Source organism: Microbacterium sp. DWRC1-3 (assembly GCF_049896645.1).
In the GTDB taxonomy this organism is placed as follows: Bacteria; Actinomycetota; Actinomycetes; order Actinomycetales; family Microbacteriaceae; genus Microbacterium; species Microbacterium maritypicum.
The window spans coordinates 56637-113151 of sequence record NZ_JAFCUS010000002.1 but is presented as its reverse complement, the minus strand read 5'-3'; the positions used below and the strand labels follow the sequence as shown (position 1 = coordinate 113151).

The window sequence follows — 56515 nt, the reverse complement described above, 5'->3', positions numbered from 1 at the left end:
CTGCTCGTCGTGGTCGTGGCCCTGATCGGCGGCATCCGCCCCGCGGTGTTCGCGGCGGTGCTCTCGGGCGTCACGCTCGACTTCCTCTTCGTCGCTCCGCTCTTCACGATCACGATCGCCCATCCGCTGCACGCGCTCGCCCTCTCGCTCTACGTCGTCATCGCGATCCTGGTCAGCATCATCGTCGACCAGGCCGCGCGTCGCGCCCGCACCGCCCAGCGCGCCGCGGCCGAAGCCGAGCTGCTCGCCGCGGTCGCCGGCAACGTGCTCCGCGGTGACAACGCCGTGCTGGCGCTGGTCAGCCGCACCAGGGAGGCGTTCGGCCTCAGCGGCGTGCGCCTGCTCGCACCCGACGGCGAGGTGCTCGCCAGCGACGGCGAACCCCTGGCCGACGGGCGTGCCACGACCATCCCTGTCGGTGTCGTCCCCGGCGGCGGACCCCGCGCGGTGCTGGAGCTGAACGGTGAGCCTCTCGCCGGACCCGAGCGTCGTCTGCTGGACGCGATCGTCGCCCAGTTGTCGGCCGCGATCGAGCACACCGACCTTCGTGCGACCGCGAGCGAGGCCGAGGCGCTGGCCGAGACCGATCAGGTGCGCAGCGCCCTGCTGTCGGCCGTCAGCCACGACCTCCGGCGCCCGCTCGCCTCGGCGGTCGCGGCCATCGGCGGCCTTCGCGGCTCCCACGGCCTGTCGGCATCCGATCGCGAGGAGCTGCTCGCCACCGCCGACGAGAGTCTGGCGACGCTGTCGACGCTGGTGACCGATCTGCTCGACGTGAGCCGCGTTCAGGCGGGCGTGCTCGCCGTCTCCTCGTCTCGGATGGATGCCGCCGGCTGCGTGCTCGCGGCCGTGGACGAACTGGGCCTCGGTCCGTCGGACGTCGAACTGGCCCTCGACCCCGACCTGCCCCCGCTGCACGCCGACCCGGTGCTGCTCCTGCGCGTGCTGGTCAACGTGATCGCCAATGCGCACCGGCACTCCCCGGATGACACCCGGGTCATCGTGTCCACGAGCGCCCTCGGTGATCGGGCCGAGATCCGCATCATCGACCGCGGAGAAGGCGTCTCGCCTGAGCGGCGCGACCGCATCTTCCAGCCGTTCCAGCGATTCGGCGACACCGACAACACGACAGGACTCGGGCTCGGACTCGCCCTGTCGCGCGGGTTCACCGAGGGGATGGGCGGTACCCTGACACCCGAGGACACTCCTGGTGGAGGCCTCACCATGGTCATTTCCCTGCCGCTGGCTGCAGGACCCCGCGACACGGAGGGCACGGAGTGAAGCTCCTCATCGCCGACGACGACCCGCAGATGGTTCGAGCCCTGAGGATCACCCTGGCCGCGCACGGATACGAGGTGGTGGTGGCCCCCGACGGCGCCGCCGCGATCGCCGCCGCCGCGCAGACCCACCCCGACCTCATCATGCTCGACCTGGGCATGCCCCGGCTCGACGGCATCGAGGTGATCCAGGCGCTGCGCGGGTGGACCAACGTGCCGATCATCGTGGTGTCCGGCCGCACGGGCTCGGCCGACAAGGTGGAGGCGCTCGACGCCGGAGCCGACGACTTCGTGACCAAGCCGTTCCAGGTCGACGAGCTGCTCGCACGTCTGCGCGCGCTCTCCCGTCGCTCGATCCCGGCCAGTGGCGAATCGACCGTGGCATTCGGCGACGTGGTGGTCGACCTCGCGACCAAGACCGTGACCCGCGGCGGCGCGCGCGTGCACCTGACCCCGACCGAGTGGCGGATGCTCGAGCACCTGTCCCGGCATCCGGGGGCTCTGGTCACCCGCCAGGATCTGTTGAAGGAGATCTGGGGCAGCGAGCAGGTCTCCGACTCGGGCTACCTGCGCCTGTACATGTCGCAGCTGCGCAAGAAGCTCGAACAGGCGCCCGGTGCTCCCGTGCACCTGCTCACCGAAGCCGGGATGGGCTACCGACTGGTGCTCTGAGCCGCGGAACTCCTCCGACGGATCGCGGCGACGACGGCGACGAGCACCAGCACGACGGCCACGACGATCGCAGCGACGGCGGTCGGGGTGCTCGCAGGCTCCCCCGTGAGCCTGCCCACGGCGAGCCAGGACAGACCCCAGGCCGTCGCGAGGGCCGGAGCGATGCGTCCGGTGACCCATGCCGCGGCTGCGCCGATCACCAGGACAACGGCCAGCACGGCGATCGCCCAGGCATCCGCCGCCTGCGCCCAGCTCTCGGGAGCGATCTGCGTGAGCCAGGCAGCCGTGTTCGCGACGGTCGCGATCGTGACCCAGCCGAAGTGCAGACCGTTCGCGCCGTCGGTGAGGATGCGATCGGCGAGGTTGCGTGCCGGGAAGCGTCCGAGCACCACGATCACCCGGGCGAGCACGGCCAGCAGCAGCGCGATCACGATGACCGTGAGCCACAGCGTGAGGTACTGCGCCGTCACCAGCCACAAGCCGTTCAGCACCATCGATGCGGCGACCCATCCGCCCACGGCCTGCTGGCGAGGATCCTGCCGCTGCGCCGGGAACGCCTGCCACACCGTGTAGGCGATCAAGCCGAGGTAGATGAGCGACCAGATCGAGAAGGCCGGTCCCGCCGGGGCGAGATACGACCCCTGCGCCGAGAGCGCGCCGTCCTGCAGGTCGTCGACGGATGTTCCACCGAAAGCTCCCGCCCCGATGGTGGCCGCGATCAGCATGAACGTCGCCGCGGAGATGATCAGCGTCTGGCGACCGATGCCCTTCGTGCGTGATTCCATGCGTCGAACGATACGGGGGCCGCGAGCGGAGCGCATCGGGGTTGACACCCGATCTCCGTTTCGCTAACCAGGTGAGGCAAATGCGCCTGTCGGATCAGGAGCGGGCGAACGCCGCGTCGATCAGGACTTCGGCGGCACCCCGAGCCTGCATGGCGACAGCCGGATCGGCGGAGATCGCGGCCGTGCTCTGCGCACCCTCGGCGAGGATCGACAGCTGTGGGGCGAGCGCCGCGGGAGCACCCGTCTCGGCGACCAGGTCTGCCATGTACTGCTGGAACGACGCCTTGTGTGCGCGCACGATCTCGGCGACCTCGGGATTCGTGCCGCCGAGCTCGCCGAACGCGTTGATGAAGGCGCAGCCGCGGAAGTCGTCGGCGCAGAACCAGTTCTCGAGGTATCCGTAGACGGCGAGCAGCCGCGCACGAGGATCGTCACCGGCCCCCGCCACCGCCTCCGACAGCCCCGACTCCCACTGGGCGTGCTTGCGCTCGAGGACCGCCGCGACGATGTCGGTCTTCGCGGGGAAGAGCGAGTAGAGGCGACGCAACGAGACCCCGGCGAACTGACGCAGCTCGTCCATGCCCACGGCCGCGTACCCCTTGCGGTAGTAAAGCTCTTCGGCGGCGGTCAGGATGCGCTCGCGGGCCTCGTCTTCGGTCATGACCAGAAGTCTACTTGACACGAGAACGAACGTTCTCTACATTGGAGACATCGAGCGAGAACGATCGTTCTCACCGGGATCGAAAGGATCAGGATCATGGGTTACATCACCGTCGGCAACGAGAACAGCACCCCGATCGAGCTCTACTACGAAGACCAGGGATCGGGCCAGCCCGTCGTCCTGATCCACGGCTATCCGCTCGACGGCCACAGCTGGGAGCGCCAGACCCGCGAGCTGCTCGCACAGGGCTATCGCGTCATCACCTACGACCGCCGTGGGTTCGGCGGATCGTCGAAGGTCAACACCGGCTACGACTACGACACCTTCGCCGCCGACCTCCACACGGTGCTGGAGACACTCGACCTGCGCGACGTCGTTCTCGTCGGCTTCTCGATGGGAACGGGAGAGCTCGCCCGCTACGTCGCCCGCTACGGCCACGAGCGCGTGGCGAAGCTCGCCTTCCTCGCCTCGCTCGAACCGTTCCTCGTGCAGCGCGACGACAACCCCGAGGGTGTTCCGCAGGAGGTCTTCGACGGCATCGAGGCTGCCGCCAAGGGCGACCGCTTCGCGTGGTTCACCGACTTCTACAAGAACTTCTACAACCTCGACGAGAACCTCGGCTCGCGCATCAGCGAGCAGGCCGTCACCGGCAGCTGGAACGTCGCCGTCGGCAGCGCGCCCGTCGCGGCCTACGCGGTCGTCTCGTCCTGGATCGAGGACTTCCGCGGCGACGTGGAAGCCGTCCGCGCAGCCGGCAAGCCCACGCTGATCCTGCACGGCACGAAGGACAACATCCTCCCGATCGACGCGACCGCCCGCCGCTTCCACCAGGCGGTGCCGGAGGCCGACTACGTCGAGGTCGAGGGCGCTCCGCACGGTCTGCTGTGGACCCACGCCGACGAGGTCAACTCCGCACTGAAGACCTTCCTCGCGAAGTAGGTCCTCCGCGCCGCATCCGCCCCCGTCGCCCTTCCGGTCGCTCGAGATCCTCGACAGCGACGGAGAGTGCGACGGGGGCGATGTGCGATCAGGCCGACGCCGGCAGCGCCTCAGCCGCGCATGGCGACACCGCGACGCCAGTAGCCCATGAAGGCCACCTGACCACGATCGATGCCCAGGTCCTTGACCAGGTGGCGACGGAGCGTGGTGACCACGCCGCTCTCCCCCGCGATCCAGAAGTAGCGCTCGGCCGGGGCGTCGGCCGCGGCGATCTCCTCGCCGAGCCCGGAGTACTCCGGCGTCTCCCACAGCAGATCCTCGCCGTCGATGTCCTTCACCCGGATCTCGTCCGTGGCGTCGGCGTCACCCAGGTAGCCGAGCACGGCGGGGATCAGGCGCAGACCGTGCGGCTCACCGGCATCGCGCGGCAGCCAGTGCACCTCGACGCCGGTCGGCACGTCGATGCGCAGGATGTCGGCAGGCGACGGCACCTCGATGAAGGCGACGCCGCGCAGGCCACGAGGTGCGTCCTCCAGAATGCGGGCGATCGCCGGAGCGGCCGTCTCGTCCCCCGCGAGCACGACCGATGCGGCGGTGCCGGGGGCGAACTCGGCGCCACCGTGCGCGCCGACATCGACGCCGCGACGCGGTCCGACCAGGTACAGCTCCTGCCCGACCGCGGCCTGGCTCGCCCACAGCGACGCGGGTCCGGTCAGGCCCGGCTCGAGGTGCAGCACGAAATCGACGTCGACCTCGGTCCCGGTCTCGTCGTCGACGCGCAGCTCGCGCACGGAGTAGGTGCGCATCGATCCGCGCTCCTCCTCCGGCACCGCGAGGAAGGCCTGCCACCAGTTGTCCGATGCCCGGTCGAGGTCGGGAAGAACACCGGTCGCGGGCGGGAAGACCAGCTTGATGCGACTGTCGAACACCTCACCCGGCGTGCCGAACTCGCTCAGCTCGTCGCCGCCGAAGGTCACCCGCACGAACGAGGGCGAGACGCGCACGACGGCCCGCACCTCGGCGCGGGTGAGGATGTAGGTCGGACGGTCGGTCGTGGTCGTCTCAGCGGACATGGTGCCTCCCGATGGGTGTGACCATCGGCTTGCCGGAGACCGGATCGATGGTGATCTGATTGGCGAGGCCGAAGACCTCTTCGACGAGTTCGGCGGTGACGATGTCCTTCGGTGCCCCCGCCGCGTGCACCCGACCGTCCTTCATGGCCACCAGCTCGTCCGCATAGCGGGCGGCGAGGTTGAGGTCGTGGAGGACCATCACGATGGTCGTGCCGCGCGAGACGCTCAGATCGGTGAGCAGATCGAGCACCTCGACCTGGTGGGCGACGTCGAGGAACGTCGTCGGCTCGTCCAGCAGCAGGATGTCGGTCTCCTGCGCGAGCGCCATCGCGATCCACACGCGCTGGCGCTGACCGCCAGAGAGCTCATCGACGCTGCGGTCGGCGAGGTCGGAGATGCCGGTCGCGTCGAGGGCGTCCGCCACCACCTCGTAGTCGTGCGTGCTCCACCGCGCGAGCATCTTCTGATGCGGGTGCCTTCCGCGACCGACGAGGTCGGCGACGGCGATGCCCTCCGGCGCGACGGGCGACTGCGGCAGCAGACCGAGGATGCGCGCGACCTCCTTGGTGGGGCGGGTGTGCACCGAGGTGCCGTCGAGCACGATCTGGCCTTCGCTCGGAGACAGCAGGCGGGCGAGCGCGCGCAGCAGCGTCGACTTGCCGCATCCGTTCGCGCCCACGATGGTGGTGATGCGACCGGGCGCGATCTGCAGGTCGAGGCCGTCGATGATGGTGCGGTCGCCGTAGGCGAGCGTCACCCCCTCGGCCGACAGGCTGTGCGAGACGGTCATAGCGAACCCCCGGAGCGGTTGGTGCGGATGAGCAGGTAGATCAGATAGGGCGCGCCGACCACGCCGGTGATGACGCCGACGGGGTAGCGGGTGCCGAAGGCGAACTGTCCGATGAGGTCGCCGCCGAGCACGAGCGCGGCGCCGACGAAGGCCGACGGCAGGAGCAGATTCGCCCCCGGACCCGTGATGCGCGCCGCGATGGGTCCGGCCATGAACGCGACGAAGGCGATGGGACCGGTGGCCGCGGTGGCGAAAGCGAGGAGCGCGACCGCACCGAGGATGAGCAGCAGGCGCGTGGCGTTGACCCGGATGCCGAGGCCCGCCGCCGAGTCGTCTCCGAGCTGGAGGGCTCCGAGCGAACGCCCCTGCGACAGCATCAGCGGCACGATGACCACCGCGGCGATCGCCATCGGGAGCACGCGCTCCCACGATGCGTTGTTGAGGCTTCCGGTCAACCACTGCATCGCGGTCTGGATGTCCCAGTTCGCCGCCCTCGACAGCATGTACGAGATGATGCTCTGCAGCATCGCCGCGACCCCGATCCCGATCAGGATGAGTCGGGTGCCGGCGAAGCCGCCCTTGATCGAGAGCAGATAGATCACCAGGGCGGTGGCGACGGCGCCGCCCAGGGCGAGCAGCGACACGACAGGACCGTTGACCGAGAGCACGATGATGCCGAACACGGCCGCGGCACCGGCACCGTTCGAGATGCCGATGATGTCGGGAGACGCGAGCGGATTGCGCAGCATCGTCTGGAAGCAGACACCCGCCATGCCGAAGGCGATCCCGGTGAGGACGGCGAGCACCGCTCGCGGCAGCCGCAGGTCGCCGACGGTGAACGAAGCACCGGGCACGGTCTCACCGAGGATCACGCGGATCACCTCGTCGGGCGTGTAGAACGTGTTTCCCACCATGAGAGCGACCGCGAAGAGGGCGAGCACCAGGACGCCGAGGACGATCGTGGCGACCGCGTGCCGACGGTGACGCGAGCGACGGCCCGCGACGATCCTGGCGATCCGGGCAGATGCCGGCTCGTCGACCCGGTCGAGGGTGTGCACGGCGTGTTCGGTCGACCTCACAGCTCACGCACCTTCTGCCGACGGACGATCCAGATGAAGAACGGCGCTCCGATGATGGCGGTGATGATCCCGACCTGGATCTCCTCCGACGACGGGGCGATCACGCGACCCACGATGTCACTCGCGGTCAGCAGCGCGGCACCGGCGATGGCCGAGAACGGGAGCAGCCAACGGTGATCGGTGCCCACGAGCATGCGGCACACGTGCGGGATGATCAATCCGACGAAGCCGATGGGCCCCGCGATCGCGGTGGCGGCTCCCGCGAGGATCACCGCACCCAGCGCCGAGATCAGGCGCGTGCGGAAGACGTTCTCGCCGAGCCCCTTGGCCATCTCGTCGCCGAGCGCGAGGGAGTTCATCCCCCGGGAGCAGAGGAAGCAGATGAGGGCGCCGACGGCGAGGACGGGTGCCGTGAGGGCGATGCGCGGCCACTCCGCCCCGCCGACGCCGCCGATCTGCCAGGACTGGAACGTCTGCAGCAGATCGACGCGAGGGAGCATGACGGCGCTGATGAGCGAGGCGAAGGCGGCCGAGGTGGCGGCACCCGCGAGGGCGAGCTTGAGGGGAGTCGCTCCCCCGCGGCCGAGCGATCCGACCGTGTAGACGAAGACAGCGGCGATCCCGGCTCCCGCGATCGCGAAGGCCATCTGTCCGTAGGGATCGGCGAGGCCGAAGAAGGCGATGCCGCACACGACGGCCAGCGAGGCGCCGTTCGAGACGCCGAGGATGCCGGGGTCGGCGATGGGGTTCCGCGTCACCGCCTGCATGGTCGCTCCGGAGAGGGCGAGTGCCGCGCCGACGAGGAGCGCGAGGACAGTGCGGGGGATGCGCTTGACGATCGCGGCCTCGGCGATCGTGTCGGTGCGGCCGGTGAGGGCCGCCGCGATGTCGTCGAACGAGACCGCCCGCACGCCGAACGAGATCGACAGGATGCTGAGGACGACGAGCACCACGATCCCGACGAGGAGCCAGATGGTTCTCACCAGCACCGGGCGCCGCAGGTCTGCGGCGCCCGGTGCCGGTGCGATGACGGTTGCTGAGGTCACTGAGCATTCACTCCGCTGCGGCGGATCGAACGACTACGGCGCGAGCGGTGCAGCCAGGAGCGCGAGGTAGTCGCTGAGGCCCCACGGGATGGACAGCGGCGACGGGTTCGCCGATGCCGCGATGGGGGTGGCGTCCGGAAGGACGGCGATGCGCCCCTCGGCGATGGCCGGGATCTTCGACAGCAGCGGGTCGGCCTGCAGCAAGGGGATGATCGTCTCATCGCCGTACGTGATGAACAGGTCGACGTCATCGAACTTCTGCGCCTCTTCGGCGCTGACCGTCAGGTAGAACTGGTCGCTGTCCTTGTTCTCCTCGACGATCGAGGGGAACGGCAGGCCGAGGCCGTGGAGGTAACCGGGGCGGGTGTCGATCGCCGTGTAGTACCCGACCTGGCTGAGGTCTGTCGGGTCGATGTAGGAGAAGAGGACCTTCTTGTCCTTCAGCACGCTGTTGGCCTCCAGCGCCTTCTGCGCGTCGGCGTCCAGCTGCTCGATCAGAGCCTTGCCCTCCTTCTCGAGGCCGAGGGCCTTGGAGTCCATCTCGATCATGTCGTCGACCGAGGTGCCCCAGGCGACCGTCGGGTACGCGATGACCGGAGCGATCTTGGAGAGGGTGTCGTACTCCTCCTGCGTGAGGCCGGAGTAGGCGGCGAGGATCACGTCGGGCTCGGTGTCGGCGACGGCCTCGTAGTCGATACCGTCGGTCTCGTCGAACAGCACCGGCGTCTCGGCGCCCAGCTCATCGAGCTTCTCCTCGACCCAGGGCAGCACGCCGTTGTCGTCGTCGTCACCCCACGACGCCTTGCTCATGCCGACCGGAACGATGCCCAGGGCCAGCGGCACCTCGTGGTTCGCCCACGCGACGGTAGCGACGCGCTCGGGCTTCTCGGTGATCGTGGTCTCGCCGTAGACGTGCTCTACGGTGACGGGGAAGGCGTCGTCGGATGCGGGGTTGCCGCCGGTGGTCGAGGTCGACTCCGGCGCGGAGGACGCACAGGCGGAGAGGCCGATGGCGAGCGCGGCGGCCGCGCCGATGGCGAGGATTCGAGAGGTGCGCACAGGCGTTCCCTTCGGGTTCGGGGTGAGGGGGGCGGCGCAGATGAAGCGCCCAGCCTTTGGTAAGCCTGGCCTAATCTAACACGGAGGTTAGGTGAACCTCACCCCGGATCTTCCCGAGGTTCCGACGACGGAGGCACGAAAAAACCGGCCGGATCCGTGAGGATCCGACCGGTTTCAGGAAGTCAGCGCGCGCTCAGAGAGCGCGGATGTTCGCCGCCTGCATGCCCTTGGGGCCACGCTCAGCGTCGAATTCGACCTTCTGGTTCTCGCGGAGCTCCTTGAAACCGGAGCCGGCGATAGCCGAGTAGTGGGCGAAGAGGTCGTCCGAGCCGTCATCGGGAGCGATGAAGCCGAAGCCCTTTTCCGCGTTGAACCATTTCACAGTGCCAGTGGCCATGTGTTTCTACTTTCTGTTGATCTAGCCGCTGTTTTACACGGCTTGTGCATCGCACCGGAAGAACCGGAGGATACGAGTGAGCCTCCCTCCGAACGGAAGGGGCGAAGTTTTCAGGGGATCCGAGCCGAACCAATCGGCGCAGAATTCGGATCCAGATGTCGGGCCACACACGTCGCAGCAAGCGTTCGCGGGCCGGTAATGAATGACGCCTCCGGGAAGAGGCACGTTGCCTACCGTACCACGCCATCCCCGCGAGCGCGCCCCCGACTTTCCGATGGCCCGCCCGAAGGATGCCGGGCGCGCCTCAGCGACGGGCGCGCCGAGGGACGGGACCCCTCAGGTGCGACGATCGCGAGCACGCGGACGAGCGTCGCCATCCACAGCAGTCCGAGCCCCACGACGATCGCCTCGACCGCTGTGGCCGAGTACAGGCCGAGCGGGATCCACAGCACGAGCGCGACCACGAGGAGCAGCCCGACGCCGACCGAGGTGACCAGGAGCGCACGAGGGCGCCCGGGAATCGAGGTCACGGTGGTCGCGGCCGCCACGGCGAACAGCACGAGCGTCGCGAAGGCGGCGATGTCATGCGGGATCGGCACCCGGTTCAGCGGCAGCAGCCCGACCGCGGCGAGCGCGACGCCGGTCGCCGCCCACAGCGCGACGACGACGGCGATGCGGGAGAGGACCCCGTCGCCGCGCAGGCGGTGCAGGTCGCGCCCGATGTACGAACCGACGGTCGCAACGAGCAGACCTGCCACGACGAGGGTGCCGTTGAACGCCCACGACCCGGAGCCCAGCTGCGAGAAGTTCTGCTCCCACCAGCGCGGGTCGGCCGCGGTCACCATGGCGAACAGCGTGCCGACCACGAGGAAGCCGAACAGGAGCGCGGCGAGGTCGGCTGTGCGCAGGCCGACACCGGCTCCGAATGCGAAGCGCCCACCGACCGCCGAGACCACCCCCGTGAGGAGCGCTCCCCCGGCCGCCGCAAGCTGCAGCCCTTGGAGACCGGCAGCCAACACCTCGGCGGCGAGCAGCACTCCCATCATCGTGACGGCGCCGAACGCCACGGTGAGGGCGCCCGTCGAGAGGTCGGAGATCACCGCCTGCCAGCGCGGCATCGACCTCGTCTCCCCGCGGCGGTGCATCAGCGTGCTCGCGAGGAACGCGGCGGAGGCGATCACGCCCGCGATGACGGCGGCCGGCATCGCGAGTGCGCCCTCCCCCGTGAGCGGGCGCGCGTCACCGGCCAGGATGAGCACGGCGACCGCCGTGCCGACCCCGAAGCAGATGACGGTCGCCCAGACCGCCCTCGTCTCGCCGCGCAGCTTCGCGTCCTGCTCCATGCGCCCCATGCAAGCACGCACCCATGACGGGCGGAAGCCCCGCTCACCGCATCCGGCGGTTCGCCGCATCCCGAGGAGCGGAGGAGTTCCTCAGGCGTGCTGCAGAGCCTTGGGGGTGAAGTAGGTGACTTCCCCCGTCTCATCCTCGATACCGAAGATGAACTGCCCCGACGGTGTGGCGCAGACGTCGATGATCTTTCCCCGTGAACGAGGAGTGACGACGTCGTCACCCGGCTTGAACGTGCTCTTCGTCATGCCGCGATCGTACAACGCGCGCCGGCGCTGCTCGTCTCAGGCCGCCAGGCGACCGACCGCTCTGGCACGGATGAGCACGGCTGTACCGTCGGAGTAGGCCACCGGCAGCTCCTCCACCGCGACGACCTCGATCGTCGCCGGGTCCGCGCCCGCGAGCCGCGCGCGCTCGGTCGCCTCGGCGGCGGCATCCGCGCGGGAGGCCCGTTGGTCGGACGGGTCGACCCGGTAGATCTTCTCGACCTGCCCGGCGACCTCGCCGAGGGCCGCGCCCACTGCGTTCGCCGCGCCGAAGTGGTCGGGGCGGATCAGTTCGGCGACCCCGTCGAGCTCGGTCGGAGCGATGATGCCGCCACCCCCGACCAGGATGACCGGGACCGGTGCGGCGTTCGGCTTCATCCGGTCGATCGAGTCCTCGAGGATCTCGCGCATCGCACTCCAGGCCGCGGCGCCGACCGTCTCAGGAACCGCGGGAGCCTCGAGACCATCGATCCCGGCCCCGCCGACCGCGAGGGCGATGTCGGTGGCCGTGAGGGTGTCCCCTCCGAAGGCCAGGCCCTCCTGAGGAAGCCGATAGCCGACGCTGTCGGGGCCGACCGTCGTGCCCGCCTCGGTCTCGCGGATGATCGTGCCACCGCCGAGGCCGACCGACAGCACGTCGGGCATGCGGAAGTTGGTGCGGATGCCGCCGATCTCGACCGCGTGGGCCGACTGGCGCGGGAACCCGTCGACGAGCACGCCGATGTCGGTCGTGGTGCCGCCGATGTCGACCACCAGGGCATCCGTCGCCCCGGAGAGGTGCGCGGCGCCACGGATGGAGTTCGTGGGCCCGCACCCGATCGTCAGCACCGGGAACTCGAGCGCGTACTCGAGCTGCATGAGGGTGCCGTCGTTCTGGCCGAAGTAGGGCGTGGCGGGGATGCCGCGCTCGCGCAGGGCCGCCACGAAGCCTGCGGCCATCTGCCGGAGCGTCTGCATCAGCGCCGCGTTCAGCACGGTCGCGTTCTCGCGCTCGAGCAGGCCGAGCGAGCCGATGCGCGCCGACCGCGACACGGGAACACCCAGCTCCTCCGTGACGATGGCGGCGACCCGCTCCTCCTGGCTCTCGTCGATCGGGGCGAACACCCCCACGACGGCGACCGCGTCGACCTCGCCGCGCATCCGTGCACAGGCCTCGCGCACGGCATCCTCATCGATCGGGGAGAGCACCCGGCCGTCGACCTCGAAGCCGCCGGCCAGCAGGTGCGCGTGCTCACCGATCGCCGCACGCAGATCGTCCGGCCACCCCTCCAGCGGAGGGACGGCGGTGGTGGCCGGTGCACCGAGTCGGAGGATGCCGACGCGGCCGAGCCCGCGGCGCTCGACGATCGCGTTGGTGCAGTGGGTGGTGCCGAGCATGGCGTGCCCGATCAGGGCGGCGTCGACGCCGGAGGCCGCGAGCACCGCGTCGATCGCCGCGGCCACGCCGTCGCCGGTGTCGGCCGTGGTGGGCCGCTTGACCGAAGCGACGACGTCGAGCCGCTCGTCGAGGATGACGGCGTCGGTGTTCGTGCCGCCGACGTCGATGCCGATGCGATACCTGCCGGCCATCACGCGGCCTCCTCATCCGTCGTGCGCGCACCGGAGCGCTGCGCGATGTCTTCGACCGGAACCCACTCCACGTCGTACCCGAAGTGGGCGGGTCCGGCGGTCTCCAGTCCGATGGGCGTACGCCACTTGTCGTGGCAGGGGATCGCGATCACCGCGACCCGCGCGCCGTACCGGAGGGACTCGGTAGTGATCGGCATGCCCGTCGCCAGGTCGAGCACGGCGATCAGATCGGGGGTCACGGCCGCGAGCACGCCGTCGCGGCGTCCGAGCAGCATCTCGTTCTGGAAATCGAGCCGGAACGCGCTCCCCCGGTCGACGCCGACACCGACCAGCTCGGCCGCGCCGCGCGTGAATCCACCGTCCACGGCGCGCTGCAGATCGGCGACCTTGCCGTCGAACAGCCGCACGGCGTCGAGGTCGGCGCACAGGGCGTCGATGCGCTCATCGTCGCGGAGCTCGCGTCCGGCGGTATCCCGGCCCCGCAGGATGCGCCCGATGCGCTGAGCGAGTCCGAGGGTGCCGGGGATCGCGCACTCGCGCACGACGTCGCCGCCGTACGCGTAGTCGATCATGGTCGCCCCTCCGCCCATCTCGACGGTGACCGCCCGCGCGATGCGCTCCGACCATCCGCCGTCGATCGGGCGACTCACCACCTCATTGCCGTGATGGTCGACCAGCACGGTCGTGCCGGGTCCGTAACCGGCCAGGTGGAAGGTGACCATCTGCGCCTCGGGGAACGCCCGACCCATCGCATCGCCGTCGACCACCGGGAGGCCAGCGAGGGCCGCAGCCGCGATCGGGATCATCGAATTGCCGCCGCCGACCTCGATCGGCATCACCGCTGTCGCTTTGCGACCCACGGCGCGCTCGATAGCGTGCAGGGCCGCGAGCAGCTCGGACTCGGCCTGGATGCGCTCCACACTCACGGAGGGGGCGCCGATCCCTCCGATCGGGATGACGAAGTCGTCATCGCTCAGGTCGTCGACGGCGATCAGCGGGACCGGCCCGTGCAGGCGGATGAGTCGCTTGGCGATCAGGGAGCCGACATGCGGGTCGCCGCCTCCTCCGGTGCCGAGCACGGCGGCACCGAGGGCGATCTCGTCGATGTCGGCTTCCGTGATCACAGGCGTCGTGACGACAGCGCTCATGCGCTCACCTCATCCGTGACGGGGGCCGACGCCGGCGTCACGCGACGACGCAGCGGCAGCAGCACGAGATACGCGACGAAGCCCACGAGGAGTCCGTCGAGAGCCGAGATCGACGTGAGGGTGAACCAGCCGAAGCCGGGGCCATCCGCCGGATTCGTCGTCGCGACGGCGACGAAGATCCCGACCACCCAGGCCGCGATGGACCAGCCGTCGACCAGCGGCACGGTGGCGCCGTGCGCCCAGCGCGCCGTCTTTCGACCCGTGAAGAACGACGCCAGGTACACGCCGCCGTAGGGGGCGATGATCGTGCCGATGACGAGGATGAACTGTACGAAGTAGTCGGCAGCGCCGATCACCCCGACGATGATGCCGATGGCGCCGAGCACGATCGTGACGGTGCGACGGCTCAGCCGCTCGCTGATCGACGCGAACGAGAGTCCGGCCGAGTAGAGGTTGGTCGTGTTCGTGGTCCACTGCGCGAGAATCAGCACGATCACAGCGACACCGCCGAGGCCGAGCGCGAAGAAGATCGCCATCAGCTCGGTGCCGTCCATGATGCGGGCGAGCAGGATCGCGACGACCAGGATGATCGAGTTGCCGAAGAAGAACCCCACGAAACCGGCGATCATGGCCTGCTTCGGGGTCTTCGCCCACCGCGCCATGTCGGGGGCGAGCACGACCCCGAGGATGAAGATGCCCATGACGAGCGACACCGCACCGCCGAAGGTGAAGGTCGCCTCGACCGGGGCCTGGAGGCCCGCCGCACCGTTCACCGTGAAGGCGACGATGACGCCGACGACCAGCAGCAGAAGCAGCAGCGGCACCGCGAGGGTGCTGAGACGGTTGATGGAGCGGTAGCCCCAGAACGCGGTGATCGCCATGAGCACGCCGCCGATCGCGGTGAACACCTGCACCGGCACGTCGATGCCGGTGAACTCAGCGAACGCGATCTGCGCGTTCGCGCCGAAGAATCCGGCCTGCACGGCGTACCAGCCGACCAGACTCACGGCGATCGCCAGGGCGAGGATCGCGCCGCCGATGCGGCCGAACACGGCGCGGGAGATCATGGCGGTGGAGAGCCCGGTGGCGGCGCCGACGTAGGCGCAGGCCATCGCGAGGAGTCCGAGCAGCAGAGATCCGAGCATCGTCGCGCCGATCGCCGGCCAGAAGGCCATGCCGGAAGCGAGAGAGACGCCGAGGAACGCCCCGGAAAGGTCGATGCCGATCGCGATCCACACGGTGGCGATCGACAGCCAGCTCTTGCGCTGGTCCTGCGGCACGACGCCGTGCTCATAGTCGGTGGTGGTCATCATCTTTTCCTTGAGAAGTGGCCCTGCGAGTCGTCGGCGGGGATTCGGGTTCCCGGAATGCGGACGACTCGCAGGGCGGGTCGGGGGCGGCCTGTCTGTGCGGCCGGGTCGTGCGATGCCGGGTCGGAGTTCGTGGCTCCGTGCCGGCGAGGGGTGATGGTGTCCGCCGCATCGGTGCGGCGGGATTCATCGGGACAGGATCGTGGAGAGGTGTCGCCAGGCTTGATCGAAGCGCTCGCGGTAGATCTCGGGCGTGTAGTGGGTGAGCTGGAGGAAGAGGCCGTCCATGACCACGAACACCAGAGCCGTGAAGCCCTCGGCGTCACCGGCGGTGAAGGCGCCTGCCGCGACACCGTCTTCATAGGTCTGGCGCACGGCGGCCGCGAGGGTCGACTCCGAGTCGAGGAAGATCTGTCGCAGCTGCTCGCCACCGGGACCGTACTCGGTGACAGCGGCCCTGAGGCTGAACTCCGCGAGGTCGGGTCGATCGCGGTAGTACGCCTCGATGCCCCCGAGGATGTGGTGCAGGCGCGCGAGCGGCTCCAACTCGGAGCTGTTCCTGAGGAGCTCGTCGAAGAACGCAGTGTGATCGACCGAGACCCCGGCGTACACCTCGGCGTACAGCGCCTCCTTGCTGGGGAAGTGCGCGTAGAGGGAGGGCGTCTTGATCCCGACGGCCTCGGCGATCTCGCGCAGGCTCGTCTCGGCGTAGCCCTGGCGCGCGAAGATCGTGCGGGCCTCCGCGAGGATCGTTGCTCTGGTCATCATCTACCTAACGACTATTAGTTAGGCAGAGCGTAACCCCGCATCTCCCTGCGACGCAAGAGCCACGGGCACAGGACGTCACGACTACCGTGGAGGGCATGCGCATCCCCGCCGCGATCCGCGCCTCCCAGCGCTCCCCGCTGCTGCAGGTCGTGAAGTCGGCCGCGGCGACGATCGCCGCGTGGTTGATCGCCGGATGGGTGTTCCCCGCGCAGCTGCCGGTCTTCGCCGCGATCGCCGCGCTGCTGGTGGTGCAGCCCAGCGTGAACCAGTCGCTGTCGAAGGCGCTCGAGCGCAGCATCGGAGTGATCGCCGGTGTCGTGATCGCCGTCGGACTGGGACTGCTGTTCGGCTCGCCGAGCTGGATCGTGCTGCTCGCGATCGTCGTCGCGATGCTGGTGGCGTGGATCTTCCGCGCCTCTCCGGGCACGGGCAACCAGGTGGCGATCTCGGCGATGCTGGTGCTGGCGCTGGGGTCGTCGAGTCCCGAGTACGCGTTCGCACGCATCGTGGAGACCCTGATCGGGGTCGCGATCGGCATCGTGGTGAACGCCCTGATCGTGCCTCCGGTTCTGGTGGCACCGGCTCGCCGAGATGTGGGACTGCTCGGCCGCGAGCTCGCCGCCAGCCTCGACCGCCTAGCCGACGCGCTGCCCGAGCCGCAGACGCCGGCGAGGCTGCAGGAGCTGATGCTGGAGGTGCGGCTGCTGCGGCCGATGAAGGAGGCCGCAGAGGCATCGATCGCCGCCGGGGAGGAGTCGCTCACCCTGAACCCGCGCCGCTCGACCCACCGTGCCGATCTGCGGGAGATGCGTGCGCTGCTCGACCGGCTCTCGCCCATCGTGACCCAGACGATCGGCATGACCCGCGCCTACTTCGACCACTACGACGATGAGATCGGCGAGGAACCCGCCGTCGCCGCGATCGCCGAGCAGCTGCGGCGAGCCGGGCACGATGTGCGCCTGGCCGTGCAGATCGCCGATGCCTCGCCGGAGCCCGACACCATGACCTCGGCGATCCCCGCGCTCACCGCTCCTCTCGTGATCCGGCCGCCCTCGTCGCAGCACTGGATCCTGATCGGCTCGCTCATGGAAGATCTGCGCCGGATCAGGGGAGAGCTGCTCGACGAGGACTGACCCCGCTTACCCTGGAGGCATGTCCGACATGACCGTCGCGGAAGCCCTCGGGGAACTGGCCGCTCTGGAAGACCCGAAGATGCGCGCCGCCAACGAGAAGCGCGGCGACGACCACGGCATCAACCTCAGCCGGATGCGCGCACTGGCGAAGCGGATAAAGACCGACCAGCCCCTCGCGCAGGAGCTGTGGGCCACGGGCGAGACGCCCGCGCGACTGCTGGCGCTGCTGATCTGCCGGCCGCGCGACTTCACCGCCGACGAGCTCGATGCCATGCTGCGCGAGACGCGCCCGCCGAAGGTCAACGACTGGTTCGTCAACTACGTCGCCAAGAAGACCCCGCTCGCCGAAGAGCTGCGGCTGCGGTGGTTCGACGACGCCGACCCCACGGTGGCTGCTGCGGCCTGGTCGCTCACGACCGTGCGCGTGACGAAGGACGCCGACGGCCTGGACCTGCCGCACCTGCTCGACCTGATCGAGCGGGACATGAAGGATGCCCCGTCGCGCCTGCAGTGGTCCATGAACGAGACCCTCGCGAACATCGGCATCTTCCACCCCGAGTATCGCGCCAGGGCGCTGGCGATCGGCGAACGCCTGCAGGTGCTCGCAGACTACCCGACCGCGCCCGGGTGCACCTCGCCCTTCGCACCGCTCTGGATCAGCGAGATCGTGCGGCGCCGCGAGGGCTGAGCGCCGGAGGGAAGAGCCCCGGATCTGGCGTGTCCGCCACGTGTCGCCTCACACAGTCGGTAACGTTATACACTTTATCCACTCGCATGTGCACTGGGGGCGATCGCAAGGTGCGGTCGCCGGTACCTGCGAGCGGAACTGGGGACGCATCATCATGGCTACGCAAGATCAACTGAACGCACTCATCGCCGACATCGCGAGCGACATCAACGGCTTCATCGGCGCATCCGTCGTCGACGTCGAGTCGGGCCTGCCGCTCGCTTCGCACTCGGTCCGACCGGACTTCGACCTCGACGTCGCCAGTGCGTACAACAGCGAGATGGTCAAGAACAAGCGGAAGACGATCGACGCTCTCCGCCTCGAGGCCACCCTCGAAGACATGCTGCTGACGCTCGACACCCAGCTGCACCTGATCAAGATGATCGAGGGCGATACCTTCATCTACCTCGCAGCCGACCGCCAGGCGACGAACCTCGCCCTCCTCCGCTCCGCCGTGAACCGCCACGTGGCGGCCTTGAACGCTTGAGCGGCGGGGCCGTCGGAGCCGACAGCCCCGGGAGCGAGTCGTGGGTGCGCGCAGCCCTGTCGGATCTACCGACGAGGCGCGCGCGCTGGCGACGCGTGAGCCTGCCGACGCGCTTGCGGCTCGTCTTCGCCGGGCCGGTCGGCGCCGGCAAGACCACAGCGGTGCGCGCACTGAGCGACGTCGCCCCCGTGGACACCGACGTTCCCATCTCGGCGGGCTCCGCGGAGTACGGCGACGCAGGAAAGAAGACCACCACGGTCGGACTCGACTACGGAGCCTGGAAGCCCACGGCCGAGATCTCGGTGGCCCTCATCGGGTTCCCCGGACAGGACCGCTTCGCCCACGCGCGGCAGAGCTCCTCCTCGTCCGACACGCGCATCCTGCTGTGGTTGCGCGCCGACAGCGAGAGCATCGCCGACGACGCCGACGACTGGCTGCCGCGCTTCACCGGCGACCACCATCGGCTGGCGATCGCCGTGACCCGTTGCACCGACGACGCGATCGACACCGTGCGCGCCGCGCTCACCGAGAGCCTGGAGCGATACGGCATACCGCCCACGCGTGTTCTCGCGACGGACGCCCGCGACCGCGAGAGCGTCATGCGGGCGGCCTGCGCGGCACTGGACCTCCCGGAAGAGGAGTCATGAACGCCTCCACTCGAGCGGATGGCCCCGCTCCGACGACAGACCCGGCATCGGCGCAGGACGCCGTGCTCATGCATCCGGACCTCGCCGCGAACTGGGCGCTCTGGTCCGGCGTGGTGAGCCAGGCGGCCCTCACCCGGCTGCGTCACCTCGAGGAGCGATTCCCCGAGCTGACGACGGCGGTCCTCTCGACCGCCGACGGCCTGCACATCGCGTCGGTCGGCACCCTCGGGGAGACCGGCGACCGCCTGGCCGCCATGAACGGCTCGCTGTTCGCCGTCGCCAGGGCCGAGGCCGAGATCATCTCGCAGGGAACTGAACCGAGCCTTTCTGCCGTGGTCTCAGTGTCGATCGGGCAGAGTCAGCTGTCGCTGCTCAGCTTCATCCTCGCCCCCTACGGCCAGCTGCTCCTGTCGGTGTCGGCGAAGGGGGTGCAGGTGGGGACCGTCATCGTGCAGGCCCGTTCGGCTGCCTACGAGCTCATCACCGCGCTCGGGCTCGCGGGCGCACCGGGATGAGGCTGACTACGCTGAGGCCATGAGCACCCACATCGCCGCAGAACCCGGTCAGATCGCCCCCATCGTCCTGTTCCCCGGCGACCCGCTGCGGGCGAAGTGGATCGCCGAGACCTTCCTCGACGATGCCGAGCTGTACTCCCAGACGCGGGGCATGCTGGGCTTCACCGGTACCTGGGAGGGGCACCGCGTCTCGGTGCAGGGCTCCGGCATGGGGCAGCCGTCGATGGCGATCTACGCGAACGAGCTGTTCGACGCCTATGGGGTGCAGACGATCGTTCGTGTCGGCTCGTGCGGCGCACTGACCGAGAAGGTGAAGATCCGCGACATCATCATCGCGAACGGCGCCAGCACGGACTCCGGCATCAACCGGGTGCGCTTCCATGGCCTCGACTTCGCACCCGTCGCCGACTTCTCGCTGCTGCGCGCCGCGGTCGAGGCGAGTGAGACCGAGCCCCTGGAATCGGCCGTGCACGTGGGTCAGCTGTTCTCGAGCGACCAGTTCTACAGCACGCGCCCCGAGCTCACGGAGCCGTTCGTGCAGCACGGCATCCTGGGCGTCGAGATGGAGGCCGCCGGCCTCTACACGCTCGCGGCGTACTACGGCAGGCGGGCTCTCGCGATCTGCACGGTCAGCGACCACATCGTCACCGGCGAGGAGACCACCGCGCAGGAGCGCGAGCAGACCTTCGGCGACATGATCCGCATCGCCCTGCGCGCCGCGACCGCGTAGCTCGGCGGGCCACCGCCCCCGCACGGAAGCTACGGGGTGTCGCCGACGGCGTGCGGGCGGGGCAGCGCCAGCATGACGCCGGTGTCGGTGAACTCCTGCTGGATCTCATCGTCGTGCCGGTAGGTGACCAGGCTCACACCGACCGCCGCGATCAGGGCGAACACGAAGGCGGGAAGCAGTTCGTAGAGCCCGGTGTCGAGCGCCTTCCAGATGAACACCGTCGCGGCACCGACGAACATGCCTGCCAGCGCACCCCAGTTGGTGAGCTTGCGCCAGTAGAGGCTGAGCAGGATGACGGGCCCGAATGCGGCGCCGAATCCCGCCCACGCGAACGACACGAGTCCGAGGATCGTGTCGTTCGGCGTGATCGCCAGCACCGCCGCGATGATCGCGACGCCGAGGACCCCGAGTCGCCCCATCAGCATGAGGGTCTTCTGCGAGGGCGGCGTGCGCCGGAACACGCCGTACAGGTCTTCGACGAGCGCCGAGGAGCAGACGATCAGCTGGCTGGAGATCGTGCTCATGATCGCGGCGAGCACGGCCGCGAGCACCAGGCCGGCGACGAACGGATGCAGCAGCGTCTGCGACATGAGAAGCACGACGGTCTCGGGGTTGGCGAGGTCGATGCCCGTCTTGGCGATGTAGGCGAGGCCCACGAGACCCGACAGCACAGCGCCCCCGAGGGAGACGACCATCCAGGAGATGCCGATGCGTCGGGCGCTCTTCGCCTCCTGCGGCGAGCGCAGAGCCATGAACCTCACGATGATGTGCGGCTGTCCGAAGTACCCGAGGCCCCAGGCGAGGGAGGAGACGATGGCGAGGACGGTGCCGCCGGTGAGGGCCGTCCCGGAGAGCATCGAGAGGTGGTCCGGCGCGACCTCGTTGATCAGCGCGCCCGTCTCGGCCAATCCACCGATGGCGACGATCGCCGCCACGGGGATCACGATCAGCGCGATCACCATCATGAGTCCCTGCACGACGTCGGTCAGCGACGCTCCGAGGAACCCGCCGAAGAGCGTGTACGCGAGGGTGACACCTGTCACCAGCAGCATGCCGGTGAGATAGTCGCCGTCGAACGAGCTCTCGAAGAAGACGCCGCCGGCCACCATGCCCGAGGAGATGTAGAGGGTGAAGAACACGAGGATGACGACGCCGGACACCACGCGGAGCAGTCGCGTCGTGTCGCGGAGCCGATTCTCGAAGAAGCTCGGCACCGTGATGGAGTTGCGCGACACCTGCGTGTATGCGCGAAGACGGGGCGCGACGAGCAGCCAGTTCAGGTAGGCGCCGATCGTGAGGCCGATCGCGATCCACGCCTCGATGAGACCGGACACGTAGATCGCCCCCGGGAGACCCATCACGAGCCAGCCCGACATGTCGGAGGCGCCGGCACTGAGCGCGGCCACCCACGGCGGGAGGTTCCGACCGCCGAGCATGTAGTCCTCGTGATCGCCGGTTCGCCGGAAGGCGATCCAGCCGATGAGCAGCATCCCCGCGAAGTACAGTGCGAGTGCTGCGAACGTGAAGATCTGGTCGGGCATCGTCGTCCCCCCTGGGCGGTGCGGTCACCGCTCCGTGGTCCGTCGATGATGCCACGGGGAGAGTGGCGCCACCTACGAAAGCCGCGCGAATATACCGGCTCAGAATGCCCCGGGCGCGACCGTCGCGGGCGGATGGGATGATCGAGGGACCATGACTTCCACTCCACGGCTCGATCCCGCCCTCGTTCCGGACGCCGCGGATCCGGATGCCGTCTACCTCGCGTTCGTCGAATGGGCGGAGTCCACCGGCATCAGCCTCTACCCGGCGCAGGACGAGGCGGTCATCGAGATCGTCTCCGGCAACAACCTGATCCTCTCGACCCCCACCGGCACCGGGAAGTCGCTCGTCGCGATCGGCGCGCACTTCAGCGCCCTCGTCGCCGGACGCCGCAGCTACTACACCGCACCGATCAAGGCGCTCGTGAGCGAGAAGTTCTTCGCGCTGGTCGACGTGTTCGGCGCGGAGAACGTCGGCATGGTCACGGGCGACTCCTCCGTGAACGCCGATGCCCCGATCATCTGCTGCACGGCGGAGATCCTCGCGAACCTCTCGCTGCGCCAGGGCACCGATGCCGACGTCGGTCAGGTCGTGATGGACGAGTTCCACTTCTACGCCGACCCCGACCGCGGCTGGGCATGGCAGGTGCCCCTGCTCGAGCTGCCGCAGGCCCAGTTCATCCTGATGTCGGCGACTCTCGGCGACGTGACAGAGCTCGCGACCGACCTCACCCGGCGCACCGGTCGCGAGACGGCGACCGTGACCGGTGTCGAGCGTCCCGTCCCCCTGCACTTCTTCTATGAGACGACGCCGATCCACGAGACCATCGATGACCTGCTGAGCACGGGGCAGGCACCGATCTACGTCGTGCACTTCTCTCAGGCCGCGGCGATGGAGCGGGCCCAGGCGCTCTCCAGCACGAAGGTCGCCACCCGCGAGCAGCGTGACGAGATCGCGGCGCTGATCGCCGAGTTCCGCTTCACGACCGCGTTCGGCAAGACCCTCTCCCGCTTCCTGCGCGCGGGGATCGGCGTGCACCACGCCGGCATGCTGCCGAAGTACCGGCGACTGGTCGAGCAGCTCGCCCAGCGCGGACTGCTGCGTGTGATCTGCGGCACCGACACCCTCGGCGTGGGCATCAACGTGCCGATCCGCACCGTCCTGCTCACCGCGCTCACGAAGTTCGACGGCACCAGGATGCGGCAGCTGAACGCCCGCGAGTTCCATCAGATCGCCGGCCGCGCAGGACGTGCGGGCTACGACACCGCCGGCACGGTGGTCGCACAGGCGCCCGAGCACGAGAGCGAGAACGTCGCGGCCGTGAAGAAGGCCGGCGACGACCCGAAGAAGAAGCGCAAGATCGTCCGCAAGAAGGCGCCGGACGGGTTCGTGTCGTGGGGGGAGCCCTCCTTCCGCAAGCTCATCGACGCCGTGCCGGAGACTCTGACCTCGCACATGCAGATCACGAGCGCGATGATGCTCAACGTGATCGCCCGTGGCGGTGACGTGTTCGCGAATATGCGTGCGCTGGTATACGACAACCATGAGCCGCGGAAGCGCCAACGCGAGCTCGCGATCAGGGCCATCGGCATCTACCGCACGCTCCGCGAATCGGGCATCGTCGAGAAGACCCCGGAGGGAGACGTCCGCCTCACGGTCGATCTGCAGCCGAACTTCGCCCTCAACCAGCCGCTGTCGCCGTTCGCCCTGGCCGCCTTCGAGCTGCTCGACCCCGATCCCTCCGCCGGCACTGGTACCGGTTCGTATGCGCTCGACATGATCTCGATCGTGGAGTCGACGCTCGATGATCCGCGCGCGGTGCTGAGCCAGCAGGAGTTCCAGGCCCGCGGCGAAGCGGTCGCGGCGATGAAGGCCGAGGGCATCGAGTACGACGAGCGCATGGAGCTGCTCGAGCAGATCACCTACCCGAAACCGCTCGACGAGCTGCTGACCGCGGCGTTCGAGACCTTCAGCGCGGCGCAGCCCTGGATCCGCGACTTCAAGCTGCACCCCAAGTCGGTCGTGCGCGACATGTACGAGCGCGCCATGTCGTTCGGGGAATATGTCGCGTACTACAAGATCGCGCGCTCCGAGGGCGTGGTGCTGCGCTACCTCTCCGACGCCTACCGGGCGGCCTCGCAGACCATCCCGGAGGAGTTCAAGGACGAGGATCTGCGCGACCTGATCGAATGGCTCGGCGAGCTCGTGCGACAGGTCGACTCCAGCCTGCTCGACGAGTGGGAGGAGCTGATCGCCGGCGTCGACAACGGGCGCTTCGATCCGCACGCGCCCGACGAGCCGATCGTCCCGCCCGCGCCCAAGCGCCTCACGAGCAACATCCGCGCGTTCCGCATCCTGGTGCGCAACGAGCTGTTCCGCCGCGTGCAGCTCGCCGCGAGGGAAGACGTGGACGCGCTGGCCGAGCTCGATCCGGGCTTCGGTGCCGACGCCTGGTCCGATGCCCTCGACGGGTACTTCGCCGACCACGACGAGATCCTCACCGGGGCCGATGCCCGCAGCTCGAAGCTGCTGATCCTCACCGAGGGCGCCACCTCCTGGAGCGCGCGGCAGATCTTCGACGACCCCGCCGGCGATCACGACTGGGGCATCACCGCGACGATCGACCTCGCCGACTCCGACGACGCAGGTCAGGCCGTCGTCACGGTGACCGGAGTGGACCGGCTGTAGCCGCAGCCTCCTCGCGCTCCACACCTTCTCTCTCCACACCGACCACCCGTCCGAATCTCCCCAGCGTCTCCCGCCGGTGGGAGGCGGCGATGACCGTCCCGTCGAAGTCCTCGAGCACATCGGAGATGATGCGCTCCGATTCGGCATCCAGGCTCGCGGTGATCTCGTCGACGATGAGCACCCTCGGCTCCCGGCACAGCGCACGAGCCAGTGCCAGCCGCGCACGCTGACCACCGGAGAGACGCACCCCGTGCTCGCCGAGGTCGTCGTCGAGGGTGATCCAGCCGTCGGCACCCACCCACGTGAGCGCGCGACGCAGCTCCTCGTCGGTGCGGGCGTCGGCGCCGCGCACGAGGTTGTCGCGCACGGTGCCGTGGAAGAGTCGCGCATCCTGCTCCACCACGGCCACGGTCCGGCGGAGATCGTCGTCACGGATGCGGCCGAGGGGGTACGCGAGACCCGCGGCATCGACGAGCGCGACCGCGCCCGCAGCGGGATCCCACAGCCGCGCCGCGAGCGCGATGACCGTGCTCTTGCCGGCTCCGGACGGCCCCGCGAGTCCGACGTGCTCGCCGGGATCGACGTCGATCGACCAGCCGTGCAGCACCTCCGTGCGGTCGTCGTACGAGAACGACACCTTCTCGAAGCGCACGCCGAGCGGACCGTCGGGCAGCGGCAGCGGACGATCGACCGGCGACACCACCGGTGGGCGGTCGAGCCCCGCACCCACGCGAGCGGCGCTGGCGATCAGCGGATGCAGCTCGGACACGGTGTGCGCGGCATCCGCGACCGCGGCGACTCCGGCCACGGCGAGTGCGATCACGGCGGGCAGCAGCGCGGCCTGTGTGCCCCCGACCGTGCCGTCGAGAGCCAGGGTCGCCGCGATCACGCCGATCACGACAGCGGTGAGGATCAGCTCGCGCATCCCGTCGACGAGGTGGGCGATGGCCTCGCGCCGGCGGCTGATGCGCGCCGACCTCCGCGTTCCCGCGACAGCCTCGCGCACCACCCGATCCTGCAGGCCGTAGGCGAGGATCTCGCGCAGCGCACCGAGCGCGTCGACCAGCCGTTCGGACTGCTCCTCCCGCTCCCGCTGCTCGCGCGCACCGATCCGTCGCGCAGGACCCGCTCCGGCCCCGGCAGTGAGGGCGACCGCCGCCGCTCCACCGAGCATCACGACCCCCGCCATCGGCATCACGAGGAACGCGCACACCAGCGCTCCGGCGAACAGCGTGAGCGCGGCGCCGATCTGAGCGACCGTATGCGCGTAGAAGAACTCCAGCTTCTCGATGTCGGTCATCGCCACGGATGCCGCACGCCCGGAGTGCTCGCGTCGGCGCCCGGGAACGCTGCGCGCGTAGGCGTCGAACAACGCCATCCGCAACCGGGCGAGCACCCGGTAGGCGAGGGCGTGCGAGACGTCCATCTCGCGCCAGGTGAGGAACGTGCGCAGCAGCACGAGGGCGCCAAGCGTGAGCCACCAGCCGACCGGCGGCCACTCCGCGTGCACGACGGCCCCGCCCACACCGAGGGCGGTGAGCACCCCGATGGCCGCGAGGGCGCACAGGCTCGTGGTGGCGATCAGGTAGCTGCCGACGATGCGTCGCCATTCCGGTCTCAGCGGCGGAAGCAACCGGGCGAGGATGCCTGCCGACGAGGTCATGAGGTCTCCTCCACGAGCACTCCGTCGCGGAGCACCCGCACGTCGGCGGCACGGGCCAGGGCCTCGGGACGGTGGCTGATCATGAGCACGATCCTCTCTGCGGCGACGCGTTCGAGCGTCTCGGCCACGGTCAGGGCACTGCGGTCGTCGAGGGCGCTGGTCGGCTCGTCCACGAGCAGCACGGGGCGGTGGGCGAGCAGCGCCCTGGCGAGGGCGAGGCGCTGCCGCTGCCCGCCGGACAGGCTCGTCCCCGCCTCGGCCACCATCGCGTCGAAGCCTCCCGGGATCGCTCGGATCTCATCGAGCACCCCTGCCGCCGCGCACGCGCGTTCCAGCGCCTCCTGCCCGGCGTCGAACAGATCGACGTTCTCCCTGATGGTCCCGGCGAACAGGACCGGCCGCTGCGAGACCACGGCCACGTCGCTCGGGTGCAGCGGACGCCCGTCGAACTCGACCGTGCCCGCCGTGGCCGGCAGGAAGCCGAGCACGAGGTCGAAGAGGGTGGACTTGCCGGCGCCGGACGGGCCGGCGATCGCATGCACCTGGCCGCGCTCGGCGTGGAGCTCGACGCCGCGGAGCACATCGTGATCGGCGCCGGGGTAGCGGTAGGAGAGCCCGGAGATGCGGAGCACGTCGGCGGAGGTCGCCGGTGTCGTCTCGCGCTCCGTCGCAGCTGCGGGCGACCGGCGGAACGCCCCGAGCGCGGAGAGGCCCGGAACGGCCGTGAGCCCGAGGAATCCGGCGTGCCAGTGGCGGGAGAGCTCGCGCACGGGACGGAACGCCTCCGAAGAGAGCAGCAGCAGCGCGTAGACCTCGACGGCCGGCGGCTGCCCGGTCATGACGGAGACGACCGCGAGCCCGGCGGCGATCACCACTCCCGCCTGCACGGCGAAGTCGGTGATGGCGGTCTCCGCGAGCGATGACCGCATCACGCGTTCGGTGGCCGCCCGCAGTGCCTCCGACCTGGTGTGCAGGCGCGACCGCGTGGCCGTCACGTCACCCAGCGCACGCAGCGTCGACATGCCCCGGAGCGCCTCGAGCAGGTCGCCGCTGAGAGTCTCGTAGCTGTCCCAGTGCTCGAATCCGCGCCGGGCGAGCATCCGCTTCCACAGCAGAGGGCCCAGCACCGCGAGCAGGATCCCCGCGGCGACGCACAGCGCGATCAGGGGTGACAGCACTGCGACCAGGCACACCGCGACCACGCTGCCGACGACGAGCTGCATCACGGCAGGGATGTACTTCGACACGTAGGCGTCGGTGCCGTCGATGCCGTCGCCGAGTGCCAGCTGCGTCGAGCCGTCGCGGAGGCGGGCGTCGTGCAGCCGTTCGGGTACGAGGACTGCCGCGACCGCCGCGCCCCGCAGGTCTTCTCTCACCCTTCCGCCCAGGCGGGAGGCGACATCACCCTGCACGAGCGTCAGCAGCATCCGCAGGAGCCCGATCGCGAGTATCGCGCCGATGCCTCCCACGGCCCCCGCTGCGTCGCCGCGCACGAAGGCCGCGAGCGACCAGGCGAGCGCGAGCGCCTGCAGGAGGTGTGTGGCGAACACGAGGAGCAGGAGCAGGATGCTCCCCGTCAGGAGCCAGGGATGCCGTCGCGCCTCGCGCCACAGCTCGGGGACGATCATCATCGTGCACCTCCGGGAGAGTCGAGGAAGGCGAGCGCATGGAGGATCCACCGGTCACCGGTCGCAGAGAAGCCGGAGACGGGGCGGGCGCCCCTGTCTCCGAGGAGCGCGGCCTCGTAGCAGAGGCGAGCCGCGTCGAGATGGGCGCTCCAGAGCGCGGCGCCGACGACCGCGGATGGGGCGGCGACCGGCACCGACCAGGAGTGGACCTCGGTCGCCCCGCGCACCCAGGCCTGCCCGGAAGCTCTCGCGATGCGCTCGATCGCGGGCGCGGGTGTGCCGCCGATCCGGGTACCGAACTCCGCGGTCGCGGGCGAGCGCCGGGCTCCGAGAGCACGACGAGCCGCGGGATCCGGCGCCGGCTCGTGGGGGATCTCGATCGCAGTAAGCGGGATCTCCGGCGCGAGCCCGCGACGGATCCAGGCATCGGCATCCGTCGCGCGAGGCACCCCGAGCAGAGACCGGAGCCGGGTCGAGGGGCCGACCTCCACCGGTCCGGCCTGCACCCCCAGCAGGAAGAGCACGCCGGCGACCGCGTAGGCAGCATCGGCGATCCATAGCGGCCACGCCCGATGCCGGTAGCGACCGAAGGACCGACCGGGCAGCACCGTGAACACCACGCGCGCGATGCCGTCGTCCGCGGCGGGCGATGGCCATCCGTCCGCACGATCGGCGGCGATGTCGCGACGGCGGAAGATGCCCTCCTCGTGATCGACCGCCCAGCGTGCGCCGGCCCCGTCGATCAGATGTGTCTGCACCGGGTAGCACGCCCCGGCCGACGGGACAGGACGCTGACGGATGCGTGTGCTCAGCCCGTCCGCACTCCGATGGAACCGCCCCGGGTGCCAGAGGGCATCCACGAGCTCCCGCGCACCCCGGTGGGGTTCATCCGCCACCGCGCCGGTGCGGTGCCAGGCGTTCGTCCGCGGCCCCGGCGGCAACGGACCCGCGGGCATGCGCGACGTCGGCGCCTCGTCGAGCGGGGCGGGAAGACCCGGGAATGCGCTGATCGATGGGCTCATGGCCGATCTCACATGTGCGGGGCCGGGAGGAGCGTGAAGTCCTCCGGAGCCCCGGTCCACGTCGCGCGCCAGCCGCGATCCTCCGCCGCCTCACGGAACCGCGGCATCCCGAGGTACGAGAACGCCGCCGGAGCGTTGGGCACGAGCCCCGTCACGATCGAGCGCACCACGCGCAGGGCGGTCCGGCGCACATCGGTGGTCGTGAGGTCGCGCGTGAGCACACGGTGTCCACGAGCGCGCAGGCGCTCGTACACCTCGTCCATCGTCACCGGGCTCATCGTGCTCAGCGGATGCACCCCCTGCGCGGGCGCACGGAAGCGACGCGCCTGGTCGTGCACGGTCGGATCGAGCCACACCTGCACGTGCGCTCCGAGGTCGATCACGTTCTCGAACTGCGACCCCGCAGCGGCCGTGTAGTCGGCGTCTGGGCGGAAGTCGAGGGTCAGGCCCTTCGCCATCAACCCCTCGGCGACCGCACGGAACACCCATCCGTCCGCGGTCGTGCAGCCCTGCGTGTAGATCCAGGTGTGCACGGCTTCGAGCACCGCCTTCCGCGCCGCGCGTGCCGGATCGAGCGCGGCCGAGAAGCCGGCGGCGTAGAGCCCGCGCTCCTCGTCGTGCACGAGCGCGCCGATCGCCGGGGCGAACTCCGAGGGCATCGCCACCAGCCACACGCGCAGGCTGCTGCCTCGCAGATCGTCGAGAAGACCGGGGACCGTTGCCGGGTCGATGCCGAACGTCGGCCCGTCGAGGTGCCACCACACTTCGAGCGCATCCCGCTCGATCACCTCGATCACCCCGCGGTCGCGGGCGTCGTCGAAACCCGCCCCGGTGGCGATGCCCGCATAGTTCAGGTGGTGCGTCCGCGGCAGCGAGCGGAAGCGCGACTGCCGCCAGTTCAGGTGCACGAGCGCGTCCGGCATCCACACCGAGCCGCCGTCGAGGTCTTCGCAGCGCGCCCAGAGCGTCGGCGTCGAGGGAAGCAGCCGCTGATAGGGGAAGCCGGGGCGCGTGAGCTGCCAGTCGGCGAAACGCGGGAGATCGTCCTCGTCGATGACGCTCTCCCCTTCGGCGCGCAGCTCCTGCGCGGTGGCGACGCGCAGCTCGTCGCGAGGGAGCACATCGGGCAGCCAGTTGCCGCAGTATCGTTCCACCCCCTCGCCGATCGCGGCGATGCGTGCCTGAGCGGGGTCGCCGAACGACGTACCGAGGGAGACCCGGTCGGCGGGCCACTCGCCCAGCATGCGGGCGTCGGCGACGGATGCCGTCAGCGCCAGGTATCGGTGCGGGGCGCCGACCGGGTGGGGAACCTCCCGCACGGAACGGATGATGCCGGTCTCCGCATCGACCAGCGCCTCGGCCGGGAGCGTCGTGCGGTCGAGGGTGTGGTGCGCGGTCATGCTGTCCTCTCGTATCGCCAGCGACCGGTGTCGGGTTCGAAGGCGGATCGGGTGCGGCGGAGCCCGGGCGGTCCCTGCTCGCGCGAGGTGGATGCCGGCGCGGACACGGGCGCCGATTCCTCCGCTGGCAGCCCGTTCTCGGCGAGCCAGGAATCGAGCACGCGTCCGATGCCGCCTGCGCGGCGCAACCGGGAGCGGACCTCGTCGTCGTCGATGTCTGCGGCGAGCCGGTGCCCCCACGGACCGTCGACCAGGTGGACGGGCCCTCGCCAGGCGGCAGCGAGCCGACCGGCATCCGCGAAGAAGAAGTCGTGATCGCCGCGGATCAGCAGCAGCGGCGCACGAAGCGCGCCGTACGCACGGTCGAGGTCCACGGCCGGAGCGGACCAGAGTCGTCGCCACCCGGACAGTGCCACGCGCGACCAGCCCCACTCCTCGGCAGCCCGGTGCACGCCGACCTCGGTCGCCCGCGCGACGCGTGCCGCGAGCTCCTCATCGGTCAGCGGCGGCTGGGAGCGCGCTCCCCGGCCGTGCTGGTGCCACCACCCGATCCGGTGGTGCAGGTGGGGGTGCCCGTTCTCGTCCCAGGCGGTCTCGGCGAGCCCGAGCGCGGGGACCAGGAGCACCAGCGCGTCGACGTCGGCGGCCCTGGCGGCTTCGAGCGCGGTGTGCGCGGCGTACGAGCCGCCGGACAGCACGAGGGGGAGCCCGGGGTTCTCGGCCCTGACCGCCTCGACCACCACGCGTCCGTCGCTGCGTTCCGCGAGGTAGGGGTGCCATTCGCCGTCGGACGAGTGTCGTCCGCGCACGTCGTGGATCACGCAGCGGTAGCCCCGGCCGGTCCACGCGCGAGCGGTGTCGCCGTGACGCCAGGCCCCGTAGGGCGTGCGGATGATCACCACGCCCCGAGGCTCGGCGGGCTCCCAGGCCCAGCCGCGCAACAGGGCGCCGTCATCCGCGACGACGGTGTGGAGGCGGGCGTCGCGCGGCGGGGTCATCGGAGCACCCGGCGCGGGGCCGCGGGGAAGGGGAGCACCGTGTGCTCGCTGACGGCGCCGGTCGCCGGCACCAGCTTCCAGAGGCTCGTGCGCAGGCGGTCGAGTTCCGCACCGCCCTGCGCCCAGGCGAGGATCACGTGCAACGTTCGGGCGAGGGCGAGCACCCTGGTCGCGCCGTCGACGGGGACGGCGGCAGGCGGACCCGCGTGCTGCCAGGCCTCGCTCGACGCCGGCGCACTGCTGGCCGCCAGCCGCCGTGTGGCCACCTGGCTGGAGGTCGGGTCGCTCGCATCGATCGCGAGCGGATCGATCAGGATGCTCTCGCCCTCCCTGTGGACGCGGAGCCAGGCGATTCCGCGCTGGGGAAGGAGATCGAGGGCGGCCCATCGTCGACGATCGTGCGCACCCTCGGCGTAGGCGATCACGAGGGCGGCGTCGTCCACCGGTTCCGACGCGGTGTCCACGACGGTGACCTGCGCGCCCCAGCCCGCGAGCATGCGCTCCAGCTCGTCTACGAACGGGCCGGTGCCGATGAGGCAGACAGCACGGCGATCCACCGGCCACCGGCGCAGCGCGTCGGCAGCCTCGCGCTCCTGCACCTCACGGGTGACGCGGTCGAGGGTGAGAGCGGCATCGCTCTCGGCGTCGCTTTCGAGGGCGCCGAACAGCTCTGCGGGCGGCGCGTCGACCAGGGCGAATCGTCCGGTGCGCAGGCGGATCCGGGGGCGACCGTCGGCACCGACGACGAGATGGGCGCCGGAGCCGGGGAGCGGCAGGATGCGGGGTTCGGAAGTCATGGATTCTCTCGGTGATGGGCCCGGCCGGGCGCGAACGCCCGGCCGGACGGGAGTGCGCTCGAAAGCGCGACGGAAGGATCCGCGATCAGTCGAAGGGGTTCTCGACCAGTGCGTTCGAGTGCGATGCCGACAGGTGCGCCAGCTGCTCGGACTCTTCGATCTCGGCGAGGATCTGCTTTTCCATTTCGTTCTCCTTCAGTGAGGTGGTCCGTCCCGCGGTGTGCGGGGCGGGTTCACGATGTGTGAACACTGACGACCCTAAATGATAATGATTCTCAATATCTACTAGGATCGCTGACATGCCCTCCTCCACACCCCTCCTCGCCGCTGATCACCGGGCCGGAGTCGTCTACGAGATCCACGACGGCTCCCGGCGTGTCGCGGTCGCCGACAGCTGGCTCGCCGAGCACGCGGGCTTCCTCCGCCTGCCCACCGGAGCAGCCGGGCGCTGGGCCTTCGCCGACGACCGCGGCGGCGCGCTGGTCGTCGGCGACACGGACGCCGTGCGGCGCATCCCGATCGCCATCCCCGCCGAGCACCTCGCCTGCGATCCGAGCGGCCGCCACGTGGTCGTCACCTCCGGCCTGGGGATGAACGAGGAGGCGTGGAGCGACCTGGTGTCGGTCGTCGACCTCACGACCGACTCCTCCGTGCGCTTCCGGGTGCGCACGGGCGAACCCGGGGTCGTACTCGCCCCCGATCAGGCCTCTGGAGAACCGACGATCGTGCTCCGCCATCGCGAGCCCGGCGCAGTGGAGGCGCTGCCCCTGGCGAGAGCCCTCGACGTCGGAGCCCACGCCCCGGTTCTGCGCGGACACCTCCTCGACGACCTCGCCGCAGACGGCCACGGCGACGTGATGGACCCGGGCTCCGGTGTCGTCGGCATCGCGACGAGCCGCGGCCTCGAACGGTTCGTCGTCGACGCCGGGCTGCCCCGCGCCATCGGCATCGTCCCCTGGCCCGTCCCCGGACGCGCGTACTACCTGCGCCTCGCCGGTGACACGGGAAGAGCCACGGGCATCGTCCGCGGCGGACCGGCCTCCCCCGGAGCGTGGCCGGAGTGGACCAACACCTTCGTCGAGATCGACCTCGCGTCGGGAGCGACCCGTTCCGTGCCGTTGCCACCGGGACTCGCCTTCCGGTTCGCACTCGCCACGGGCATCGCGGCGGTGTGCGTGATCCACCCCGACGGCGATGTCGTGGTGGTGATCGATCGTGCACAGGCGCGCGTCTCGCGGATCACTCCGATCCCGGCGATGACACACCCGCCCCGCGCAGGACAGCTGCCGTGGGACGGCGTCGATGGTCGCCCCGCGCAGCGCCGCTCCCTCGCGATCGATCCCAGGACCGGAACGATCGCGGTCACCAGCGGGGGAGACGGCACGATCCTCCTGCTCGACGATGAGGGCATCTCCACGATCGAGCTGCCCACCCCGCTCGACGAGGGCGGACACCTGCTGTGGGCGGGTGGCGGCGACCGCATCGACGACCTGGTGGGGCGATGAGCGCGCACCGATCCCTGTTCGACGACGCCCTCGCGCGCGCCGAGCGCCACGGCCGTCCGGGCCTGCCGCTCGGCGGGTTCACGCTGGGCAGAGCGGACGACCGCTCCCGCCGCGGCATCCACCGCGTCGACGGCACGACCGTGATCGAGCCCGACGGCCACCTGCACCGGATCTTCCCCTCCCCCGACCGCCGACTCGTCGCCGTCGAGTGGGCACCCTCCGCCGACGAGAACGCCGTGTTCGGCATCGTCGACGTCGCCGCCGGCACGCTGCGCCTGCATCCAGACATCCGCCTGCGCTACGACACCGTGGTGTGGGTAGCGGACTCGCGGAGCCTCGACGTCGTCGCGAGCCGCGACCGGATGCTCGTGACCCTCGACCTCGAGACGGATACGCGACGGGCTGTCCCCCTCGCGTCCGAGGCGCGACTGCGGCTGTTCCCGGGCGGGAAGAGCGGACTGCGCGCCCTGAGCTCGGGCTCCCGAGGCACGACGCTGACCGACCGGACCACCGGGACCCTTCTGGGACGGTGGCCCGCGCTCCTGCGCGCCGCGCCGCTCGACGCCGGCGTGCTGGTGTGGCACGACGGCGGGCTCGATGCCGTGGCGAACGACGGTGCCGGCGTCGACGGCGACGCGAAGCACGGCGTGCTCTGGCGCTGGAGCGATCCCGACGCGCAGATCGTCGATGTCGCAGCGCACGGGGACCGTGTCGTCGTGCTCGCCGTCGCCGACGGGCGCAGCGTGCTCGTCGACCTGGTCGACGGCGTCGAGATCGAACGCTCCGAAGCGGACTCGGCCGACTCCGACACCCTCACGACGACGGCGATCGGGTTCGACGACGGTGTGCTGCACCTGGGCGTCGAAGGGCCGCTCACCCCACCGCGGATCGTCGAGCGCACGAAGGAGAACGCCACGATCGCTCCCCCTCCGGCGGAGACCCTCGGCGCCACCGTGCGCCACGATCTGCCCGCCGACGACGGCGCGACCCTGACCGTCCACGTGACCGCTCCGCCGGGCGCAGAAGGCCCGGTGCCGCTGATCCTGACCTGCTACGGCGGCTTCGGCGTGCCCCATCTCCCGCTCTTCGAACCCACCGTGCCCGCATGGGTCGCCTTCGGCGGCGCCTACGCCTCCGCGCAGCTCCGCGGTGGCGGCGAGCGCGGAAGGGCCTGGCGTGAAGCGGGCCGCGGCGCCCGAAAGCACCGCACGATCGCCGACCTCGCCGACGTCGCACGCGGACTCATCGCGGCCGGGATCACCCGCCCCGATCTGCTCGTGATCGCCGGGGCCTCCCTGGGCGGGGTCATCGCAGCCGGGTGCGCGATCGAGCATCCGGAGCTGTGCGCGGGCTTCGTGACCACCGCCGCTCCCCTCGACCTGCTCGCCCTGGACGATCATCCGCTCGGGGCGCGCTGGCGAGCCGAGTTCGGCGACGACGGCACACCGGGATCACGCGCTCACGTTCGCCTCCTCTCTCCCCTCGCCCAGGCCGAAGCACTCCCGGTCGGGACTCCGATCCCCTCCTACCTCGGTGTCGTGCTCGGTGAGGACACCCGGGTGCTCGCCCGAGACACGCACCGGATGGTCGAGGCGCTGCAGCAGGCGGGCGGCTCGGCCCGCCTCTGGACGGCCGCCGGAGCAGGGCACGGCGCGAACGAATCCGCTGCACTGCACGCGCTCGGTCTCACCGTGCTCGACTTCGCGGCCGAAGTCACGACCACCATGCCCTCCGACGCCCCGAACGGAGCCTCCCTGTGAGCGCATCGACCGCCACCCTCGCCGAACGGCGCATCCGCTTCCCCCGGCGCCGAGGCGGCGAGCGTCGCCGGGCCCGGAGCGGAGGCCGCCGGATGCTGCCGGTCGGTCCCACCGTGACGACCATCGCCGTGCTCGCCGTGCTCGTCCTCGTGCTCTCCGCGGCCACCGGACCCGTCGCCGTCTCCCCCCTCGACGCCGCGAAGATCGTGATCGGCCACCTGGTACCCGGCATGCCCTGGATGTCCGACGGTTCGCTCACCCCGTTGCAGGACCAGGCCGTGTGGCAGTTCCGGGTGCCGCGATCGCTCCTGGCCGCGCTCTCGGGCGCAGGGCTCGCTCTCGCCGGGGCGATGATGCAGGCCGTCGTGCGCAACCCGCTCGCCGAGCCGTACATCCTCGGCGTCTCGTCCGGGGCGAGTGTCGGCGCTGTACTGGTGATCGTCTCGGGCGGGGCCACGTTCCTCGGCCTCACGATGAGCGGGGCGGCCTTCGTGGGCGCTATGGTCGCCTGCATCCTCGTCGCCATGCTCGCGCGCATCCGCGGAGAGCTGTCGCCGACCAGGATGATCCTCGCCGGTGTCGCACTCGGCGCCCTGCTGAGTGCCGTGACCAGCTACCTCACGCTCACCACCGACGCCCAGAACGTCGTCAGCGTGATGTTCTTCCTGCTCGGCAGCGTGTCGGCCGCCGACATGTCGTCGCTGCTGATCCCCGCGGTCGCGCTCGCGATCGCCTGCATCGCCGTGTTCGGGCTCTCGCGATCGATGAACGCGCTGCTCTCCGGCGACGAGTCGGCAATGGCGGTGGGCGTGCGCACGACCAGGCTGCGCGGTCTGCTGCTCGTGCTCGCCTCGCTCCTGACCGGTGCGATCGTCGCCGTGAGCGGCGGCATCGGCTTCGTCGGCCTCGTCGTGCCGCACATGGCTCGACTCCTGGTCGGCTCGGATCATCGGCGGATGCTGCCGATCACGGTCCTCGGCGGCGCGCTGTTCCTCATGGTCGCCGATCTGCTCGCCCGCACGGTCGCGATGCCGACCGAGATCCCCCTCGGGATCCTCACCGCGTTCGTCGGGGCTCCGTTCTTCCTGTGGCTGATGCGCAGCGGCGGCGAGCGGGCGGGGTTCGACCGATGAGCGTGCTGTTCGACGACGTGAGCGTCGCACGCGGCGGTCGCACCGTGCTGCACGGCATCGACCTCGAGGTCGGCACCGGGCGCATCGTGGGACTCCTCGGCCCGAACGGCAGCGGCAAGTCCACGCTCCTGCGCGCGCTCTTCACGGGTCAGCGTCCGCACGCCGGACGCGTGCTGATCGACGGCGCCGACGTGTCGCAGCTGGCCCCGCGCACACTCGCGCGCACCGTGTCTGTCATGCTGCAGGACTCCCCGTCCGAGTTCGATCTGACCGTGCGGGAGACCGTGCTCGTGGGCCGTTCGCCGCATCGTCCGCCTTTCAGCCGGGACACCGCGGAGGATCAGCGCATCGTCGACGAGGCCCTGCGCACCGCCGACGTGCACGACCTCGGCGACCGCCTGGTGCGACGGCTCTCGGGTGGTCAGCGCCAGCGGGTGATGCTCGCCCGTGCGCTCGCGCAGAGCGGCGAGATCCTCGTGCTGGACGAACCGACCAACCACCTCGACATCGCGCACCAGCTCGACCTGATGCGCGTCGTGAGCGGACTCGGCACGACCGTGATCGCGGCCCTGCACGACCTCAACATCGCCGCGGCGTTCTGCGACGACGTCGCCGTGCTCGACGAGGGCAGGCTCGTCGCCTTCGGTCCGCCCGACACCGTGCTCACCCCCGCGCTCGTCGACGAGGTCTTCCACGTCACCGCCCGCGTCGCCATCGAGGTCGACACCGGGGCGCGGGCGATGACGTTCCATCCGCGACAGCCCGCCGGCTGATCCGCTCGACACCTGAACCCACCCCCTACCAAGGAGAAGAAGAATGACACCCCGTACCCGAACCACCCGTCTGCTCGCCGCCGTCACCGTCGGACTGGGCGCGATCGCCCTCACCGGATGCGGCGGCGGCGTCTCCGCCGGATCCGCACCCGACTCCGCCGGCGAGGCGATCACGATCGAGAACTGCGGCCGCACGGTCGAGATCCCGACCACGCCGACCGCCGTCGTCGGGCTGCACCCGTCGCAGACCGAGCTGCTGCTGCGCCTCGGTCTCGCCGATTCACTCGTCGGTCAAGCGCAGGCCACGGCCCAGAAGCTGCCGGCCGACGTCGCGGGCATGGCGGCCGAGGTGCCGGTCATCGGCGGAGACTCCCCGCCGAGCCGTGAGGAACTGCTCGCCGTCGAACCCGACTTCGTGTACTCGCCCACCACCTACGAGTTCACCGCCGAGCAGGGCTTCGCCAGCATCGAGCAGCTCGCAGACGCCGGTGTCGCCGCGTACACCGCGACCGGCGGATGCTTCGACCGCCGCATGGAGGGCACCGTCGACGACCTCTTCATCGACCTCGACAACCTCGGCGCGATCTTCCAGGTCGAGAAGGAGGCGAACGACCTGATCGCGTCGTCCCAGGCCGAGCTCGCCACCGTCGACACCGCGATCGAGGGGCAGGACCGCCCGCGCGTCGCGCAGGTCTTCGTGGAGGGGACGACCCTCACCGCGATCGGCGCCGGCATCGAGTACGACATCCTGCAGCGCGCCGGCGCCGACAACGTCTTCACACCGGACGACCCCGCATTCGCCGACTTCTTCGCCGCCGAGATCACCCCGGAATCCCTCGCCGCGGAAGCACCCGATGCACTCGTGTTCGCGGTGACCGACTCCGCGCACGAGGCCGCTGTCCGCTCGTACCTCGCAGCGACCTTCCCCGATATGCCCGCCGTGCGCGACGGGCGACTGATCGCGGTGCCCTCGACCGACCTGTTCCCCGGCACGCTCGGCAACGTCTCGGCGGTGCGGCTGATCGCCGAGGAGCTCTACCCCGACGCGGTCTTCGACTGATCCGCACCGGCGACACCTCGGGGAGCGTGACCCCCGAGGTGTCGCCGTCGAATGCTCAAGGGGTGTCGCATCAGATCGATCCCGCCCCGAGCGCGGCGTTCAGATCTCGTATACGTCTCGGCGGTGAGCGACCCGCACCACGGTCACGAGCACCTGGTCGTCGATCACTTCGTAGAGAACGCGGTAGTCGCCGATGCGCACCCGCCACGCGTTGTCATAACCGGAGAGTTTGCGGACCCCATGAGGGCGGGGTTCGCGCTCGAGTTCGGCGATCCCGGAGAGCACCCGTCGACGGATCTGCGCATCGAGTTTGCGTAGCTCTTTGGCGGCCGCTGTGGTGAACTCCACCCGATAGGTGGTCACGCAACTTCCGTGAGGAGCTCATCGAGCGACACACGCTGTCCATCGTCTGCAGCCTTGGCCGCCGCGAACTCGGCCGCATCGCGCGCGGCCTCGAGCTCTTCGAGCAGTTCCAGGTCGGCCACGCTGATCACGACGGCCGTGAGCTTCCCGTGGCGAGTGACGCCCACACGCTCGGAACCATAGGCGACTCCACCGAGGACGTCGGCCAAGCTGTCGCGAAGATCCTTCGACGGGACGCTGCGGCTGATCGTGTTCATGATGTCATTCTACCGCTTATGTACATAAGTGGAAGAAGATACAGAAATCAGGCCTGCATGACAGCGAGCACATTGCCGGCCGGGTCGCGGAACCACGCGATGTCCGGGCCGCGACCGTTGCCGCGGACGATACCGCGCTCATCGGAGGGGAACTCCTCGTCGCTGTAGATCTTGGTCTGCACACCGCGGGCGATGAGCTCGTCGACCGCGGCATCGACATCCGCCACAGGGAAGTTCAGGATCGTGAAGCTCGCCGGCGTGTGGTTCGGCTTCGAGTAGACGAGGATCGACCCGCCGCTCGGCAGCCGCAGATCGAGGAAGCCCATCGCGTTGCGCTCGACATCGAGCCCGAGGGCCGTGCCGTAGAACTCTTCCGCCGCGTCGATGTCGTCGACGCTGAATCCGCTGAATGCGTTGTCCGCTGTGAAGGCCGCCATGGTTCCAGCATCCGCCGTCCTCCACCGATTGTCGAGGCCCTTCATCGGCGCCCTTCATCGGCGCGGTCGCGGCACCAGGCGGTCGGTCGCCTGCAGGGGGTCGAACAGCGCCCCGAGCCCGCAGCGCATCAGCAGCGCATGCACGCCCAGACAGATCACGATCACGGCCGCCGTCAGCACGATGGGGCCGATGGCTTCGAGCACCGGCGTCGTCCTCCATCCCGCAGCATCCAGCCCCGCATCGATGAGCGCGAGCGGCATCATGTGCAGCACGTAGATCGGCAGGGTGCGCTGCCCGATCCAGCGCAACGGTCGCGCGATCACTCCCACCCGCCGATCGAGGAGCACGCTGAGCGACACCCCGAACGCCACCGCGATCAGCGCGAGCGCGGGCCACACTCCCGGCAGCAGGCGGATGGCGAGGCCTGCCACGAGCGCCAGCGCCGCGACGTACACGGCCGCGAGCGCGAGCGTGCGCCACACCCCGACGCTCTTCGCGAAGCGTTCGACGACCGCACGCAGCCGCAGCCCCACGAGGAAGAAGAACAGGTTCTGCACCAGCTGCCACAGGTTGCCGAGATCGGGGATGACGCCGGCCCCGGCGGCCGCCGCGACCACGAAGGCGACCGACAGCACCACGGCGGTCGGCAGGGCGCGGGTCAGTCGACCGATCGCCAGGTATACGGCGAGCGCAAGCAGATACCAGAGGTTCGTCGGGCTGATGGTCAGCTGCGCGAGCAGCTCCCACCCGTCGGTCGCCCGCGCTGTATCGAAGTCGGGCGCCAGGGCGAGCACGAACGTCTGGATGAGCACCCAGACGACATAGAGCAGCGAGAGCCGCGCCGCCCGCCGTCGCCAGGAGTCCCCGTCGTCGGCGAGCACGGCCCGTGCGGCGAACATCCCGGAGACCAGGAAGAACAGCGGGATCCGCAACGGCAGCAGCTGGGCGTTCAGCATCGCCCAGGCGTCGGTCACGGGACCGGCACCCGCCACATCGATCGCATGCTTGGTCACCACATGCCAGAGCACCACCAGGATGATGCAGATGCCTTTCGCGACATCGGGCCATCCGACGCGAGAGGCGGAAGGCCCCGTCACGACGCCGCGCGCACGAGCCGCGCCACCAGGTCGACGTAGGTCACGCCCGCCGCCGCGAACATCCGCGGCACCTGCGACGCAGCCGTCAGACCTGGCATGGTGTTCACCTCGTTCAGCACCGGACCCCGGTCGGTCAGGAAGAAGTCCATCCGCGCGACCCCGTCGCAGCCGAGGGCATCGAACACCGCGATCGCCGCCCGCTTGAGCGCGGCCACCTCGGCCGCATCGAGCTGCGCCGGAACCGTGAACCGCGCGCTGCCGTCGTACTTCGTGGCCGTGTCGAACAGTCCCGTCGCGTGGATCTCGAGGGGCGGAGCCGCCCAGCGGATGCCGCCCTTCTCACGCAGCACCGCCACGTCGATCTCGCGCCCCCGCACGACCTCCTCGACCAGGATCCGGCGGTCGAAGCGCGCGGCCTCGTGCAGCGCGGCGAGCAGATCCTCCTCCCTCGTCACAAGGCTCACGCCGTGGCTCGACCCGGCCGACACCGGCTTCACCACGATCTCGCCCTCGAACTCCACGTCGCCGATGTCGTCCGCCGAGACGAGGCGACCGCGCGCGGTTCCGAGCCCGACGGCATCCGCCACCAGCTTCGTCGTCCACTTGTCCATGCCGATGGCCCCGGCCCGCAGCCCCGAACCCACCACACGCACTCCGGCGAGCGCGCACAGCGCCGCGAGAGCTCCGTCTTCGCCCAGGGCGCCGTGCACCGCGGGGAAGACGACGTCGGTCCGTGTGAGCAGCGGAAGCGCCAGCGCCAGCGACTCGGCCGGCGATCCCCCGTTCGGGCGGCCGTCGACGCGCCAGATCCCGTCGCGGTCGATGGTCACGCACGTCACCTCGTGATCCCCCATCCGCAGCGCAGCGGCAACCGCGGCGGCAGACGCCAGCGACACCTCGTGCTCGGCGTTCTGCCCGCCGCCGACGACCAGCACCTTCGTCGTCATGCGACGCTCCTCCGCACTCGCGCCCCGATTCCGGTGACGACCGTGTGCGGGATGGTCCCCGCCCACCGCGCCCACTCCTGGACCGATGGCACGGCCCCTCCGTCGGGTCCGAACACCGTCGCGACCGCACCCCGAGGGAAGAGCGCGGCGCCCGTATCGACCACGATCTGATCCATCGACACCCTCCCGACGATCGGATGCCGCACCCCGCCGATCGCCACCCCCGCGCCGGGCGCGAGCTCGCGCGGAACACCGTCGGCATATCCGACGCCGACGACGGCCAGATGCGTCTCCCGAGCGGTGAGGTGGGTGCCGCCGTAGCCGACGGCCGTCCCCGCCGGCACGAGGGCACTGTGCACGACGGGCGCCGTCCAGCGCGACGCACCGACCAGCGCGGTCGTCTCCGAGGGATCGATGCCGACCAGCCCCGCGCCGATCCGCACCATACCGAAGTGCGTGGCGGGGTCGGTCAGGGCGCCGGATGTCGCGGCGAGGTGCACGAGCACAGGGCCCAGACCGGCGCGCAGCATGGCATCGCGTGCCTGCCGCATGCGCAGCACCGCAGCCGCGTTCGCCGTGGGATCGGCCTCGTCCGCTCGCGGCAGGTGACCCATCAGCCCGACGACCTCGACCCTGCCCCGTCCGGAGCGCGCGAGTCGGAACAGCTCGGACCAGTCGTCGAGAGGGCACCCTCCCCGCGCCATGCCGGTGTCGAGATGCAGATGCACTCGCACCGGGTCCGCGGCGTCGGCGATCAGCTGGCGCAGCTCTTCGACCGAGCCGATCGCGATGTCGATGCGGTGCGCGGCGGCGGCTTCGGCATCGACGCCCGACGGGTTCAACCACGACAGGATCGGCACGTCGAGTCCGGCGTCGCGGAGCGCGAGCGCCTCGGCGACGTCGGTCACCCCGAGCCAGTCGGCCCCGGCGGCGACCGCGGCTCTCGCGACGGTGACGGCCCCGTGTCCATAGCCGTCGGCCTTCACCACGGCCATGATCGGCACGGCGGTCACGGCTCGCACGTGCCTCAGGTTCTCGGCGACGGCATCGGGGAGGGTGCACAGTGTCGGCGCGTGCAGGCGGGAGAAGGTCACGGGTTCGGTGGCGAGAAGAGTGGTCATCGCTTCGTCCTCGGGTCGGCGGTCGGGTCGGCGAGCATCTCGGGGCATCCGTCGTCGACGGCCTCCGGGCGCAGCTCGTAGTGCCAGGACTCGTTGGCGTAGATCTGGCAGAGGCCGTAGCGCGAGCCGCGCTGTGCGAGCCAATCGAGCGCCGACCAGGGACCGAGATCGACGGCACCGCCCGTCACGTGCTCCGAGGTCTCGGGGGTGGCCACCCAGCGGCGCGCCTCGTTCTCGGATCCGTACTGGACGATCGCGTCCTGCAGCATCCGCTCCTGGAGTGCGGGCGAGCGCCATCCGCTGTTCACCCGGAAGGTGACGCCGTCGCGCTCCGCATCGGATGCTGCGCGCTGCAGAGCCTCGAGCAGGGCGGAGTCGAGGTTACCCACGGCGACTCTGTCCACCTCGAAGACCGTGGGCTTGTCGTCGTCGCGGATCACCCCGTCGGCCTCGCTCGGGGCGATGACGGATCCGGTGATGTCTCCGGTCGGAACGGGGGTGGACGCAGGCGATGGGTCCGAATGCGTGGCGTCGGCGAAGGCCACGGACAGCGACTGCTGCACCGCGATCGCGAGGATCACGGCGGCGGCGAACGCGATCGCGGTGATGATGACCCTGCGGCGACGGCGCGCTCGGAGCGGAAGAGGGGTGGTGCGGGTGTTCATGCTCCCAGTGAAGAAGAGGGCCGGTTGCCAGGGCGTATGCGCTTTTGCATACGCTGCCGATATGCCGCACTGCGTAGGATCGCAGCCATGCGTGTACTGATCGTCGAGGACGAGCCCTACCTCGCCGAGGCGGTACGCGATGGGCTGCGCCTGGAAGCGATCGCCGCCGACATCGCGGGCGACGGCGACACCGCCCTCGAGCTGCTGAGCATCAACTCCTACGACCTCGCCGTGCTCGACCGCGATGTTCCCGGCCCGTCCGGCGATGACATCGCCCGGTGGATCGTGGCCTCCGGCAGCGGCATCCCGATCCTCATGCTCACCGCCGCCGACCGGCTCGACGACAAGGCGACCGGCTTCGAGATCGGCGCCGACGACTACCTCACGAAGCCGTTCGAACTGCGCGAGCTCGTGCTGCGCCTGCGCGCCCTCGACCGCCGACGACAGCGCAGCCGGCCGCCCGTGCTGGAGGTCGCGGGGCTCCGCCTGGACCCCTTCCGCCGTGAGGTGTACCGCGACGACCGCTATGTGGCGTTGACCCGCAAGCAGTTCGCCGTGCTGGAGGTGCTGGTCGATGCCGAGGGCGGGGTGGTCAGCGCCGAGGAGCTGCTGGAGCGCGCCTGGGACGAGAACGCCGACCCGTTCACGAACGCCGTGCGCATCACGGTCTCCTCGCTGCGCAAGCGCCTGGGGGAACCATGGCTGATCCTCACCGTGCCGGGTGTCGGATACCGGATCGGGACGGACGCCGATGCGTAGGCGCCCCGGCATGAGCGCCCGCCTGAAGCTCACGCTCAGCTATGCGGCTGTCGTGCTGGTGTCGGGGTTGCTGCTTCTCGCCGCCGTGGGCCTGTATCTGCTGCGCTACGTACCGGACGTGCAGATCCCCTACATCGACTTCCGGGTGCCGAACCGCTCCGACCTGATCAGGGCGTTCGTGCCAGTCGCCTCGGTCGTCATGGTGGTACTGCTCGCCCTGGGACTCGGCGGCGGCTGGTTGCTCGCCGGTCGAATGCTGGCGCCTCTCGAGCGCATCGGCGACGCGGCGCGGCTGGCGGCGCAGGGGTCGCTCTCGCACCGGATCGCCCTCCCCGGCCCCCGCGACGAGTTCCGCGACCTCGCCGACGTCTTCGACTCGATGCTCGAGCAGCTGGAGGCCCACGTCGCCGAGCAGCAGCGGTTCGCCGCCAATGCCTCGCACGAGCTGCGCACCCCTCTCGCGATCTCGCAGACGCTGCTCGAGGTCGCCCGCGATGACCCCGAGCGCGACGTCGATGCGCTGATCGCCCGCCTGCAGGAGGTCAACGCCCGCGCGATCGAACTCACCGAAGCGCTGCTGCTGCTGAGCCGGGCGGACCGTCGCGCGTTCACCCGCGAGATCGTGGATCTGTCGCTCCTCGCGGAAGGAGCGGTCGAGGCGCTGGTGCCGCTCGCCGACCGTCGCGGCGTCGTCGTGGAGGTGGGCGGTGCCCCGGCCCCTGTACTCGGCTCCGCCGCCCTCCTGCCGCAGCTGGTGACGAACCTCGTGCTCAACGCGATCGTGCACAACCTGCCGTCGGGTGGGGCCGTCGCCGTGCGGACGCACTCGATGCCCCACGCCGTCGCACTGGTCGTGGAGAACACCGGCGAGCTGCTGCCGGCGCACCGCGTGGCGACGCTCATCGAACCCTTCCAGCGCGGTGCCGAGCGCACCCGCAGCGACGACCATGCCGGGGCGGGACTCGGTCTCGCGATCGTCGACCGCATCACGCAGGCCCACGGGGGCACGCTGGTGCTCACCCCGCGGACGGACGGCGGCCTGATCGTGACGGTGTGGCTGCCACATCCGTACCCGGTCGAGCCTTCCGCCTGACCAGGCTGCCGTCCCCGTCCCGGTTCAGATGTCGGAAGATCTTCCGGATGCCGGAGCAGATGGGGATCTTCGGCCCGACATCCGCCCTTTCTCCCGACGGATGAACCGATACGGGAGCGCGGGCTCACCAGGGGCTGGGCTCGTAGTCCTTCAGGAACACGCCGTGGATGTCTTCGCCGGCCTCGCCGCGCACGATCGGGTCGTACACGCGGGCGGCGCCGTCGACGAGGTCGAGCGGGGCGTGGAAGCCCTCTTCGGCCAGGCGCACCTTCGTGTAGTGCGGACGCTCGTCGGTGATCCACCCGGTGTCGACGGCCGTCATCAGGATGCCGTCCTTCTCGAGCATCTCACCGGCACTGGTGCGCGTGAGCATGTTGAGTGCGGCCTTGGCCATGTTCGTGTGCGGGTGGCCTGGCCCCTTGTAGCGGCGGGAGAACTGCCCCTCCATGGCCGAGACGTTCACCACGTACTTGCGGTGCGAACCCGAGGCGGCCATCGACGCGCGCAGACGGCTGATGAGCAGGAACGGTGCGGTGGTGTTGGCGAGCTGCACCTCGAGCATCTCGAGCGGATCGACCTGCTCGATCGACTGCACCCAGCTGTTCACGCGGTTCACGTCGGGCACGAGGCCGCCGGCGTCGATCGCGGTGCCATCGGCGTGCTTCTCCAGCGACGAGGATCCGGGGGCCATCGCGAGGCGTGCGAGGTCTTCGGCCGTGAGCGCCTGGCCGCCCTGCTCGGCGACCGTGCCACCGAGGGCCGCGACCGAGAGCAGCGGATGCGCGTCGACGGATGCCTGCAGCGCCTGCGGGTGCGGGTCGGCCGTGTGACCGAAGGTCTCCATCTCGGGCAGCGGTCCGTCGGGAAGCGGCTGCAGCTCGGCATCCGCCAGCAGCGAGTACGCACCCGGCGAGCGGCGCACGGTCTGCGCGGCGTTGTTGATCAGGATGTCGAGCGGACCCTGGGCCGCGACCGAGTCGGCGAGGCCGATCACCTGGGCGGGATCGCGCAGATCGATGCCGACGACGCGCAGACGGTGCAGCCAGTCGGCCGAGTCGGGCAGAGCAGAGAAGCGGCGGACGGCGTCGCGCGGGAATCGGGTGGTGATCGTGGTGTGCGCCCCGTCGCGGAGCAGCCGCAGCGCGATGTGCATGCCGATCTTGGCGCGACCACCCGTGAGCAGGGCGCGCTTGCCGGTGAGGTCGGTGCGGGCGTTGCGCTTGCCGTGGCTGAAGCGGGCGCAGTCCGGGCAGAGCTGGTGGTAGAACGCATCCACCTGCGTGTAGGGCTGCTTGCAGATGTAGCAGTTGCGGGGCTTGAGCAGCTCGCCCGCGATCGGGGCGTCGATCACGCTCGTGGCGAGGTCGTTGCCGCGCGTCTCGTCGTCGATGCGGTCGGGCGCTCCGGTGGCGGTGCGGGCGACCACGGCCTTGTCGGCCTCGGCGATCGCATCGCGGATCTCCTTGCGGCGCACCCGCTTGACGGCCTTGAACATCGCCGCGGTCGCATGGCGCACGGCGACGAAGTCCGGATGCTCGTTGTCGATCTGGTGCAGCTCGGCGAGTACGCGAAGAGTCGTGGCGAGATCGTCGGGGTCGACGCCCGGTCCGAGGTCGGGTGCAGCGTCGGAGGGGGCGTCGGTCATTGTGCTGATTTTACGCGAGTGTCCTGGGGGTACGCCCGACCCCGCCCGCGGGGCACATGAGCCGGTCGTCGAGCGCACGGCGCGACGTCGAGAGCCCGCGCACTCGACGGAGTGCGCGGGCTCACCGCAGCTACGCGATCCCGCCGCCGTCCACGACGAGTGCCGACCCCGTGACGTACGAGGAGTCGTCGCTCGCGAGCCAGACCACGGCCTGCGCGACCTCGCTCGGCTCGCCCATCCGTCGCAGCGGACGATCGGCGGCTTCGGCGAGGAAGGCGTCGGTGTCCTGCGCGAGCTGACGGGCCTCGTCGCGCAGCATCCCGGTGTTCACGTCGCCGGGGTTGACCGAGTTGACCCGGATGCCGGCGGGGCCGTGGTCGATCGCGAGCGCACGCGTCATGTTCACGACCGCCCCCTTCGAGGCACAGTACGAAAGGGCCTGGCCGCCGCCCTTGAGGCCCCAGCCTGATCCGGTGTTGATGATCGAGCCTCCGCCCGCCGCCTCCATGATCGGCACGATGTGCTTGCACATCAGGAAGATCGAGCGCACGTTCACGCCGAACACGCGATCCCACTCCTCGACGGTCGTCTCGACCGCCGTGGTGCGACGGATGATCCCCGCGTTGTTGAAGACGACGTTCACTCCGCCGAGCTCCTGGAGAGATGTGGCGATGACCCGTTCGATGTCGGGTTCGCTCGCGACGTCGGCCGCGATCGCGATGGCGGTGCCACCCGCGGCACGGATCTCCTGCGCGACGGCCTCTGCCGCCTCCGCGTTCAGGTCGACGACAGCGACGGCCGCGCCCTCGGCGGCGAGCGCGAGCGAGGTGGCACGACCGATGCCGCCGGCACCGCCGGTGACGATGGCCTTCTTGTTCTCGAGACGCATGGGGTGTCCTTTCGGGTTCGTTCAGAAGATGTCAGACGCAGTCAGGGAGTCAGTTCGGGGGCGCTCACGGCGTACAGGCTGCTGGTACCCGAGCCGGTGACGATGCGCATGTGTCCGGCGAGTCTCGCATCCAGTTCCGGGTCGCCGGTGTCGACGAGGAGCGGGCGGCCGTGCAGATCGATGAGCTTCTGCTCGGGGGCGACGACGAGGAGCGGGTCGTCGCCGAGAGCACGCAGGACGGCGGCCGAGAGCTGCTGGTTGCCGCGCCCGAGCAGGAATCCCTGGCCGCCGATCACGGTGACCACGGCCTGAGCCGGCCCCTCGGCGATCTCGGCGAGGAGTTCCTGCTCGCTCGCGCCGCAGACGACGATCGTGCCGTCGAGCACGACATCCACTCCGAGCGGGGATCCCTCGACGCCCAGCTGCCGGGCGATCTCGGCGGTCGTGCCGCCGGGACCGAGCAGATAGCGGACGCCCGGGAGCATGCGGGCCACGGCGCCACGCGCCGCCGCCTCGACCGCCGCCGCCTCGGTCACGGGTGTCGGCGCCTTGCGCGCCTGGGTGCGGCCGCTCCGGTACGGCACCCGCAGCATGCCGTACAGCGTGGGGTCGACGCGGGCGCGCCGCATCGCGGCCTCGTCGATGTCGAGCACCTCGCGCTCGTCGGTGGGAAGCCCTCCCAGATCGATCCAGTCCGCGGCGATCGCCCCCGCCGCCCGCGGGCTGACCGCGAACACGGGCGAGTACATCTTCACTCCGGCCGGCACCCCGAGCACGGCGGGCATGCGCGTATCCGCGTGCTCGGCATCCGCGTGCACCTGTCGGGCGTCCATGCCCCCGGGTGCGGATCTTTCGGCGTGTCTCCCGACATCCGTTCCGGCTCCCGACGGATGCTCGGCCACTTCGAGACCCGCGACCGCATCCCGCAGCGTCCCGTCACCGCCGACCACGAGGATCAGGTCGACGCCGTCCGCGGCGAGCGCCGCCACCGCACGCGAGGTGTCCCCCGCCTCCGTCTCGTTCCGCTCGACACCGAGCGCGGGAGCCACGACACGCGGAACCAGCCCGGCCGCGCGCACGGCGTCGGCGCCCATCGCACCGGCGGCGGTCGCCACCTCGAGCCCGGGATGCCGTTCGGCGAGCGTCGTCAGGGCGAGGACCGCCCGCTCCTGGACGCGCGAACGGGCGCCGCGCGCGAGGGCGAGGCGCTGCACGTCCGCGCCGTCGGAGCCGGCGAGGCCCGCAGGCCCGCCGACTCCGGCGACAGGGTTGACGACGAGGCCGATCACGACGCGACAGACTCCGCGGGGAAGTACTTCCGCTGGTACGCGCGCCACGTGATCGCCCACCGGTCGGGGTCGTCCAGATCGTCGTGGTGCGTGTGGTGCACGGTCTGGTTGTGCGGGGCGGTGCGCACCACCTCGGGGGTCTCGCGTGCCTCTCGCGCCACTTCGGCAAGGGTGGCCGCGTACTCGTCGAGCTCTGCCATCGAGTACGACTCGGTCGGTTCGAGCGTGAAGGGCTGCGGCACCACGTAGGGGTGGTGGCTGGTCCAGTAGTGCATGCCGAAGTCGGTCATGCGCACGCCGATCTCCTCCGACGAGATGCCGGTCTCCTGGTACAGCTCCTCCCACGAATAGCGCACCTGCTCGATGCGACGGCGGCCGGTGGCGTACGGGGCCGAGGCTCCGGGAATCCCGAGAACGCGAGCCATCAGGTAGTTGTTGTTCAGCACGGCGGTCTCGGCCGCGGCCAGCAGCCCCTCGGCTCCGAGCGCCATGATCCACGAGTAGGCCTTCACGAGGGCGGGGATGACGCCGAAGAACGGCCCGACCGCACCGATCGAGAGCTCTCCGCCCTCGGCGACCGCGAAGGTCCCGTCATCGTCGCGCACCACCCGCGGCCCCGGCAGGAAGGGGGCCAGCGCCGCACTCACGGCGTTCGCGCCCGATCCGGGTCCGCCGCTGCCGTGCGGGGTGCCGAAGGTCTTGTGCAGGTTGAAGTGGCACACGTCGAAGCCGGCGTCGCGGGCTCGCGTGACCCCGAGGATGCCGTTCGCGTTGGCCTGGTCGTACGAGGCGAGGGCCCCGACCGCGTGCGCGGCATCCACCCACTCCCGGATCGCCGGGTTGTAGATGCCGGTGTCCTCGGGGTTGGTGACCATGATCGCCGCGGTACGGGGCGACAGTGCCGCCTTCAGCGCGTCGAGCGAGGGGTAGCCCTCGGCGTCGGGATACACGGTGATGACCTCGTAGCCCGCGGCCTTCGCGGCGGCCGCGTTCGAGGGGTGGCTGAAGATCGTGGTGATGACCTCGCGGCGCTGCTCGCCCTCGCCGTTGGCCTCGTGGAAGGCGCGGATCATGGCGATGTTCGCCCAGATCGCGGCCGACCCGCCCTGTGTGTGCAGCGAGACCTCGTCCATGCCGGAGATCTCGGCGAGCATGCGCTCGAGCTGCCAGACGATCTCGAGCACACCCTGTGCGTCGGCCGGGTCCTGGTGCGGGTGCATCGCGGTGAGCTGCGGGGTGTTCGCGAGCTGGTCGTTGATCTTCGGCGCGTACTTCATGGTGCAGGTGCCCTGCCCGATGTCGACGTTGAAGTCGGCGCCGAGGTTCTCCTGCGACAGACGCAGATAGTGCTTGAGAACGCGCATCTGCCCCATCTCAGGCAGCTTCGGCTTCGACGCACGGCGCAGGGAGGCGGGGAGTGCGGCGACCACGTCGCCCACCGCCTCGCGCACGCCGGGCTCGACCTGCGAGACCAGTACGCCGCGCTCGCCGGGCGTGGTCAGCTCGAAGATGATCGGCTCGTCCCAGCGAGCCTGCTGGAAGCGGCGCAGCGCCGGCTTCGGGGCGACGGGGAGGCTCATCGGTTCTGCTCCTTCGCGAAGAGATCGGATGCCGTGACCTCGGCGAGTGCGCCCGCCAGAGTGTCGATGTCGGCCTGGGAGGTGAGTTCGGTGACGCAGACGAGCAGGCGGTGCTCGTCCACGACCACCCCGGGTTCGATGCCCCTGGCGCGCAGCGCGGTGACGACCGCCTGCGCCGTGACGTCGGCGAAGGTCACCGTGAATTCCCGCAGATGAACGGCATCGTCGTCGAGCGCGACACCGGGCACCGCGGCGAGCGCCTGCTGCGCGTACCGTGTGCGGGCGAGGAGCACCTCGCCGAGCTCGGCCATGCCGGCAGGTCCCATGAGTGCGAGGTAGACCCCGGCGGCGATGCCCCAGAGGGCCGCGGCCGTGCCGACCCACTCCTTCCCGTCCTCGCGATGGGCGAACGAGGTGCGGTCGTAGGCCACGTCGCCGAAGCCGTACTCGCCGGGCACATCGGTGGTGGCGAGCCCGAACAGCCGCGACGGCATCTCCATCACGAAGGTCGGATCGTCGTGCACGGCGATGAAGCCGCCGTGGGCGCCGCCGAACCACTGGTGCAGGCCGAGGGACTGGATGTCACCGGTGACGATGTCGGCTCCGGCCACCGCGGGAGGGGTGAGGACGCCGTAGCCGATCGGGTCGGTGCCGACGACGACCACGGCGCCCGCCGCGTGCGCGGCATCCGCGATCTCCGACAGCGCGGCCTCGACCGCTCCCGTGGCGCTGGGCGTCTCGACCCAGACCGCGGCCACGTCATCGCCCAGTGCCGCACGAACGGCGGCCACGTCGGCCGTGCCGCCGACGGTCGGCACGTGATCGAGCGTGAGGTGCGCGCGCACGTAGTCGTGCACCTTCGCGAGCTTCGCGCGGAGCACGTCGCTGACGACCAGCACCCGGCCGCGGCCGGTGAGGCGTCCCGACATCGTCAGGCCCGTCGCCGTGGCCTGGTAGCCGTCGTAGGTCGGCACGTTCACGACGTCCATCTCGAGCAGCTCGGCCATCAGCGACTGGTACTGGAACAGCGCCTGGAACCGGCCGTGGTCCTCGTAGGGCTCACCGGCGTAGGCGGTCAGGAACTCGCTGCGCCCGATGACCTCGTCGACGACCGCCGGCACATAGTGGTTGTAGGTGCCCGCGCCGAGGAAGCTCAGCCGCTCCGCGGTCGAACGGTTCTTGGCGAGCAGCCCCCGCACGTGGCGGGCGAGGTCCTGCTCGGCCACGAACGGGGCCGGAAGGTCGAGCGGACGGCTCAGTCGCAGCGATGCCGGGATGTCGGCGTAGAACTCGTCGACCGACGCGGCACCGACGGCTGCGAGCATCGCCGCTCGAGACTCCGGGGCGGTGTTGGGGATGTACGGATGCACGAACGGGGCGGTCATGCGTCCTCCTTCTCATCGTTGTTGCTCAGGGACGTGTCACGCGAAGACGCGATCGGGGTGGCGAAGGGGATGGATGCGGCGCGGGGCGCGGCGAGGACGGCGACTCCGTAGCGGTCGAGCTCGAGCCGGTCCGCGTGACGGATGCCGGTGAGCAGGTCGACGCCCGGGGTCGGGATCTCGAACGCGACAGGCGAGCGTCCGTGGTTCAGATAGAACGTGTAGTCGGTGGTGTCGTCGGCGCGCGTGACGACCTCGACCTCGACGTCGGTGTGCGCGCGGGCGGGAACGCCGGCCGTGCGCAGCACATCACGGAAGACCGGGAGCAGGCCCTCAGGGTCGAACATCGCGCTGACGTACCAGGCCGAGCCCGCCCCCGCCGTGCGACGGGTCACCGCGGGCAGGCCGTCGAGCTCGCCGCTCGCATAGGTGCCGCGCACCTCCACGTCGTCGTCGGCCTCGAGCCACTCGCTCCACGACGGCACGGTCAGGGTGTCGCCCGCGTAGTCGATGCTCTCGGTCAGACCGTCGGCGATCGGCCACTGCTCGTCGACCTCGATGCCCAGCAGGTCGCGCAGCGGTCCCGGCGCTCCGCCGTCGTGCACCTTCTCGGTCGCGTCGACCACACCGGAGAACGGTCCGACCACGAGGTGCCCTCCGCGCTCGACGAAGGCCCGCAGCGCGTCGGCCTGCGGCTGCTCCACGATGTAGAGGTTCGGCACCACGACCACGTCGTACGCGTCGAAGGGACCGGTCGCCCTGACGGCGTCCACCGGCTGGCCGAGCGTGTACAGCGCCCGGTGCCAGGCTCGGGCCTGCTGCGCCCACTGCAGACGCTGCGAGGGCAGCGACTCGACGGCGCTGGTGCCCCACCACGAGTCCCAGTCCACCACCAGCGCCACGCGCGAGCGCACCCGAGTGCCGCGCACGGGTTCGAGCTTCTTCAGCTCGTTGCCCAGCGCCTTGGTCTCCCGGAAGCTGCGCGAGCGCTCTCCGCGATGACCGAGCATCGAGGAGTGGAACTTCTCCTGGCCGTACTTGGCCTGACGCCACTGGAAGAACATCACGGCGTCGGAGCCGTGCGCGACCGCCTGCAGGCTCTCGATGCGGATCTTGCCCGGCGCCTTGGGCACGTTCACGTCGCGCCAGCTGGTCGCACTGGCCGAGGATTCCAGCAGCAGCCACGGCTGCCCGCCCTTGAGCGAGCGCATGAGGCCGTAGTTGAGGGCCGCGCCGACATGCGAGGTCGGGTCGGCGGGCTCGGGGTAGGCGTCATCGGTCACGACGTCTTCGACAGCGGCGAAGTCCCAGTAGTCCAGGTCGCGGAACATGCTCATGAAGTTCGTGGTCACCGCGATGTCGGGTGTGACCTCGCGCAGCACGTCGATCTCGACCTGGAAGAGCTCCAGCAGGGCGTCGGACGAGAAGCGCTCGAAGTCGAGCAGCTTGGTGGGGTTGACCGGCCCCGGCGCCTTCTTCGGCGTCTCGATGTGCTCCCACGACGTGTAGCGCTGACCCCACACGTTCACGCCCCACGCCTCGTTCAGTCCGTTGAGGTCGCCGTAGCGGTCCTGCAGCCAGCGACGGAAGTGCCGTGCCGACTCGGGGCACCAGCAGCGCGAGGTGTGATCGCCGTACTCGTTGGAGATGTGCCACATGGCGAGACCGGGATGCTCTCCGTACCGTTCTGCCATCGCCCGGGTCATCCGCGCGACGTTCTCCCGCCAGATCGGCGACGACGGGCAGTAGGTCTGACGGGATCCGAACTCCAGGCGGTGACCGTCGGCATCCCACGGTGCCATCTCGGGATGAGCGCGCAGCAGCCACGACGGCGGGGTCGCGGTCGCTGTGGCGATGTCGATCGCGATGCCCGCTTCCCAGAGCAGCTCGATGATGCGGTCGAGCCACGCCCAGTCGTAGACGCCGGGCTCCGGTTCCAGCTGGGGCCAGCTGAAGATCGGCAGGCTCACCATGTTCACGCCGGCTTCGCGCATCAGACGGATGTCTTCGTGCCAGGTCTCTTCCGACCACTGGTCGGGGTTGTAGTCGCCACCGTAGGCGAGGGCATCGAGGCGGACGCGTCGGGTGGGCTGGTCACCATCGGGTGCGGGCACGAAGTCTCCTCTCTGAGTCGTCACCGGCCGATCCGGCGGTGCACTGGTGCGAATCCCGGATCAGCTGTATTCTGTATACAACACACTAGGACGTCGTCCGAGGCCCGTCAACCCATAGGCTGACGGGCAGGCGGCAGAAGAGGGGACGCATGGCGATCGAACGCAAGAACCTGCGCTCGCAGGTTCGGCAGGAGCTGCTGAACCGCATGCGCGCCGGACTCGTGCAGCCCGGCGAGGGCATCAACGAGGTCCAGCTCGCCACCGAACTCGGCGTGAGCCGCACGCCCCTGCGTGAGGCGCTCATCGCCCTCGAGTCGGAGGGGCAGATCGAGAGCGAGAACGGCAAGGGCTTCCGGTTCGTGCCGCTCAGCGCCTCCGAGTTCCGCGATCTGGCCCCTGTCCTGGCGGCGCTCGAGAGCCTCGCGATCGAGCTCAGCCCGCCCGACGAGCTGCGTCGCATCGGCGGACGGCTCAAGGAGATGGCCGACGCCTTCGCCGATGAGCTCGTGGAGCATCAGCTCGTCATCACCAAGGACGACGAGTGGCACAGCGTGATGCTGTCGGCCTGCCCGAACGCCCGACTCCTTGCGGTGATCGACAACGTGCGCAGCTCGTTCCACCGCTACGAGTCGCTGCTCGTGCCCGAAGACGTCAAGGTCGAACGCGTCGCCGCCGAGCACGTCGAGATCGCCCGCCACCTCGCCGACGGCGACATACCCGGCGCCGTCGAGGCCCTCAAGCTGAACTGGATGCACGGCATGCAGCGCATCCTCGACAACGCTACGAGCTCGTACTTCACGGCGTAGACCGCCCCCGTATCCCCTCACCCCTTCACCGCGCCGCCGAGGAGACCTGCGACGAACTGCTTCTGGAAGATCAGGAACAGCAGGAGCAGGGGCAGGGTGGCCAGCAGCGACCCCAGCATCAGACCCGAGTAGTCGACGCGGCTCATGCCGATCATCGTGTTCAGCGCGACCGGAACCGTGTAGTTCGCCTCGGTGTTGAGCATGAGCAGTGGCCAGATGAACGCGTTCCACTGGCTGATGAACGTGTAGATCACGAGCGCCGCGATCTGCGGCTTCGCGACCGGAAGCACGATCCGATAGAACGTGCGCAGCTCGCTCGCGCCGTCGATCCTGGCCGCCTCGATCAGGCTCGGCGGGAAGTCGAGGAAGCCCTGGCGCATCAGGAAGATCCCGAACGCGTTCGCCAGGAACGGCAGGATCACGGCCTGATAGGTGTCGATCCACCCCATGCCGGCCATGATCTGGAACAGCGGCACCAGCAGCACCTGCATCGGGATCATCATCGTCACGAGCACGAGAGCGAGCAGCACGCCGCGGCCACGGAATCGATAGGTGGCGAGCCCATAGCCGCACATGATGCTGACGATCGAGCTGAAGACCGTGTAGATCACCGCGATCAGGAGGCTGTTGAGCATCACGCGACTGAAGCCGATGCTCTCCTCCAGGCGGGCGAGGTTCTCCCACAGCGCGTCGCCGGGGAGCACCGGGAGCGGAGTGCCGAACAGCTCGGAACTCGGATGGGTGGAGGCGATGACCATCCACAGGAACGGGATGATCGACACCACCGAGGCGGCGATCAGCAGCAGGTAGAGCGGCAGCCGCAGCATGCGCGAACGGGCGCCGCGCTCCCCCGCGCCGAGGCTGCGGGTGTCGCGGCCGGAGGTGACCAGGGTGCGGGTGGCGAGATCTGTCATGGCTTCTCCCTCATGACCCGGAATTGCACGACGGCGATGATCGCGGTGATCAGCACCAGCATCCAGGCGATGGCTGATGCATAGCCGAAGTCGAACTGTCGGAACCCGACCTTGTACAGGTAGAGCACCGGGGTGAGCGTGGCGTCGTTGGGGCCGCCGCCGGTGAGGATGAAGTTCTCGTCGAACAGCTGCAGTGCGCCGATCGTCGAGGTGATCCCCGTGAAGATCAGCACCGGGCGCAGCTGCGGCAGCACGACGCTCCAGAACGTCTGCCAGCGTCCGGCGCCGTCGACCTTGGCCGCCTCGTAGAGCTCCGGGGGGATCGACTGCAGGCCGGCGAGGATGATGACCATGTTGTAGCCGGTCCACCGCCAGGTCACCGCCGCGATCACGGAGACCCGTGCCCACCACTCGTTGTTCAGCCAGTCGATCGGGGCGACGCCGAGCACACCCAGCATCTGGTTCACGGCGCCGCCGTCGGTGGCGAGCAGCACCCGGAACACCACCGCGTACGCGACGAGAGTGGTCACCGCCGGGAGGAACGTGAGAAGGCGGAATCCCGATCGCCAGCGCAGCCACGACTGGTTGAGCAGGTAGGCGAGACCCACGGCGAGCGCCATCATCAGCGGCACCTGGACGATGAGGATCAGTCCGGCGTTGAGCAGGCTCTTCGCGATCAGCGGGTCGGAGAACAGCCGCTCGTACTGACCCAGTCCGACGAAGCTCGTGACGCCGCCCTCGGTGCGGAATAGGCTCTGCCAG

The 56515-nt window shown here is 70.1% G+C and carries 55 protein-coding genes (2 of these 55 only partly in view); 18 read left to right on the top strand and 37 right to left on the bottom strand.

The window, feature by feature from the left end; genetic code table 11:
• A protein-coding gene (locus ACP699_RS13230) for an ATP-binding protein (RefSeq protein ID WP_055876373.1) crosses the window boundary here: on the top strand, positions 1–1281 show its 3' portion. The gene continues 1278 nt to the left of window position 1, outside the view; only the last 1281 of its 2559 coding nucleotides appear in the window; its start codon lies beyond the left edge, outside the window; its stop codon occupies positions 1279–1281.
• Entirely contained in the window at positions 1278–1949 is a 672-nt protein-coding gene (locus ACP699_RS13225) for a response regulator (RefSeq protein WP_017831246.1), read from the top strand. The genes ACP699_RS13230 and ACP699_RS13225 overlap by 4 nt, the downstream gene beginning before the upstream one ends.
• Here ACP699_RS13225 and ACP699_RS13220 read toward each other — a convergent pair.
• Both ACP699_RS13220 and ACP699_RS13215 read right to left on the bottom strand, forming a co-directional pair.
• Positions 1931–2734, bottom strand: coding sequence for a tryptophan-rich sensory protein (locus tag ACP699_RS13220; RefSeq protein ID WP_288968225.1), 804 nt, complete (start codon positions 2732–2734; stop codon positions 1931–1933). The genes ACP699_RS13225 and ACP699_RS13220 overlap by 19 nt on opposite strands.
• Before the next feature lie 94 nt (positions 2735–2828).
• On the bottom strand, positions 2829–3395 hold the full coding sequence (locus ACP699_RS13215) for a TetR/AcrR family transcriptional regulator (RefSeq protein WP_288968227.1): 567 nt from the start codon (positions 3393–3395) through the stop codon (positions 2829–2831).
• A gap of 96 nt (positions 3396–3491) precedes the next feature.
• Between ACP699_RS13215 and ACP699_RS13210 the strand changes: the two genes are divergently transcribed.
• Positions 3492–4334 (top strand): alpha/beta fold hydrolase, encoded by an 843-nt coding sequence (locus ACP699_RS13210; RefSeq protein WP_426171720.1) that lies wholly within the window; start codon positions 3492–3494, stop codon positions 4332–4334.
• A gap of 110 nt (positions 4335–4444) precedes the next feature.
• Here ACP699_RS13210 and ACP699_RS13205 read toward each other — a convergent pair whose 3' ends face one another.
• The 12 genes from ACP699_RS13205 to ACP699_RS13150 form a co-directional block, all read right to left on the bottom strand.
• A complete protein-coding gene (locus tag ACP699_RS13205) occupies positions 4445–5407 on the bottom strand; it encodes a siderophore-interacting protein (protein ID WP_426171718.1) in 963 nt (320 codons plus the stop codon).
• Positions 5397–6197 (bottom strand): ABC transporter ATP-binding protein, encoded by an 801-nt coding sequence (locus tag ACP699_RS13200; RefSeq protein WP_127481648.1) that lies wholly within the window; start codon positions 6195–6197, stop codon positions 5397–5399. The genes ACP699_RS13205 and ACP699_RS13200 overlap by 11 nt, the downstream gene beginning before the upstream one ends.
• Positions 6194–7276, bottom strand: a complete 1083-nt coding sequence (locus ACP699_RS13195; RefSeq protein WP_151486766.1) for a FecCD family ABC transporter permease — start codon at positions 7274–7276, stop codon at positions 6194–6196. Before ACP699_RS13195 ends, ACP699_RS13200 begins: the two co-directional genes overlap by 4 nt.
• Positions 7273–8322 carry a FecCD family ABC transporter permease gene (locus ACP699_RS13190; protein ID WP_055869273.1) on the bottom strand — a complete coding sequence of 350 codons (1050 nt, stop codon included), beginning with the start codon at positions 8320–8322 and terminating at the stop codon, positions 7273–7275. Before ACP699_RS13190 ends, ACP699_RS13195 begins: the two co-directional genes overlap by 4 nt.
• A 33-nt stretch (positions 8323–8355) precedes the next feature.
• On the bottom strand, positions 8356–9381 hold the full coding sequence (locus tag ACP699_RS13185; RefSeq protein WP_426171715.1) for an iron-siderophore ABC transporter substrate-binding protein: 1026 nt from the start codon (positions 9379–9381) through the stop codon (positions 8356–8358).
• Between the two features lie 193 nt (positions 9382–9574).
• Entirely contained in the window at positions 9575–9778 is a 204-nt protein-coding gene (locus ACP699_RS13180; RefSeq protein ID WP_017831237.1) for a cold-shock protein, read from the bottom strand.
• A 230-nt stretch (positions 9779–10008) separates the two neighbouring features.
• Positions 10009–11121 carry a DUF998 domain-containing protein gene (locus tag ACP699_RS13175; protein WP_426171713.1) on the bottom strand — a complete coding sequence of 371 codons (1113 nt, stop codon included), beginning with the start codon at positions 11119–11121 and terminating at the stop codon, positions 10009–10011.
• Positions 11122–11211: 90 nt separating this feature from the next.
• Positions 11212–11376, bottom strand: a complete 165-nt coding sequence (locus ACP699_RS13170) for a hypothetical protein (protein ID WP_200935182.1) — start codon at positions 11374–11376, stop codon at positions 11212–11214.
• 36 nt (positions 11377–11412) lie between these two features.
• Positions 11413–12963 carry a hydantoinase/oxoprolinase N-terminal domain-containing protein gene (locus tag ACP699_RS13165; RefSeq protein WP_426171710.1) on the bottom strand — a complete coding sequence of 517 codons (1551 nt, stop codon included), beginning with the start codon at positions 12961–12963 and terminating at the stop codon, positions 11413–11415.
• On the bottom strand, positions 12963–14111 hold the full coding sequence (locus ACP699_RS13160) for a DUF917 domain-containing protein (protein WP_055876353.1): 1149 nt from the start codon (positions 14109–14111) through the stop codon (positions 12963–12965). Before ACP699_RS13160 ends, ACP699_RS13165 begins: the two co-directional genes overlap by 1 nt.
• On the bottom strand, positions 14108–15421 hold the full coding sequence (locus ACP699_RS13155) for a cytosine permease (protein WP_270410341.1): 1314 nt from the start codon (positions 15419–15421) through the stop codon (positions 14108–14110). The genes ACP699_RS13160 and ACP699_RS13155 overlap by 4 nt, the downstream gene beginning before the upstream one ends.
• 186 nt (positions 15422–15607) lie before the next feature.
• Complete coding sequence (locus tag ACP699_RS13150; RefSeq protein ID WP_426171708.1) at positions 15608–16186, bottom strand: TetR/AcrR family transcriptional regulator; 579 nt, start codon at positions 16184–16186, stop codon at positions 15608–15610.
• A 98-nt stretch (positions 16187–16284) separates the two neighbouring features.
• On the opposite strand from ACP699_RS13150, the gene ACP699_RS13145 reads away from it, so the two are divergent.
• The 6 genes from ACP699_RS13145 to deoD all read left to right on the top strand — a co-directional run bounded on the left by ACP699_RS13145 (position 16285) and on the right by deoD (position 20428).
• Positions 16285–17322 (top strand): FUSC family protein, encoded by a 1038-nt coding sequence (locus ACP699_RS13145; protein WP_055869266.1) that lies wholly within the window; start codon positions 16285–16287, stop codon positions 17320–17322.
• Between the two features lie 19 nt (positions 17323–17341).
• Positions 17342–18010, top strand: coding sequence for a DNA alkylation repair protein (locus ACP699_RS13140; protein ID WP_426171705.1), 669 nt, complete (start codon positions 17342–17344; stop codon positions 18008–18010).
• 154 nt (positions 18011–18164) lie between these two features.
• On the top strand, positions 18165–18536 hold the full coding sequence (locus ACP699_RS13135) for a hypothetical protein (protein WP_055869264.1): 372 nt from the start codon (positions 18165–18167) through the stop codon (positions 18534–18536).
• A gap of 95 nt (positions 18537–18631) precedes the next feature.
• Complete coding sequence (locus ACP699_RS13130) at positions 18632–19183, top strand: hypothetical protein (protein WP_426171703.1); 552 nt, start codon at positions 18632–18634, stop codon at positions 19181–19183.
• Complete coding sequence (locus ACP699_RS13125) at positions 19180–19698, top strand: hypothetical protein (protein WP_127481642.1); 519 nt, start codon at positions 19180–19182, stop codon at positions 19696–19698. Before ACP699_RS13130 ends, ACP699_RS13125 begins: the two co-directional genes overlap by 4 nt.
• 19 nt (positions 19699–19717) lie before the next feature.
• Positions 19718–20428, top strand: a complete 711-nt coding sequence (gene deoD, locus ACP699_RS13120; protein ID WP_055876340.1) for a purine-nucleoside phosphorylase — start codon at positions 19718–19720, stop codon at positions 20426–20428.
• 29 nt (positions 20429–20457) lie between these two features.
• On the opposite strand, the gene putP is transcribed toward deoD, so the two are convergent.
• Complete coding sequence (gene putP, locus ACP699_RS13115) at positions 20458–21969, bottom strand: sodium/proline symporter PutP (protein WP_055869260.1); 1512 nt, start codon at positions 21967–21969, stop codon at positions 20458–20460.
• Between the two features lie 151 nt (positions 21970–22120).
• Between putP and ACP699_RS13110 the strand changes: the two genes are divergently transcribed.
• A complete protein-coding gene (locus ACP699_RS13110) occupies positions 22121–24655 on the top strand; it encodes a DEAD/DEAH box helicase (protein ID WP_426171700.1) in 2535 nt (844 codons plus the stop codon).
• On the opposite strand, the gene ACP699_RS13105 is transcribed toward ACP699_RS13110, so the two are convergent.
• The 7 genes from ACP699_RS13105 to amiA form a co-directional block, all read right to left on the bottom strand.
• Entirely contained in the window at positions 24627–26318 is a 1692-nt protein-coding gene (locus ACP699_RS13105) for an ATP-binding cassette domain-containing protein (protein ID WP_426171698.1), read from the bottom strand. The two genes, ACP699_RS13110 and ACP699_RS13105, sit on opposite strands and share 29 nt — an antisense overlap.
• The gene (locus ACP699_RS13100) at positions 26315–27949 is read right to left on the bottom strand and encodes an ATP-binding cassette domain-containing protein (protein WP_426171696.1); all 1635 of its coding nucleotides are present in this window, start codon (positions 27947–27949) and stop codon (positions 26315–26317) included. The genes ACP699_RS13105 and ACP699_RS13100 overlap by 4 nt, the downstream gene beginning before the upstream one ends.
• Positions 27946–28968, bottom strand: a complete 1023-nt coding sequence (locus ACP699_RS13095; RefSeq protein WP_426171694.1) for a hypothetical protein — start codon at positions 28966–28968, stop codon at positions 27946–27948. Before ACP699_RS13095 ends, ACP699_RS13100 begins: the two co-directional genes overlap by 4 nt.
• 8 nt (positions 28969–28976) lie before the next feature.
• A complete protein-coding gene (locus ACP699_RS13090) occupies positions 28977–30368 on the bottom strand; it encodes a YcaO-like family protein (RefSeq protein ID WP_426171692.1) in 1392 nt (463 codons plus the stop codon).
• The gene (locus tag ACP699_RS13085) at positions 30365–31366 is read right to left on the bottom strand and encodes a CocE/NonD family hydrolase (RefSeq protein ID WP_426171690.1); all 1002 of its coding nucleotides are present in this window, start codon (positions 31364–31366) and stop codon (positions 30365–30367) included. The genes ACP699_RS13090 and ACP699_RS13085 overlap by 4 nt, the downstream gene beginning before the upstream one ends.
• Positions 31363–32163, bottom strand: coding sequence for a hypothetical protein (locus ACP699_RS13080; RefSeq protein ID WP_426171688.1), 801 nt, complete (start codon positions 32161–32163; stop codon positions 31363–31365). Before ACP699_RS13080 ends, ACP699_RS13085 begins: the two co-directional genes overlap by 4 nt.
• An 85-nt stretch (positions 32164–32248) precedes the next feature.
• Positions 32249–32347 carry a streptamidine family RiPP gene (gene amiA, locus ACP699_RS13075; protein WP_017831216.1) on the bottom strand — a complete coding sequence of 33 codons (99 nt, stop codon included), beginning with the start codon at positions 32345–32347 and terminating at the stop codon, positions 32249–32251.
• A 115-nt stretch (positions 32348–32462) separates the two neighbouring features.
• On the opposite strand from amiA, the gene ACP699_RS13070 reads away from it, so the two are divergent.
• The 5 genes from ACP699_RS13070 to ACP699_RS13050 are packed head-to-tail and all read left to right on the top strand — an operon-like array spanning position 32463 to position 38394.
• Positions 32463–33668, top strand: coding sequence for a hypothetical protein (locus ACP699_RS13070; protein ID WP_426171686.1), 1206 nt, complete (start codon positions 32463–32465; stop codon positions 33666–33668).
• Complete coding sequence (locus ACP699_RS13065) at positions 33665–35428, top strand: prolyl oligopeptidase family serine peptidase (RefSeq protein WP_426171684.1); 1764 nt, start codon at positions 33665–33667, stop codon at positions 35426–35428. Before ACP699_RS13070 ends, ACP699_RS13065 begins: the two co-directional genes overlap by 4 nt.
• A complete protein-coding gene (locus tag ACP699_RS13060; protein WP_426171682.1) occupies positions 35425–36561 on the top strand; it encodes a FecCD family ABC transporter permease in 1137 nt (378 codons plus the stop codon). The genes ACP699_RS13065 and ACP699_RS13060 overlap by 4 nt, the downstream gene beginning before the upstream one ends.
• Complete coding sequence (locus ACP699_RS13055; protein WP_426171680.1) at positions 36558–37334, top strand: ABC transporter ATP-binding protein; 777 nt, start codon at positions 36558–36560, stop codon at positions 37332–37334. The genes ACP699_RS13060 and ACP699_RS13055 overlap by 4 nt, the downstream gene beginning before the upstream one ends.
• Before the next feature lie 43 nt (positions 37335–37377).
• Positions 37378–38394 carry an ABC transporter substrate-binding protein gene (locus ACP699_RS13050; protein WP_082524355.1) on the top strand — a complete coding sequence of 339 codons (1017 nt, stop codon included), beginning with the start codon at positions 37378–37380 and terminating at the stop codon, positions 38392–38394.
• 99 nt (positions 38395–38493) lie between these two features.
• On the opposite strand, the gene ACP699_RS13045 is transcribed toward ACP699_RS13050, so the two are convergent.
• Genes ACP699_RS13045 through ACP699_RS13015 form a run of 7 tightly spaced genes read right to left on the bottom strand, consistent with a single transcriptional unit; the run spans position 38494 to position 43282 of the window.
• Positions 38494–38757 (bottom strand): type II toxin-antitoxin system RelE family toxin, encoded by a 264-nt coding sequence (locus tag ACP699_RS13045; protein WP_055869247.1) that lies wholly within the window; start codon positions 38755–38757, stop codon positions 38494–38496.
• On the bottom strand, positions 38754–39014 hold the full coding sequence (locus ACP699_RS13040) for a type II toxin-antitoxin system prevent-host-death family antitoxin (protein WP_055869246.1): 261 nt from the start codon (positions 39012–39014) through the stop codon (positions 38754–38756). Before ACP699_RS13040 ends, ACP699_RS13045 begins: the two co-directional genes overlap by 4 nt.
• A gap of 47 nt (positions 39015–39061) precedes the next feature.
• Entirely contained in the window at positions 39062–39451 is a 390-nt protein-coding gene (locus ACP699_RS13035; protein ID WP_029260102.1) for a VOC family protein, read from the bottom strand.
• A 54-nt stretch (positions 39452–39505) separates the two neighbouring features.
• Positions 39506–40549 (bottom strand): acyltransferase family protein, encoded by a 1044-nt coding sequence (locus tag ACP699_RS13030; RefSeq protein WP_426171676.1) that lies wholly within the window; start codon positions 40547–40549, stop codon positions 39506–39508.
• On the bottom strand, positions 40546–41496 hold the full coding sequence (locus ACP699_RS13025) for a D-alanine--D-alanine ligase family protein (protein ID WP_017831208.1): 951 nt from the start codon (positions 41494–41496) through the stop codon (positions 40546–40548). The genes ACP699_RS13030 and ACP699_RS13025 overlap by 4 nt, the downstream gene beginning before the upstream one ends.
• Positions 41493–42617, bottom strand: a complete 1125-nt coding sequence (gene alr / locus ACP699_RS13020; RefSeq protein WP_426171674.1) for an alanine racemase — start codon at positions 42615–42617, stop codon at positions 41493–41495. The genes ACP699_RS13025 and alr overlap by 4 nt, the downstream gene beginning before the upstream one ends.
• Positions 42614–43282, bottom strand: coding sequence for a M15 family metallopeptidase (locus tag ACP699_RS13015; RefSeq protein WP_127481628.1), 669 nt, complete (start codon positions 43280–43282; stop codon positions 42614–42616). The genes alr and ACP699_RS13015 overlap by 4 nt, the downstream gene beginning before the upstream one ends.
• An 87-nt stretch (positions 43283–43369) precedes the next feature.
• Here ACP699_RS13015 and ACP699_RS13010 point away from each other — a divergent pair, with 87 nt between their 5' ends.
• Together ACP699_RS13010 and ACP699_RS13005 are read left to right on the top strand one after the other, a co-directional pair.
• The gene (locus tag ACP699_RS13010) at positions 43370–44041 is read left to right on the top strand and encodes a response regulator transcription factor (RefSeq protein ID WP_028503005.1); all 672 of its coding nucleotides are present in this window, start codon (positions 43370–43372) and stop codon (positions 44039–44041) included.
• Positions 44042–44051: 10 nt separating this feature from the next.
• Positions 44052–45134: a sensor histidine kinase gene (locus ACP699_RS13005; RefSeq protein ID WP_426171673.1), complete on the top strand. Its 1083-nt coding sequence runs from the start codon at positions 44052–44054 to the stop codon at positions 45132–45134.
• 124 nt (positions 45135–45258) lie between these two features.
• On the opposite strand, the gene ACP699_RS13000 is transcribed toward ACP699_RS13005, so the two are convergent.
• The 6 genes from ACP699_RS13000 to ACP699_RS12975 form a co-directional block, all read right to left on the bottom strand.
• Positions 45259–46779, bottom strand: a complete 1521-nt coding sequence (locus tag ACP699_RS13000) for an SDR family NAD(P)-dependent oxidoreductase (protein WP_055869241.1) — start codon at positions 46777–46779, stop codon at positions 45259–45261.
• A gap of 130 nt (positions 46780–46909) precedes the next feature.
• Positions 46910–47668 (bottom strand): SDR family NAD(P)-dependent oxidoreductase, encoded by a 759-nt coding sequence (locus ACP699_RS12995; RefSeq protein WP_127481625.1) that lies wholly within the window; start codon positions 47666–47668, stop codon positions 46910–46912.
• Positions 47669–47709: 41 nt separating this feature from the next.
• Positions 47710–48957: an ATP-NAD kinase family protein gene (locus tag ACP699_RS12990; protein ID WP_426171670.1), complete on the bottom strand. Its 1248-nt coding sequence runs from the start codon at positions 48955–48957 to the stop codon at positions 47710–47712.
• Complete coding sequence (gene gcvPB / locus ACP699_RS12985; RefSeq protein WP_017831200.1) at positions 48954–50537, bottom strand: aminomethyl-transferring glycine dehydrogenase subunit GcvPB; 1584 nt, start codon at positions 50535–50537, stop codon at positions 48954–48956. Before gcvPB ends, ACP699_RS12990 begins: the two co-directional genes overlap by 4 nt.
• Complete coding sequence (gcvPA, locus tag ACP699_RS12980; protein WP_426171668.1) at positions 50534–51922, bottom strand: aminomethyl-transferring glycine dehydrogenase subunit GcvPA; 1389 nt, start codon at positions 51920–51922, stop codon at positions 50534–50536. Before gcvPA ends, gcvPB begins: the two co-directional genes overlap by 4 nt.
• A complete protein-coding gene (locus ACP699_RS12975) occupies positions 51919–54033 on the bottom strand; it encodes a beta-galactosidase (protein WP_426171666.1) in 2115 nt (704 codons plus the stop codon). The genes gcvPA and ACP699_RS12975 overlap by 4 nt, the downstream gene beginning before the upstream one ends.
• Before the next feature lie 149 nt (positions 54034–54182).
• Between ACP699_RS12975 and ACP699_RS12970 the strand changes: the two genes are divergently transcribed.
• Positions 54183–54839, top strand: coding sequence for a GntR family transcriptional regulator (locus ACP699_RS12970; RefSeq protein WP_055869235.1), 657 nt, complete (start codon positions 54183–54185; stop codon positions 54837–54839).
• Positions 54840–54856: 17 nt separating this feature from the next.
• Here the strand turns inward: ACP699_RS12970 and ACP699_RS12965 are convergent, their stop codons facing one another.
• Together ACP699_RS12965 and ACP699_RS12960 are read right to left on the bottom strand one after the other, a co-directional pair.
• Positions 54857–55753: a carbohydrate ABC transporter permease gene (locus ACP699_RS12965; protein WP_270410316.1), complete on the bottom strand. Its 897-nt coding sequence runs from the start codon at positions 55751–55753 to the stop codon at positions 54857–54859.
• On the bottom strand, positions 55750–56515 hold the 3' portion of the coding sequence (locus ACP699_RS12960) for a carbohydrate ABC transporter permease (protein WP_017831195.1). 128 nt of this gene lie beyond the right edge of the window; only the last 766 of its 894 coding nucleotides appear in the window; its start codon lies beyond the right edge, outside the window; it ends in the stop codon at positions 55750–55752. Before ACP699_RS12960 ends, ACP699_RS12965 begins: the two co-directional genes overlap by 4 nt.

Excerpts from the sequence above, each read along its gene's own strand:
- ACP699_RS13220 (WP_288968225.1), bottom strand. The coding sequence starts at position 2,734 with ATGGAATCACGCACGAAGGGCATCGGTCGCCAGACGCTGATCATCTCC.
- ACP699_RS13215 (WP_288968227.1), bottom strand. The coding sequence starts at position 3,395 with ATGACCGAAGACGAGGCCCGCGAGCGCATCCTGACCGCCGCCGAAGAG.
- ACP699_RS13210 (WP_426171720.1), top strand. The coding sequence starts at position 3,492 with ATGGGTTACATCACCGTCGGCAACGAGAACAGCACCCCGATCGAGCTC.
- ACP699_RS13205 (WP_426171718.1), bottom strand. The coding sequence starts at position 5,407 with ATGTCCGCTGAGACGACCACGACCGACCGTCCGACCTACATCCTCACC.
- ACP699_RS13200 (WP_127481648.1), bottom strand. The coding sequence starts at position 6,197 with ATGACCGTCTCGCACAGCCTGTCGGCCGAGGGGGTGACGCTCGCCTAC.
- ACP699_RS13180 (WP_017831237.1), bottom strand. The coding sequence starts at position 9,778 with ATGGCCACTGGCACTGTGAAATGGTTCAACGCGGAAAAGGGCTTCGGC.
- ACP699_RS13175 (WP_426171713.1), bottom strand. The coding sequence starts at position 11,121 with ATGGAGCAGGACGCGAAGCTGCGCGGCGAGACGAGGGCGGTCTGGGCG.
- ACP699_RS13170 (WP_200935182.1), bottom strand. The coding sequence starts at position 11,376 with ATGACGAAGAGCACGTTCAAGCCGGGTGACGACGTCGTCACTCCTCGT.
- ACP699_RS13165 (WP_426171710.1), bottom strand. The coding sequence starts at position 12,963 with ATGGCCGGCAGGTATCGCATCGGCATCGACGTCGGCGGCACGAACACC.
- ACP699_RS13160 (WP_055876353.1), bottom strand. The coding sequence starts at position 14,111 with ATGAGCGCTGTCGTCACGACGCCTGTGATCACGGAAGCCGACATCGAC.
- ACP699_RS13155 (WP_270410341.1), bottom strand. The coding sequence starts at position 15,421 with ATGACCACCACCGACTATGAGCACGGCGTCGTGCCGCAGGACCAGCGC.
- ACP699_RS13150 (WP_426171708.1), bottom strand. The coding sequence starts at position 16,186 with ATGACCAGAGCAACGATCCTCGCGGAGGCCCGCACGATCTTCGCGCGC.
- ACP699_RS13145 (WP_055869266.1), top strand. The coding sequence starts at position 16,285 with ATGCGCATCCCCGCCGCGATCCGCGCCTCCCAGCGCTCCCCGCTGCTG.
- ACP699_RS13140 (WP_426171705.1), top strand. The coding sequence starts at position 17,342 with ATGTCCGACATGACCGTCGCGGAAGCCCTCGGGGAACTGGCCGCTCTG.
- ACP699_RS13135 (WP_055869264.1), top strand. The coding sequence starts at position 18,165 with ATGGCTACGCAAGATCAACTGAACGCACTCATCGCCGACATCGCGAGC.
- ACP699_RS13125 (WP_127481642.1), top strand. The coding sequence starts at position 19,180 with ATGAACGCCTCCACTCGAGCGGATGGCCCCGCTCCGACGACAGACCCG.
- deoD (WP_055876340.1), top strand. The coding sequence starts at position 19,718 with ATGAGCACCCACATCGCCGCAGAACCCGGTCAGATCGCCCCCATCGTC.
- putP (WP_055869260.1), bottom strand. The coding sequence starts at position 21,969 with ATGCCCGACCAGATCTTCACGTTCGCAGCACTCGCACTGTACTTCGCG.
- ACP699_RS13110 (WP_426171700.1), top strand. The coding sequence starts at position 22,121 with ATGACTTCCACTCCACGGCTCGATCCCGCCCTCGTTCCGGACGCCGCG.
- ACP699_RS13105 (WP_426171698.1), bottom strand. The coding sequence starts at position 26,318 with ATGACCTCGTCGGCAGGCATCCTCGCCCGGTTGCTTCCGCCGCTGAGA.
- ACP699_RS13100 (WP_426171696.1), bottom strand. The coding sequence starts at position 27,949 with ATGATGATCGTCCCCGAGCTGTGGCGCGAGGCGCGACGGCATCCCTGG.
- ACP699_RS13095 (WP_426171694.1), bottom strand. The coding sequence starts at position 28,968 with ATGAGCCCATCGATCAGCGCATTCCCGGGTCTTCCCGCCCCGCTCGAC.
- ACP699_RS13090 (WP_426171692.1), bottom strand. The coding sequence starts at position 30,368 with ATGACCGCGCACCACACCCTCGACCGCACGACGCTCCCGGCCGAGGCG.
- ACP699_RS13085 (WP_426171690.1), bottom strand. The coding sequence starts at position 31,366 with ATGACCCCGCCGCGCGACGCCCGCCTCCACACCGTCGTCGCGGATGAC.
- ACP699_RS13080 (WP_426171688.1), bottom strand. The coding sequence starts at position 32,163 with ATGACTTCCGAACCCCGCATCCTGCCGCTCCCCGGCTCCGGCGCCCAT.
- amiA (WP_017831216.1), bottom strand. The coding sequence starts at position 32,347 with ATGGAAAAGCAGATCCTCGCCGAGATCGAAGAGTCCGAGCAGCTGGCG.
- ACP699_RS13070 (WP_426171686.1), top strand. The coding sequence starts at position 32,463 with ATGCCCTCCTCCACACCCCTCCTCGCCGCTGATCACCGGGCCGGAGTC.
- ACP699_RS13065 (WP_426171684.1), top strand. The coding sequence starts at position 33,665 with ATGAGCGCGCACCGATCCCTGTTCGACGACGCCCTCGCGCGCGCCGAG.
- ACP699_RS13055 (WP_426171680.1), top strand. The coding sequence starts at position 36,558 with ATGAGCGTGCTGTTCGACGACGTGAGCGTCGCACGCGGCGGTCGCACC.
- ACP699_RS13050 (WP_082524355.1), top strand. The coding sequence starts at position 37,378 with ATGACACCCCGTACCCGAACCACCCGTCTGCTCGCCGCCGTCACCGTC.
- ACP699_RS13040 (WP_055869246.1), bottom strand. The coding sequence starts at position 39,014 with ATGAACACGATCAGCCGCAGCGTCCCGTCGAAGGATCTTCGCGACAGC.
- ACP699_RS13035 (WP_029260102.1), bottom strand. The coding sequence starts at position 39,451 with ATGGCGGCCTTCACAGCGGACAACGCATTCAGCGGATTCAGCGTCGAC.
- ACP699_RS13025 (WP_017831208.1), bottom strand. The coding sequence starts at position 41,496 with ATGACGACGAAGGTGCTGGTCGTCGGCGGCGGGCAGAACGCCGAGCAC.
- alr (WP_426171674.1), bottom strand. The coding sequence starts at position 42,617 with ATGACCACTCTTCTCGCCACCGAACCCGTGACCTTCTCCCGCCTGCAC.
- ACP699_RS13015 (WP_127481628.1), bottom strand. The coding sequence starts at position 43,282 with ATGAACACCCGCACCACCCCTCTTCCGCTCCGAGCGCGCCGTCGCCGC.
- ACP699_RS13010 (WP_028503005.1), top strand. The coding sequence starts at position 43,370 with ATGCGTGTACTGATCGTCGAGGACGAGCCCTACCTCGCCGAGGCGGTA.
- ACP699_RS13005 (WP_426171673.1), top strand. The coding sequence starts at position 44,052 with ATGAGCGCCCGCCTGAAGCTCACGCTCAGCTATGCGGCTGTCGTGCTG.
- ACP699_RS13000 (WP_055869241.1), bottom strand. The coding sequence starts at position 46,779 with ATGACCGACGCCCCCTCCGACGCTGCACCCGACCTCGGACCGGGCGTC.
- ACP699_RS12995 (WP_127481625.1), bottom strand. The coding sequence starts at position 47,668 with ATGCGTCTCGAGAACAAGAAGGCCATCGTCACCGGCGGTGCCGGCGGC.
- gcvPB (WP_017831200.1), bottom strand. The coding sequence starts at position 50,537 with ATGAGCCTCCCCGTCGCCCCGAAGCCGGCGCTGCGCCGCTTCCAGCAG.
- gcvPA (WP_426171668.1), bottom strand. The coding sequence starts at position 51,922 with ATGACCGCCCCGTTCGTGCATCCGTACATCCCCAACACCGCCCCGGAG.
- ACP699_RS12970 (WP_055869235.1), top strand. The coding sequence starts at position 54,183 with ATGGCGATCGAACGCAAGAACCTGCGCTCGCAGGTTCGGCAGGAGCTG.
- ACP699_RS12965 (WP_270410316.1), bottom strand. The coding sequence starts at position 55,753 with ATGACAGATCTCGCCACCCGCACCCTGGTCACCTCCGGCCGCGACACC.